The sequence below is a fragment of the Brachyspira hampsonii genome, assembly GCF_001746205.1.
GTDB classification, from domain to species: domain Bacteria; phylum Spirochaetota; class Brachyspiria; order Brachyspirales; family Brachyspiraceae; genus Brachyspira; species Brachyspira hampsonii_B.
Genome location: NZ_MDCO01000009.1, coordinates 1 through 57,671, shown reverse-complemented (window position 1 = coordinate 57,671; position 57,671 = coordinate 1). Strand labels below are relative to the sequence as shown.

The window sequence follows — 57,671 nt, the reverse complement described above, 5'->3', positions numbered from 1 at the left end:
TGAATGAATTAATTGCAGATAATCAACAACTATTAATTTTAAATCTATTTCCTTACCTGTTGTTTTACTCATCTCAGCAAATTTATACTTCATTTGCCTAGCCTTTCCTCTTATCTCCATAATAGTTAATTGGCTTGAATCATCTATTAATAAATTAGCTTGCGATAAACTGTTAAATGTTTGTCCGAGTTTAGTCCATTCCTGTTTTTCCAAATCTCCGGATCTTATTCTTGATAAACTTATTCTAGCCTTACTTGCTATTAATCTCTCTACAAGCTGCATTCTGCTCATTTCAAGAGAAAAAAAACCAATACCAAAATTTGAAGTTTCAATATTTGTAATTACATGTTCTATTATATTTAAAGCAAAACTTGTTTTACCCACAGAAGGTCTTGCAGCTAATATTATCAAATCTGAAGGCTGAAAACCATGTGTAACCTTATCAAGCGATATAAAACCTGAAGGTACTCCGGTAACACTTCCTTTATGTTTTTTTCTGCTTTCTATAGAAGTTAGAGCTTCATAAAGTAAATCCCTTATATGAATGAAATCATTATCTAATCTTCTTTGAGTAACTTCAAATATTTTTTTCTCAGCAAAATCTGCTATCTCTTTAGTTTCTGCATCTTTTGCTTCATAAGCTGATTTTTGTATATCCTGAGAAACAGTTATCAGATCCCTTAATAATGATTTTTCCGCTATGATTTCAGCATAATATTTAGCATTTTGATGAAAAGGAGTTCCATCTATAATACGAATTAAATATGCCTCATCATTTTGAATAATTTTTTCAAATAATCCATTTTCTTTAAGATATCTCAAAGTAGTTTCTGCATTAATGGCTATTCCTCTATTATGCATTTCTAAAATGCTTTCATAGAGCATACGATTTCTTTCACTGTAAAAATCGGTAGATTTTATTTTGGATATAGCAACAGATACAGCCTGAGAATTTTGAAGCATTGCACCCAATAGAGACTCTTCAGCCTCTATTGAGCAGGGTGTATTATTCATTAGATATTATGCCTATTAATTGGATATTGCTTATTTTATTAAGCTTTTTCAACTGAAACCTCATTTTCTTCTTTAGATTCTTCTGCAACAGTGTTTTCATCTAAATTAATAACTTTGATCTTGATATTAGCATTAACGCTATGATACAATTTGATTTCAACATCAAATTCACCTAATTCTTTTATATGTTTTTCCATATGAACATCGCGTTTATTTATATCAATTTCTTTTTCTTTCAAAGCATCAACTATAGTCTGCTGACTAACTGAACCATATAATTTACCATTTTCAGCAACTTTCATAGGTATAACAACTGTAATATCTACGATTTTACCTTTTAAAATTTCTGCTTCCATTTTTCTTTTAGCTCTTTTCTTTTCTAAACTTTTCTGCATTTGAGCTAAAGTTTTTAGATTAGCAGCATTTTTTATAACTGCTATATTTCTTGGAATAAGGTAATTTCTTGCATAGCCATCTTTCACTTTACATATATCACCTTCATAACCCAATGATATAAAATCTCTTTTTAAGATTACTTCCATTTGCCTTCTCCTTGATTTACTCTATTAAATAATATAATAAATTTCACTTTATAATTTACATATTATAGCATATTTTACATATAATAGCAAGTTTAAAAACCATATATAAAAACAAATACCATTATATAGTATATTGACAAACCATAAAAAAATGTTATAATAATTAGAGTATTCTAACAAAAGGAGTTAAAAATGAAATATTCTATTGTTTATACAAGTAAAAGCGGAAATACTGAAAAATTAGCTTTAGCTATAAAAGAAGCATCTAATGGAGAATGCCTTCAATGCGTAAAACCTGATGCTGCAGACCAGAATAAAATTAATGATTCTGATGTAGTATTCGTTGGTGCAGGAAGTTATAAAGGTACTTGTGATGAAGCTGCTGGAAAGTTTATGCAGACATTAAAAAATAAAAAAGTATTTTTATTTATGACTGTAGGTTACGGAAATAATCAGGAATATTATGATAAAATGCTTAATCCAGCAAAAAATTTCTTAGATTCTTCTAATACCTTAGTAGGTACTTATGCTTGTCAGGGTCAATGGATAGACGGTCAAAAGAAGAACTTAGAAAACATGCTTGAAAAAGCTGCAACTGATGATGAGAAAAAAGTTGTTCAATCTAAATTAGCTAATTATGATAATGCTATGGGACACCCTAATGCTGATGATATAAACAAATTAAAAGAAGCCGTTAAAACTGTAAAATAATACAAACAAAATTATATAAAAAAGCTCTCGATAAAATTTATTATTGAGAGCTTTTTTATATTATTAAATCATATTCTATTTAAATCTACCGGCAATTCCAAAACTCTAACAGCATTTTCTAAAGCTTTTCTCATAATATCTTCGCTTTTATCTCCGCTTACCTCAGATAATACCTCCACTGTATATGGTATAAATGAAGGCTCATTTGCCCTACCCCTCACTTTTTGAGGAGTTAAATAAGGAGCATCAGTTTCTATTGTAAACATATCTTTAGGCACATATTTAAAAGCATCTCTTATAAAATCATTCTTCATATATGTAGATGACCCTGAAAAAGATAATACATATCCCAAATCTAAAGCATTTTTTGCATCTTCTACATTTCCGCTGAAACAATGAAATATTCCTCTTTTAGGTAAATCTGCATCTCTAAGAATTTTGAAAGTATCTCTAAAAGCATTTCTGCTATGTATTAATATAGGCAAATCAACATTTCTTGCTGCTTGACATAAAGCTCTAAAAAATTCTTTCTGTTCATTTTTATTATCTTCATTATGATAATAATCAAGTCCTATTTCTCCTACAGCATATATTGATTTATTTTTTTTCTCCAATGATTTTTTATTCAAATTTTTTATTTTTAATTCAAATGCCGCTAATGTATCTTCATCATTCTCATTTGCATAATCAGGATAATATCCCATACTGAAAAATACCCCCTCAGCATCAGATAATATAAACATACGCTCGTCTATATCATCAGGGTGAACCCCTATGTCTACAAAATAAAATATACCCGCCTTATTAGCTCTATCTAAAACCTCTTCTAACTCTTTACTCTTTTTAGATATATAAGTAAGATGGCAATGACTGTCTATCATTATGTTAACTCCAATTTAATATATTTTTTATTATTCTTCTAAATTATCTCCGGAAAGTATATGGAAATGAACATGAAATACTGTCTGACCTGCTCCGGCACCGCAATTATTCATTATTCTAAAAGATTCCAAACCTTGTTCTTTCGCAACATCTTTTATTGTTTCAAGAACTTTATTCATTATAAATTCATCTGTTTCCAAGATGTTTTTAACATGAGGCTTTGGAACTACAAGTAAATGAACATTTGCCTTAGGATTCAAATCTTTAAATACAACACAATATTCATTTTCTTTTATGAATTGTGAAGGAATTTCTCCTTTTATTATTTTGCAAAATATACAATCTTTATCAAAATATTTATCTTCGCTGTAATTATTCATACAAATTCTCCTAATAATTAAAACCTATTATAATATAATAAATCAAAATGAAAAATTAATCTATATATAATAAAAAAATAAATCATATTATTAGTAATAATTATTAATAAGCATTGAAATTAATTTATATAATATATATAATCATTCTATAAAAATAAAAACAAAGGCATAAAAATGATAGAAAATTATTCACCTGTATCATTGGCATTATTCGGAGGCGGTATAACTTTTGCATTTACAGCATTGGGTTCAGCACTTGTATTTTTCTTTATGACAGAAATAAAACCAAAACTATTAGCATCTATGTATGGATTTGCTGCTGGAGTTATGACAGCCGCTAGTTTCTGGTCATTGCTTGCACCTTCAATAGAATTATCAGAGAATACTAATTTACCTAATTGGTTAATACCAACAGCAGGATTTTTATTAGGTGGATTTTTTATATGGATATTAGATAAAGTAATGCCTCATATGCATATAGTAAATGGCAATGAAGCAACAGAAGGAACTAAAGTACAATTATCAAAAAGCATATTATTATTTTTAGCTATAACTTTGCACAATATACCTGAAGGTTTGGCTGTAGGCGTAACATTCGGAGCTTTTTCTGTGGGAGATAGCGGAGTAACATTTAATGCTGCATTAGCTTTAGCATTTGGTATAGGTTTACAGAATTTCCCTGAAGGTGCTGCAGTTTCTCTTCCGCTTAAAACAACAGGTGTACCTAAATTAAAATCTTTTTTACTTGGGGCAATATCCGGAATAGTAGAGCCTATTGCGGCAGTTATAGGTGCATTAGCAGTTACAAAACTTACAATTATACTTCCAATAGCTTTAGCTTTTTCTGCCGGTGCTATGATGTATGTTGTTATAGAAGAACTTGTACCTGAAGCTGTTGCTGAAGAACATAATCATTTCGGAGTATTTGGGTTTATATTCGGATTTGCTATAATGATGGTTCTTGATGTAGCTTTAGGATGATAAATTTGATATTGCAAAGTTAGTAAAAAAATATAATATATATTGTATTAATTTGTAGTTAAGGATAATCAATGCAGTATATATTATATATTATACTTTCTATAATAATATTATTATTATTAATACTAATAATAATTTCTAATCATTTTGTAAATAAACTTCTAATAAAAACAAATAAAAAACTATTTGAAAGAAAAGAAAGCAGTAAAGAAGAAAGCGAAGAAAAAAAACGAATAAAAGAAGAAAGAAGAATATGGTTTGAAAGCTCTCAAAAAGATGTATACACTGTATCTGATGATAATTTAAAATTGCATGCTCATTTTATAAATAATAATAGTAATGTATATGTTATAATAGTTCACCCTTATGAAGGGAGAGGATCTTATATGAAATATTTTATAGAAAAATTTTATAATATGGGATTTAATATTCTTGCAATAGATTTAAGAACTCATGGAGAAAGCGAAGGGAAAATATATTCTCTTGGATATTTAGAGAGATTAGATGTATTAGCTTGGATAAAATATATAAATGATAATTATAATAATGCTCAAATAATTCTTTGCGGAATTTCTATGGGAGCAAATTCTGTTATGATGTGCTGTAATGAAGATGGAGCACATAATGTAAAAGCAATAATAGAAGATGCAGGATTTACAAATGCTTATGAGCAATTAAAAAGAAGACTAGATATGGCTTATAAATTTTCTTTTCTTCCAATAGTAGAAGCAACATCATTAATGGCAAAAATAAGATTAGGTTTCTCATTTAAAGATATTGATATAAAAAAAAGAGTGGCAGTATCAAAAATACCAATTCTTTTTATACATGGCGATAAAGATGAGCTTGTAGATTATAACATGGTTAATAAACTTTATGATGCTTGTTCATCTCAAAAAGAAAAACTCATTATAAAAGACGGAAATCATATATCTGCTGTTTTCAGTAATGAAGATTTATATTGGAATACAATAAAAAATTTCATTAATAAATATATTAGTTAAATAAAAAAAGCAGGATAATAAATACCCTGCTTAAAAACCATTGAGAATATATTAATTGTCTACAAAATAGAAACTGAATTGTCCGCCGACATCAAAAGCACCATAATCATTTTTATTAAATCTTGAATCATTAACTCTTCCAGGTCCGAAATCATATCCTGCATAAAGTCCTATTCCTAAAGCTGTTTCATCACTAAAGAAAAATAAATAATCTAATGTCAATTTAAGATAAGGGATTACAGACATTTGATATTTATTTTTAATATCATTTAAAGTATAATAACTATTAGAAGTTTCAAATTGATTATATGTTGTATTATAATTTTTTGTAGATTCTCCTCCGGCTAACGGAATTTTAACTCCAGCACCTATTCCTATAAAAAAGTTATATATATTAAACTTAGGAAGTATTCCTATATTAAGTGTATCAAAATAATAAGTTGTTTTAACATTCTGATACTGAGTTCCTGCTGCTTTGCTTTCATTAAAAGCAAAAACATCTCTATGATAAGCTAAGTCTAATGCTATAGAAAATCCCATATAATTATCAAAACCATTATATATACCCGGAGTTATTCCTATACCCCATTCAAAAGCAGCATCGGGAGTCAATTTACCATCACTGCTATTAACTCCTAATTTATGCTCCTGATAACTTTGTGATATGGATGCACCTAATGGTATGTATAATCCTATACCAGCATGAAAATCTGCAAAAACAGTGCTGAATTGCATTATAAAAATACTAATAATTATAATAAGTATCTTTTTCATAAAAAACCCCTCTATTAATTATTTATAATTATATTATAACATATTGTAAACACAATGTCAAGAAAGAGTAAATATTTTTTACTAAAAAAGATAAATTTTATAAATAAAGTAAAATTTATTTATCAACATAATCTCTAGGTATACCCGGAAGTATATAATCAAATAAAGCATAATTAGCCATATATAAAGTATCTCTGTCATTTTGATTTATAGTATCAACAGGAACTCTATATGTCTTTATATATCTGTATGAATCAATTATACCTTTGTCGAAATTATTATATAAATACTTCATAACAGTATAATAATCACCTGAAGAATTAGTAGTATATGTAAATAAAAGTTTTGTATCATTTCTAGATCTTAAATACATATTTATATCATTATTTCTAGCTGGGGATAAGAATATATCAGTATCATCATAAGGCTTATTTCTGTTTGTATCTATTCCTATGTAATGCATTAAAGGTATTTTTCCTTTAGCATCATTAAATGATTGTACCGCTAAACTTTCTAATGAAGTATAAAAGTTTGTTTCAGTATTAAGTTTGATAGAAGGCTTACCAACATCTACAATAGATAAAGGAGAATATTGGAACTCTCTTATTTTTATAACATCATTATTCTGGAATGCTTCCAAATATGCAAAAGGAACAGTAAATAAACTGCCGGCAGAACCCGTTATATATATTTTTTTCACCCTTTCAGCATCTTTAATTATATCAGATGAAAGCATAGCTCTTTGAATAGATCTTAATGAATTTCTTCTTTCTCTTGGTTTGGATACATTTGTAAAGCTATTTAAATATGTATTAAGTTTATCTCTATCTATTAAAACAGATTTTTTTACCTCACTGTCTCCAACAACATAACTATAAGCTGCATATTTATTATCCTCATAAGCATAGAATATAAACATAGTATTAGTATTTTCATTTGAGAATATTTCATAAGCATCTTTTATATTATTATCAAAATTACTTTCAGGAACTCTTATTTTATTTAATAATCCGTATATATAAGCAGAATTAGTTTTATATAATGAATAGAATCTGTCTGCAAATTCTGATACTGTATCAGTTTCAAATATATATTGATTTCCATAAATATAATTCATAGTAGTAAATATATCATTTTCATTAGTTGCATCAGCATTCATTATAGTATTTGCAACGGTCAATACTTCATTTGTATTTTGCATTCTATTTAGAAAGTTAGTTACTGTATCAATAGGAGTCTTAGCGTATATTAAATCATAAAGAACGGCAACTTCTAAAATTTTATCTTTATTATCTCCATCAACTCTATTTGCAATATAATTCAAATATTTTACAGATTGTTCAGGATCATTTTTAGCCTTCAAAAATCTTGATAATGTTCTAGGAGTAAAATATTCATCTATTAAATCATAATTATTATTAGTGTATAAATAAACAAAATGCAATGCTCTATTAGCTCCTTTAACAGCACCATCTTCTCCCATTCTTCTATAAATAGGAAGCATTGCTTTTATAAATCTGTAAGCATTAGAATCGCTTATATTCGTATATGAACTTGCAAAGAATTTATATCCTTCTTCAGAGAATAAATAAGCCGTATTAGTATCCATAACTTTATATCTGTCTTCAACAATTCTAGCATAATTAAACATCTTTTCATTATCACTCTGAGAATAAGCAATAACATTTGACATCATACTAATACTTGGAGAAGCACTTGAAGAATAAGAATTATAAAGTCTTGTCTTAAATTCATAAGCAGCATTTGACAATGAAGATACACTGTAATCAGGCTTTCCGTATACAGTAAACATATTATTGTCATAGCCTTTCATACTAACTTCCAAAGAATTAGATGATAATTTTCTGAAATAATTAGTATAAAACATTATTCTGGAATCTCTTCCATTTTTTCCTACTACTAAAGCTATATTATTTATATCTCTTAGAACCCTTCTATTGTTTGTAAAAGTTTCTTCATCAGAATAAACTATATATAGATTCTTTTTCATTATGTTGGATATATCAGAAGTACTAGCCCCTGTTATATCTGTAACTAATGGAACATAAGAATTAGTTGCTATATCTTTTAACTCCATAAATCTGAAATTGCCTCTTCTTCTCCTATTTGTAGAAACTGAAGAATTTGAAGATATATTATTTGAATATGTATTATTAGTTTCTTCAGAATTATAAGAAACATTCATATATAAGTTATTAGTATTATTTAATTTGCTGTCATTTTGCAAATTATTATAACTATAAACATTATTAGCAGCATTAGTATTGCTTGCCATAGTCATACTGCTGTTTATTTCTTTCTCAGCATTTCTAGTAGTTCTAAAGAATGCTATTAATTTACTATCTATATAAGCAGTTTTAGCAGGAAGCATATATTCTGTTGAATCATATAATTCTCTTACAAAAATATTTTTATTGCTTATAACAATAGGTCTGAATCCTATATGCGTAACATAGTTTTTAGTTTTAGGCATATCATTGGTCTGCATATAGAATGCAGTTCTTCCATTTTCCCTAACAAATCTATATCCCAAATAAGTATCCCAAATAAGAGTCTCATCTTTACGCATAGATTTATCAATATCTTCAGGCTTAACATCGCATATTACTATAGGCTCTATAGGAGTATTAGAAAATTTTTCTATTGCTTCTTTTTCATATCCTGAAATTTCTTTAAGCATTTCAGCTTCCATCTTACTATCATAAGGAGTATCTACAGAATTTAAATACATTTGATATGAATACAAAGTCTTTTCATAAAGTTTATAATATTCTCTTAGATAATAATTATTCTCACCCAAAGTATAAAGTCTTTTATCTAAGAATTTTCTTCTCATATCAATAGCATCAAACATAGCAAGTATATTGATACTAGCATCAGGATAACTGTCTTTTAAAAACTCTATAACTTTATATTTGGCTTGTCTTAATATAAAATTATTATCTTCTACAAATGTTATCATAAACACACTTTCTCTTAATCTCTTTAATATTCTAAATACATACTGCACAGGATAATCCAAACTATCAGGATATCTGTTTCTGTATTTAGAACTGAAATCAATCAAAGTAGTAAGTATTGCTATTTCTTCAACAGCAAATGCAGAAGTCTGAGCCTTTGAGAATGCAGACATATATTCTCTTGCTGCTTCTTCTATATAACCTGCTAATTCATAAGCCTTAGCTAAATTATATCTTATAATAATTTCAGTTTTTAAATCCACCGGAAAATTAGAGTTAGATGATAAAATATATTTATATCTATCTATAGCATCTTTAAGCATAGATAATCTTTGTACATTTACATCATGGTTTCTCATATCTGTAGGATCATCTGATTGTTTTTTTCTATAATTAACACTATTGTCCGCTGTAAGTTTAAATGCCATTATATAATTGAAAGCCGCTATATGAGAATACAATAATAATCTGTCTTTTGTACTAACAACATTATTTGTAGATAATATCTGAAGTGTTTTAGTGGTATTAAATAACTCTATAAAAAACTCTCTTTTAATAGAAGTTAAATCATTTTCTGATAAATATCTTAAATATAAAGATGATAAACTCAAATAGTTTTTAGCATCATTTTCAGCATTTTCATATTTAAGACTAGGATTATCAGCCAAAGTTTTTTCATCTAAAGTTTTCTGATATTCTTCTATAGATGTTTTAAAAGACATTATAGAATTGGATTGATCTCCCTGTCTGTAATAAAGATACCCTTCATTATTGTAATATGTAGCAAGCATCAAAGGCTGAATAGATTTTTTAGGTTTATCCTGAATAATATAATTGCGGTATGAAGATAAAGCCTCTCTAGCCTCAGAATATCTTCCCATCTTCTCATATAATTCCTGATATATAGAATAAAGCATTTGCTGTTTATCTACATTCAAAGGCTCTCCCGGTATATATCCTCCAAATGAAGCAAGTCCCAAATTTACAACATTAATATTAGCACCATATAAAGTTATACTAACATAATTAGGAGTATAAACAGATGAATCCAAACTATCTATTTTAGCTTTTACACTATCGCAATATAGTAAGGCATTATTATAATCTTCTAATTTTAAATAGCATGCCGCAAGTAAAAGCTGATTAAGTTCATTTTTATTAACATCATCTTTTGTAAGTTCATCTCTTTCTAATAATGACTCTATAGCCTTATTATAATCCTCTTGTTCTATAGCAGCAACTGAAGTATATCCTACTATTTTATATACACTTTCTTTATCACCTAATTTTTCAAATAAAGCACGAGCCTTATCATATTCTCTGTAAGCTCCTTTTACATCATTATTCATCCATAAAGAATAACCATAAAAGAAATGATACCAAGCCTTACTCTTATCAGTTCCTATTTGATTGAGTAAACTTTCTGCTTCTTTATATTCATTAACTGCATCAGAATACCTTCCATTTATCAAATAAGAATTAGCAAGCATTATAGATATGGCACTAGGTTTAGTTCTTACTTTACTTTTAGCCATTATTAATGAATCTATAATTTCAGAATCCAAATTCTGAGTCTGGAATGCAAGCATATTATAACCCATATATGTACCATTAGTAACTGTATTATCTTTATAAGCTGGTACTAACTCTATTACGCTTTTATATATTTTTTCATCTTGAAGCACCTGCATTCTTAAAGCCTGAGCGAATGTGAGCATCTCAGATTTTTTTACATAATAATTTTCTTCATCAGGATATAAGAATATTGCAAAATTAATATATGACACAGCCTTTTCAATTATGGTATCAAAAGCCATATTCAAATACAAATAAAATCCGTCTTCTCTTTTTTTCTCGCTTACAACATAGCGCTCAGGACTATACTGTTTGGATACAGCCATACCATAATATCTATTAGCCAAATAGTAATAAGCATTTGCAAGCTCAGCATGTGCCTCATGAGAAGAATATCTAGTTGATAAAATATTTCTCTCTCTCTCAAGTATAGTTTCTTCGAGTGATTCTATCGTACTGTAGGCTCTAAGTCCGCTCTCTATGACCCTTGAAGAAGCCGAGTTATCATTAGGATTATATTTTAAAGTCTCATTATAATTTTCATAAGCAGCAGCATACTTACCTTCATTATATGCTTTATCTGCTAAAGATTTGTAATAATCAGCTAATGTAGTTTTACAATACTGAGCCTCATAAGTGGAATCAAAATTCTTTCCTCCTGAATTTAATGCTTCTTTAAACAAAGCATAAGATTCATCATCTTTCTGAGCCATAAGAACCTTAGCATTTGCATAATATCCCAATGCAAGCATTATATCATTTTTAGACTCAATATAAGGCTTAAACAAATTAGTAGCATCATCATAATTTCTTGAAACTATAAGTCCGTCTAAATATATGAGCCTTGTGGCAACAGCTAAAGGAGCATAAGGATGAGCATTTTCTATTATAACATTATAAGAAATCTTTGAATCTCTTATGAAATCTTTAGCAATCTCTAATCTGTCTGAAAATAATAAATCTTTTCTTTTATAAGGAATATTATAAATATCTTCATCTTCTGGGTATTGATATCCGTTATCTTCAACTGAATGAGCATATAATTTAGCTGCAAGCAAATATAAATCTTTATCAATATTCAAATTAAGAATTTCACTAAGAATTGTAAATGTATTTTCATTATTTTTATCAGTTTTATATTTTTCATTGGCTGATATATAGCCTGACCAAGCTACTAAATTTGTTATTTCCAAATCGGTATTAGTAATAAAATATTCATTTGTATAAGATTCTATATCAAACCAATTATTATTAGTATCAAAACTCTCATCTATCTTCGATGTTAAAAATCCGGGAAATGTATCTGAATATTCAGAGGTTAATACCTTTTTGGTATTATTATATTCTTTAGTATTATTATTAGTGTATGATGATATCATTATATTAAAATATGCTTTAGCAACATTATTCTTATCTTCAGAAAAAGGAAAATATTCTGCAAATCTTTCTACAGCATCAACTTTCCTATTGTATGGAAGTTCAACAAAACTATTATACATAGCATCAGAATTATCATCTTTTATAAAATACTCTTTTGTAGACCCCATTGTTACTATACTAGTACCATCTTCACTAACAACATAGGCTCCAACCAAAGCAGAAGGATAGGCTACATTAAAAGTAGTTAATTGTGTATCTTCTGATAAAACATAATATTGATGTGTTGTCAAGGAATAAGACATCAAGCGTCTTTTATCATAATAGGTTAAATTTCCATCTCTGTCAGAATCTTTTTCTATTTCAAAAAATATAATAGTATCATCATTATAAAATGTAGGATTAAATTTAAATGTCTCTGTATCGGTAAGTATAGTTAAATTAGTCTGATTATTAGTATTGGGAATTAAATCTAATATAGCTAATTGGGAATATCTATCTCCGGCTTTAGAAGTTATAAAAGCTATTTTTGTATCATCAAAAGAAAATACAGGAGAACTAGCTTCAATATCAGATAATTTTTTCACATCTTTACCATTAGGCTTTACAGTAAAGAGTTTTTTTACTCCTCCGTCCCTATCTGAAATAAATGCTATGGAATTACCTTTATGAGAAATCACAGGATCAGTATCATAACCTTTATAATCTGTAAGTCTTATGATACTCTGCTCCAAATTTTCTAAATTATTTTTAGAAACTCTTATTCCAAAATTATAAAGTTTATATAAATATATATCACCGAAAGCATCATCTCTAGTTGAAGAGAATACTATATATCTTGATTTATCATCAGCGGAAACAGATGTATCTATTCCGGGGCTTCTAGTTAATCTATAAGTTTCAAGAGTATATGAATTTACAGCGAAAATATCAGTATTTCCGGCATTTTCTCTTGAATAATAAATCCAAGTACCTTCTTTATCAATTACAGCATCTAATGCCGGATTTACCTCTCCAGATGTTAAAGAATATCTTTTATATTCTTTTAAAAAAGGTCTGCTGTCAAATGCCGAATCAGTATTTTTCTGACTCGATGCACAAGCAAGTAAAATAAAAGAAAATAGAACTAATATTTTAAATTTCACATAACATTTTAATCTCATACTCTGCCAATATAATAATTTATTATAAAACTAATAACATATTAAATTATTATACAAAAAAAACAAATAAAATCAATATAAAATATTAAAATGAAGCTACTGCATCATCTACATTTTCATATACTTCAAATAGATCCTCTAACTCTACTGTTTTTAATATTTTTTTGATTATATCTGGAACACAAGCTAATACCAATCTTCCATTTTTATCTTTAATTTTTCTCATTATAGAAATAAATACTCTTATTCCGCTTGAGCTTAAATATTCAATTCCTGATAGTTCTAATATCAAATTAATAGAACCTGACTCTACTAATTGCTCCAACTCAGCTTCAATAGATACAGATAAATTAACATCTAATTTACCAACTAAACTTACAACTTTAACTTTTCCTTTATCTTCTATATTTAAACTCATATAATTCTCCTTGAATAATAATTGATTTTACAAGTATAACAAATAAAAAAAAATATTCAATATACTTACATATATAACAAGGTATTGATAGAATTGTAATATATATTTAAAAAAAATTGATTCTTTATGATAAAATTCCTATCATAGCTTTTTTTTCCCAATTTATATCCGATGATTGAGGACAAGGAAAAGTATTCCATTTAACATTTTTTTTGGCAACCCAATTTTCTTTATCTTCAAAAACTCCATTAGATTTCATCCATTTATTGAGTTTGGTATAATAAGATGATTTATAGGCATAAGTATAATATAATTTATTATTTTCAACTATATATCCTTCCATAAAGGTTACCTTTATGGAAGGATATCCAGAAAAAACAAGCATAAATTTATTTAAATAATCTGTATTGCTGTAAACTGCCATATTTTCATGTTTTGCATGAATAAAATTTAGTATCTTCTTTTTATTTATAGTGAGTACACCGTCTTCGTTAAAACTGTAATATCTATCTGCTTCCTTTACTACTCTTTTTTTTACTAACTTAATCCATGCATTATCATAAGAAATAACGGCTTTATTATTAATAAAAAATAAAACAGTCAATACCAATAATATAACTAATATAATATAAATATATGACATTATATTTTTTTAATATAACTCTCCTGCATACTCTCCGTCAGCCCAGTTAACATCTTCCGGCTGAGGTACAGGATAAGAACTCCAATCTGCATCAGTATTTGCTACCCATCTCTCATTTGTAAAAGTAGAGTTGGCTTTTTTCCAAGAATCTAATTTACCTTGATAGCTTTTTATATATTTTGAATATCTCATTATTTTTCCGCCTTCTATGGAATAGCCTTCAACCAAATTAAGACCTAGAGCTGGGGCATTATCATAAAACATAGATATAGGCACCTGATGGGTATAATAAGCATGCTGATCTGATCTTGCCCCCATAAATTTATAAATTTTTACAAGAAAAAGAGGCGATCTTCCTGAAACTAATTCTAAATCTCCGCCCGGTCTTCCTTCATATAAAGCACCTTTCATATCTATAGTTTTTCTAAAAATAAAACTAGCCCAATTTTTAGAATAATCGCTTTCTTTTGTTATGTTTTGTGCATTTAAAAAATTAAATGAAAAAACAAATAAAGATACAAACAAAATTATTTTCTTCATATTTTTTCTCCTACTATATAAATCAAATAAAAAATACAAATGTAAAAAATGTTTTTCATATATTATCGGAAATATGTAATTAAGAATAAAAAAAATTGGCTATAAAAATAATTTTATTCAGAAAAAACTCTTTGCATAATAATATCGGATATATAAGAAGCCAATTCTTCTACAGATATAAAACAATCATTAAGTATCCAATCTGTAAGAACTGATATGAATGCGCCAGAATAAAAACTAACCATAACCCTTATAACATTCTCTTTATTAGGGCGAATAGTCTTAAAATCTTTTATGCCTTCTATTACATAAGAAGCTAAATATTCTCTTAAAATGTTTGCAACACTTCCATCTTTATTATTCTGAAATATTATTTTCAAATATTTCCTATTTAAATAAAAATACTGAAGTATTTTTTCCATTATATCTACATGAGAATCTTTTAATTTATTTTCTATCTTATATCTTTTCAAATCTTCTAAAAATTTTGCCTCATATTCATCTAATTTAGATTTTAATAACTCATATTTATCATTATAATAAGTATAAAAAGTGCTTCTATGCATATTAGCTTTAGCACAAATATCAATTACTCTTATATCCTCAAAAGGTTTTTCTTCCAATAAAATACCAAGAGAATCTTCAAGCAATTTCTTTGTTTTTTTTACTCTGGCATTATTTTTATTTGAACTGCTTTTCATATAAAATGTCCTAGATTTTGGTAAATTAAAAAATATTAATAGACCTTCGTATATTATATTATAATATAATAAAATGTAAACTATTTATATTTATAATTACAAATATTTTAATAAAAAATGTAAATTAATTTTATAATAAACAACAATATGATATTTATGTCTATAAAAATAGTCTTATTTAAGACTAAATCTAAAATATATTTATCATTAATATTATTTATTTAGTAATTTTTTCTATAAAAGTATAAATTCATAATAAAATTTTATATACTATAGAGTATAATATATAACAGGAATCATATGATAATGAAAAATCTAATATACTTTTTTGCTAATAACAGAATGCTTGTAAATATCATAATATTCATCTCTATTATGATAGGTCTATATTCATACTATAACATATATAAAGAATCCTTCCCATCAACTGATTTAGAATTAATGATTTTGCAAGTAGTATACCCCGGTGCCTCTCCTTTAGATGTAGAACAAAATGCTGTCATACAAATAGAGGATCAATTAAGAACTATATCCGGAATAGATGAGTATACTTCAATAATAACTGAAAATGCAGCTATTATATTCGTGCAGTTAGATATGGAAATAGATACAAGCAAAGCTAAAGATGATATATTCAGAAAAATGCAAAGTGTTCCAGATATGGCAGAAGAAGTTGAAACTATAGAAATAACTGATATAAATCCAAAACTTACATCTATTTACAAAATAGGAGTGCATTTTAAAAAAGGATTTGAAGGAGATGAAAAAGTTTTATACGATTTCAGTAAGGAATTAGAAAGACAATTAAAATATGTTGACGGGGTTGCTGATATAACAGTTCAGGGAAGAACGGATCCTGAAGTAAAGATACTTGCTGATCCTAAAAAACTGCAGGAATATTACATTTCTCTTACAGATATAGTAAACTCGCTTTCTGCAAGAAATATAAGGGCTACAAGCGGAGATTTAAAAAAGCCTATTTATATGGATTTAGAAGAAAATGAGGAAGAAAAAACAATAGTAACAATGGGACAATTTGAAAATCCTTCAGAGGCTACTAATGTTGTGGTAAGATCTACTTTTAATGGTCAGAGAGTAAGGATACAGGATTTAGCAAAGGTAAACAGCGGTTTTGTAGAAAAATCTATATATGTAAGAATAAACAGCGTAGAAGGATATTCATTAAGCATACAAAAAAAAGAGAATGCTGACATAGTAAAAACTACAGAAAACATTAATAATTTTCTAAAAAATAATCAGCATTTAATACCTGAAAATGTAGAAGTTACAACTATGGGTGAAACTTCAAGAATGGTATTAGCTCTTACAAATGTAGCAACTAGCAATTTAATATTCGGTTTCATTATAATATTAATAGTTCTTTTAATATTCTTAGATTTCAAAAGTGCATTATTTACAAGCATAGGAATGATAGTCGTAATATTTATCACTTTCTCATACATACATTTTTCTGATTTAACATTCAATATTATATCACTAGCAGGAATAATTACTGTTATAGGAATGGTTGTTGATAATAGTATAGTGGTATGCGAAAACATATACGATTTTCAAAAGGCTGGGAAGACAGGACTAGAAGGAACAGTTGAAGCGGTAAAAGATGTAGTAAGCCCTATAATGGTTGCCACTATGACTACTGTTGTAGCTTTTATGCCTATGCTTCTTACTAAAGATGTTGTAGGCAAACTCATAGCACCTTTTCCTAAAGTTGTTATGGTGGCATTAATTGCTAGTTTATTTCAGGCTATATTTTTGCTTCCTAATAATCTGCAAGATAAAACTAAAAAAAACTTTAAACTCTTCAAAAAAATAAAAAATCCTCTGGATTTTGATAAAGAAAAATTATTCAATGCTATGAAAAACCCTTTTAATAAAGCATTAAAAATTTTATTAAAATTCAGATACTTGGTAGTTTTATTTTTTATAGTTCTTTTAATATTTTCATTCTTTTTAGCTAAAGATAGTTTGCAGAAATTTATACTTATATATGATACAAGCTCTGACAGCATAATGATAAATATTGACTCAGGAATAGGAAACTCTATAAAGAACACTATTAAGTATGTTGAGCAAATAGAAAATGTCATATATAAGTCTGTTGATGCTGAAAACTTAATAGCAGTTAATAGCATTGTTGGAAAACAAGTTAATCAAAATATAGTTGATATTTCAGAAGAATCGGCAAATCTGGCAGGCATTACAGTTTATCTTATACCATCTACAGAAAGAAAAAAAACGGCTTATGATATAATGGACGATATAAATAGAGAATTAGAAAAAACAAGTTTAAGAGAAGAATTAGATGCTTTGATGGTATCAGTTAAACTTCCAATGGATCCGGGAAAAGCAGTAGATATAAAAATAGTTGGAAATGATTTAAATCAGACTAGAAAAGTAAGAGATGAGGTAAAAGCATATTTGCTTAGTCTTAATGGAGTCATAAACTATTACGATGATGATAAATCTGGAAAAAATGAATTAAGAGTATTATTTGATTATGATGAGATAGCACAATTAGGAATGAATGTCGCTAATGTGGCAAATGAACTTAGAACTGCATACAGCGGTGCAGTTGCAACTTCAATACAGGAACTTGATTATAAATTAGACTTCAGAGTTCAGCTTGACAGAGATTATATATATGATACGAATGTACTTAATAATCTTGTAATACCAAACACTTATAACAGACTTCTATATTTAAAAAATGTTGCAAGTATAACTGAAACAAACGGAGTATCTTCTATTAGGCATTATAACGGACAAAGATGCATTACTATCAATGCAGATCTAGTTCAGGGACAAAACACATCTATACAAGTAATGTTTGCAATACAGAATAAATTTAAAGATATAAGTCAAAGATATCCCGGTGTTATAATAGGTTTCGGAGGAGAGGCAGATCAGACGGTAGGAGCTTTAGACGGACTTGCAGTTACATTATTTATAGCAATAGTTTTAATATACTTAATATTATTACTTCAATTCAAAAAATTTGCTCAGCCTCTTATGATAATGTTTTTAATACCATTTACATTAACAGGAGTATTCATAGCATTTTATCTTCATGGCATGCCTATGTCATTTATAGGTTTTATAGGTATTGTAGGGTTATGCGGTGTACTTGTTAATGACGGCATCATAATGATAGACTTGATAAACAAAATAATAGAATCTAGAAAAACTGATGCAGAAGCATTAAGCAATCCAAAAAAATTCGCATTCGACTCAATAGTAGAAGGAGCTACTCAAAGACTTCTTCCTATATTTTTAACCACAGTAACTACAGTTGGAGGATTAATGCCAACAGTTTACGGCATAGGAGGAGATGCTGATTTGATAGTACCTATAGTTATGAGTTTAGCTTATGGGCTTATATTCTCAACATTAATAACATTGATATTTTTACCTTGCGTGTTTATGATAGCTGTAGATTTGAAGCTTATAAAATTAAAATAATTTTTTTAGTAACTTTAGTATTAAATATGTTTTATATAAAGTTTTTTAACTGCATGTATGTATATAATATCTTCAGTTTTAAATCAATTATATTGAAACTTTATCCATTTGCCGCTTAAATATCTTAATGTAAATATTGTAGCCTTTACTATCCAATCAAAGAACATTGCTATCCAAGTACCAACCATGCCCATTTTAAAATATAATGCAAATACATAAGCCAACACTATTCGGCATAACACCATCGAAACAGAAGCCACTATCATAGGAAACTTAGCATCTCCTGAAGCTCTAAATACCACAGGCAAAGAGTATCCTAATGGCCATATAATCATCATAATAGCATGATACCATGATAATTTATAAGTATATCCTGAAGCCTCAGCAGATAAATGATACATATTAAGTATTATAGGCAAAATTGAAAGCATAACAGCACTAGTTATAGTTTGAGATACATAAATAATGGCTATTATTTTTTTAGTATAATATTTAGTTTGATTATAATCGCCGGCACCTACACATTGGGATATAACAGTTGTGAGTCCCAATCCTATAGCCATACCCGGAAGAACCTCTAAACTAGCTATAAGCGTAGAAACAGAATTTGCAGCTATTGATGCTGTACCAAATGTAGATATTAAACTAAGTATCAATAATCTTCCCAAATAAAACATTCCGTTTTCTATACCATAAGGTATTCCTACAGATAATATCCTTTTTATAGTTTGAATATCCATTTTATACATGATCTTATTTTTTATATATATAAGATTATTTTTATTTAATCCCAAAATTATAATTATTAATGCTGAACCTATTCTGCTAATCAATGTAGATATTGCAGCTCCTGCTATACCCATTTTAAATACATAAATTAAAACAGCATTTCCTATAACATTTAATATATTCATAGATATCATAATTTTCATTGATATTTTTGAATTTCCTATAGTTCTAAACATAGAAGCTCCGCCATTATAAATAGCCAAAAATGGTATTGAAGCTGCAACTATCAGCATATAAATATTTGCCTCATTTCTAACTTCATTTGTAATACTTCCGAACAATGCTCCAAATAAAGAATCTTTAAACAAATATATGATTAATGTTAAAGCTATAGAAAATAATAATAAAAACCTTATAAGCTGATTAATAGAATCATCTGCTTTTTCTATATTTTTGGCACCTATATATTGCCCGCTGGCAACAGCACCTCCCGAAGCAATAGCAGCAAATATGCTTATAAGAAATGCTATTACAAAATCAACCAAAAATACAGCAGATACAGCAGATTCCCCTACACTAGCAACCATCAAAGAATCTATAAGCCCAACTAGATATTCTAAAAATACCTCTATAATAAGAGGAACAAATAATTTTATAAGATATTTATTAGAAAACATATTATTAGTTTTCATATTACTATTAAAATCAGAATAAATTATTTCGCTCATTTTACAGTCCTCAAAAAATTTATTTAATTATTTTTCTAATTAGATAATAAAACATTTAATTCTATCTCGTATGCTTCCTGCATAATTTTTTATCTTTAATTTCTACTTTATTCCAAACAATCTAAAATACTCTAAAAACATCATTTTAATTTATAAATATTTAGTATTAAAAATTAACAGCATAATGCATTAGAATTTCCTAATTTTCTTGGAGCAGCTAATATTATTAATACTCTTTTACTCATTTTTTATAACACCTCATTTCTTTCATTAATTTTGCAAGATTATAGCATTAGAGTACACTCCAATGTCAAATGATTTTTGATAGTTTTTTATAAAAAAGTTAATTTAAAATATATTATGATAAAATAATTAATTATAATAATCATACATTAAAATGATAGTTAACATAATATTAAAATCAGAATGCAATTTGTAAGTAAATAAAAAATATATATAAATGATAAATATCTTTTAAAACTAAAGTAATTAAATATTATTAAACTTAGGCTTGGCATATAAAAAATTAAATAATACAATAACTAATTTTGTAATCTAATTTTCTTAAAGTAAGTATTATTAACATCGTAACTTATTTTTTAATTCTTCTAAAAAGATCTTTGAGGCTTTTGAAAATACTTGATTTTTCTTCCATATTATACTTGATTCTACATACAATTTTGGCTTAAGAGGTATAAAGCATAAATCACTTTCACTTATAGTATTTATAAGCTTATCCATAGTAATAGCATATCCTATACCCTCTTCAACCATAATAGCAGCATTATAAATAAGGTTATAAGTTAAAACTATATTTAATTTATCAATATCTTCACCAATCCACTCATAAAATTTATTACTTTTTGACTTATTCCTAAAAAATCTTTTAGGGCATATTATTGGAATATTTAATAAATCCTCTTTAGTTATAAACTTCTTTTTTGAGAGATGCGAATCTTTTTTCATTAATAAACCGTATGATTCTTTATGAGGTATTTTTATATAATCGTATTTAGTTTCATCAAAACTTCCTATCAATAACCCAAAATCAGCAAGTCCTCTGTCTAATTTTTCTGTAATATCAGAATATATTCCGCTATGAATATGATATATTATGTTTGGATACAATTCTCTTATATCTTTTATTATATTAGCTATGATATGCATATAATAGGTTTCTCCGCTTCCTATATAAATGTCTCCTGCTATTATATCTTCAGAAGACTTAAACTCCATTTTAGTTTTTTCCATTAAATCAATTATTTCTTCAGCCCTCTTCTTTAAAAGTATTCCGTCAGATGTAAGTTTTATACTGTAATTGCTTCTTATAAAAAGTTTTTTTCCTATTTCTTTTTCTAAATTATTTATTTGTCTTGATAGATTTGGCTGAGTAAGATTGAGATAATTAGCAGCTTTTGTAATGCTTCCCTCTCTGGCCGAAGTTAAAAAATATTTTAAAGATTTTATATCCATAAATAAATATTCCAATTATAATTTTTGCTTATCATATCATAAATAACAATATTTAGTAATACTTTTTTATTATAACTAATTATAAGATATAAGTATTTGATATATTAGTATTGATGCATTAAAATAGCCTCATAATTAATAATAAGGAGTACATCATGACTATATCAGAAGTAAGCCAATTAACAGGACTCACAAAAGACACTTTAAGATACTATGAGAAAATAGGAGTAATACCGGAAATAGGAAGAAGCAAAAGCGGAATTAGAAACTATAATGAATATAATTTGAAATGTATAGAGTTTTCAAAATCAATGCGTGATTTAGGCATATCAATAGACTCCATTATAAAATATATTAAACTTTGCCAAAAAGGTACAAATACAATAAATGAAAGAAAATCAATACTAATTAATGAAAGAAATTTAATGCAAAGACATTTTAATGATTTAAAAATAAAATTAGATAAACTAAATAAAAAACTAGAAGAAAAAGATTTTTTTAATTAAAGAAAAAATATTAAATCATAAAAAATTTAATTTATGATAATTCTATATTGACATTGGAGTTCACTCAAATGCTATAATCAGAAAATATTATTTACAAAAAGGAGAGAAAATGAAAAAATATTTACTAATTAGTTTTACTTTATCAATAATATTTACTACTGTATCATGTAATGCAGGAAGTAAAGAGGCTTCAAACATTTATGAATATGCAAAATCACCAGAAGGAACAGTATTGATAAAAAACGGCGAAGGGCAAAAATCTAAAGGTTCAGCAGACTATTTTACAGGCGATGTTGAAGTTGAAAGTATAACAGCACCTAATGAAACATCTAAATTCTCAGTAGCCTATGTTACATTTCAAGCTGGTGCAAGAAGTGCATGGCATACTCACCCAGCTGGACAGCATTTAATAGTTGTTGAAGGTGTCGGACTTACTCAGGAAGAAGGAAAACCTATTCAGGAGTTTAGAGCTGGAGATATTTTATACTGCCCTTCAAATGTTAAACATTGGCATGGAGCTTCTCCAAATTCACCAATGAAACATGTTGCTATAACAGGTGATTCAAACGGAAACAATGTTACTTGGATGGAACATGTTACTGATGAAGAATATTACAGCTATACTAATCAATAATACATTAATAAAAATATTTTTATAATAGAGATTTATTTATGACAAAAACTATTACTTTTATATTACTTATATTGAGTATACTTACAATGAATGCTTTTACACAAAATACAAAAGTAAAACTAACATTTAATGATAATGAAATTTATGCTTTAATAACAAATTCAAATGCCGGAAATGATTTTTTATCGCTTCTGCCTATGAATTTGAAAATTGAAGATTTTAATGGTACAGAGAAAATATCATATCTGAGTAAAAAACTAAATACTCAAAATGAACCAGACGGCATAACTCCAAAAGCAGGAGATATAACTTATTATGCTCCTTGGGGTAATTTGGCTATATTTTATAAAAATTTCAGATATTCAAATAATTTAATTTATTTGGGAAGATTTGAAAATATTTCTGATATATCAAAACTTTCAAATATGAAAGGAGATTTTGAAATTCGTATAGAGAAAGCAAATTAAAAATTATAAGTTTATTAGAATTAAATAAAAAATTATAATTTTTATATTGACATTGGAGTAAACTCTAATGCTAAAATAAAAAAATAATTTACATATAGTAAAAATGGAGAGATTATGAATAATATAAAATTAAATAATGGTGTTGAAATGCCTATTCTTGGATTCGGAGTATACAAAATAGATAATTACGAAGAATGCAAAAAAGCATGTCTTTACGCTATTGAAGCTGGATACAGACACATAGATACAGCATCTATATATATGAATGAAAAAGCAGTAGGAGATGCTATAAAAGAAAGCGGTATAAATAGAAAAGAGATGTTTATAACCACAAAATTATGGATACAGGATGCAGATTATGATAAGGCAAAAAAAGCATTTCAAATATCTATGGAAAAATTAGGATTGGATTATTTAGATTTATATTTACTCCATATGCCTTTTGGTAATTATTATTCCGCTTGGAAAGCAATGGAAGAATTATATGAAGCAGGACATATAAAAGCCATAGGAGTTTGCAACTTCTATAAAGAGAGATTAATTGATTTTGTATATAATCATAAAATAATGCCAGCTATTAATCAAATAGAAACACATCCATTCTTCCAAAGATGGGAAGATCAAGAATTAATGAAAGAGTATAATATCACATTAGAATCTTGGGCACCTTTAGCAGAAGGCAGTAATAATATTTTCAATAATGAAATATTAAAAAGCATAGGAAAAAAATATAATAAAACTGCAGCTCAAGTTATTTTAAGATGGCTAACTCAAAGAAATATACCTATTATACCAAAAAGTGTTAATAAAGATAGAATAATAGAAAACTCTAAAATATTTGATTTTATATTAGATGATAATGATATGAATCTTATAAAAACTTTAGACAATAATAAAAATATAATATTTCTTAATGAAGATGAAAAGTTTATAAAACAATTATTAAATATGAAATATTAATATAAAGGAGATTATTAAATGAAAAAAATGTTAAAATTAAGTTTATCAATATTCTTATTAATGACAATATTATCTTGTCAGGCAAATAACAATAATACAAACAATAATGGAGGAAATCTAAATATGACAGAAAAAGCAAACACCAAATATAATGAATTATTTAAAAGAGATGCCGCTTCTACAAAACCCAATGATGAAGAATTAGAAAGTATATTCAATAACTTTTTATACGGCGAAGTTTATAATCATGGCTCATTAGATGCAAAATTAAGAGAGCTTGTAACATTAGTTTCTCTAACAGCTTCTCAAGGCACTGACTTTATAAAAGATCATGTAGAAATAGCTTTGAATGTAGGAGTTACACCTATAGAGATAAAAGAGGCACTATATCAATGTTCTCCTTATGTAGGTTTTCCAAGAGTATTTGCGGCATTAGAAAAAGCAAATGAAATTTTTAAAGCAAAAAATATATCACTTCCTATAGAATCTCAATCAACTGTTACAGAGGAAACAAGATTTGATAAAGGATTAGAAACTCAGGTAAGCATATTTGGAAATGCAATACTTACTGCTCATTCAAATGCCGCCCCAAATCAAAAACATATTCAGAACTATTTATCAGCTAACTGTTTCGGAGATTTCTATACAAGAACAGGTTTGTATTTAAAAACAAGAGAGCTTTTAACATTCATAATGATAATATCTTTAGGAGGAGCTGAACCTCAGGCTATAGCACATGCAAATGCTAATATAGCAATGGGTAATACTAAAGATATGATGATAGAAGCTGTAACTCAATGCCTTCCTTATATAGGATACCCAAGAACATTGAACGCTATAACTGTAATTAATAATATACAATAATAATAAACAAGAATAATACTTATTATATCCATTTATAATAACATCAATAAAAAATGCAAAATAACTATACATTTTTTATAAAAGTTAATAAAAAAATTTTATAAAAGGAGAGTTTGAATATGAGAAAAATTATCAAAACAATATTATTATCATTATTTCTTTCAAGCACATTATTAATAGGAGGTTTATACGCTCAAAGCTCAAAAACTTTAATAGTATATTTCTCTTGGGGAGGAAACACCAGAACAGCTGCCAATATGATAAAGAACATGACTCATGCTGATATATTTGAAGTAAAAACTGCAGAAAGCTACCCTACTGATTATAATGATACTATAAATCAGGCAAGAGATGAATTAAATAATAATGTTTTACCTAGATTAAGTGCTAATATAAATAATTTGGCAGATTATGATACTATAATATTATGTTACCCTAATTGGTGGGGTACTATTCCTCAGGCAGTAAAACAATTATTACAAACTCATAATTTCAGCGGTAAAAAAATAGCTCCTTTATGCACGCATGGCGGAGGCGGTATGGGAAGAAGTTTAAATGATATAAAAACTTTATGCCCTAACTCTGATATATTAAACCATCTAAGTATATCTGGAAGAAGTGTTAATGGCTCAGAAAATAATATAAGAACATGGCTTCAAAATATAAACATACTATAAAAATTATAAACTTGCTTTCAGTTTATAAATTAGTAAATATTTTCTAATTGAAAGCAAGTAAAAAGTAAATAATAATAAAATTAATTACGGAGTTTATATATTATGAAAAAAATTAGTATAATTATCTTTTTTATATTTTTTAGTTTATGTAATGCTCAAGAGAATACAAAAATAAAAATTACTGTAAACAATCAAGTATTGGAAGGAGTTATTTATGATACAGAACTATCAAAAGAGATAATGAATATATTTCCAATTACTGTTTCTATGGCAGGTTATGGTAATAGAGAATATTACGGCTCAATAGACTACAGACCAAAAAATATAACAAAAGGAAAATTAAATTTCCAAAACGGTGATATAACATACTGTGCCAGAAATAATTCGCTTGCAATATTCTACTCACAGTCATCTAATCCCAATCTTACTATGGAAGTTATACCAATTGGAAAAGTTACATCAGATTTAAGTATTTTTCATGATTTATATAACAGAGGAGAAAGAAGAGCAGATATAACTTTTAGTATATACTGACAATTTTTAAGTTTGTCAAAAATGTATTTTATATTTGTTTTTACTAGTCATGCTGCTATGCCTTCAATTGTCGCAAATTTGACGAAGTTGAATCAAAAAAGCTAACAATACATTTATAAAATATAGAAATCAATTTTATTATAAAAAGGAGTGTACATGAAAAAATACATGATTATAATGCTTTATCTAGTGTTTACATACATAGGATATGCACAGAATTCAAAAATTCTGATTGTTTATTTTTCAAGAGTAGGAAACACTTTATTTAAAGATAATATAGACGCCTCAACTTCAGCAAGCATTATAGCAAATAATAACAGAGTAGGTACTACAGAATATGCTGCTAATATAATAAAAAATGAATTAAATGCTGATATTAGATTAATAGAAACAGTTGATAAATACACTGATAATTTCGACAATTTAGTTGATAAAAATCATGAAGAGATGCGTAACAATTATTTTCCGAAAATAAAGCCGTTAAATATTGATATAAATAAATATGATACCGTTTTTATAGGATATCCTGTATGGGCTAATGATGTACCAATGGCAGTGCGTTCATTCATTAGAGATTATAATTTGTCATCAAAAACTATAATACCATTTTGTACTCATGACGGATACGGTGCTGGAAGATCATATAATACTATTAGAAACATGATAAAAAATGCCAATATATTAAATGGCTTGGCATTAGACTCTTCTAATATACAATCAGAGGACGAGAGAATAAAATCTTGGATAAGAGAATTAAATTTAAAAAAATAGACAGTAGATACCATTTTGTTAATAAAACTTTTTTCTAATCTGCCTGTTACAATAAAAAATAAATAATAGGCGGATTATTAAAAAAATATGAAAGGAGATTATATGAAAAATTTAATATTAATTTATTTACTTTTATCAATAATTATATCATGCAAAAATAACAATACTTCTAATATAGAAAGTACAAATGATAATAATTATAATACTCAAAATAATTATGTTAACATCAATTATACTCAAAGCGATTCAAAAATATTAATAGCATATTTTACTTGGGCAGACAATACTGTAGTAGAAAACCCTTCATCTATAGACCCAGATGCTGAAACTTCTGCAAGCGTGCTTCCTATTGGAAATGCTGCATTAATTGCTGGCTGGATACAAGAAGAAACAGGAGGAGATTTATTTAGTATAAAAACAGAAAATAAATATTCAAGCGATTATGATGAATGTCTTAATCAAGCTAGAAAAGAAAGGGATAATAATGAAAGACCAAGACTTACTCAAAGAGTTAATAATATAGATGATTATGATGTTATATTTTTAGGTTTTCCTAATTGGTGGTATACTTGCCCTATGGCTATTTTCACATTCGTTGAAAGCTATGATCTATCTGGAAAAACTATAATACCATTTTGTACTCATGGAACAGGAGGACTTTCAAGAACTATAAGAGATTTGAGGAACTTACTTCCAGATGACTGCAAAGTATTGGAGCCTATAGGAATATACAGACCAGAGGTAAAAACATCAAAAAATAAGGTTTTAGATTGGCTTAGAAAGTTGGATTATTAAAAAATTGTGATGAATATAATTATAATATAATAAGGAGTAAAAATACATAATGAGTAAAAAAATAATAAAAATAATCGTAGACATAATAATGACTTTACTATTTTTTATTTTGATGGCATATCATTTCACTGGAGATGCCGTACATGAATATTTGGGTTTTCTTCTTTTTATATTTTTTATACTTCATCATATACTTAATTTTAATTGGTATAAAAACCTGCCTAAAGGAAAATATAATTTTAATAGGGTTTTAAATACATTCATTAATACTATGCTTTTTTTATGTATGATAGGATTAATGATAAGCGGAATACTATTTTCTCAAAGGGTGCTTGGATTTTTGAATATTCATAACAGCGGAATGTTTACAAGACGCCTTCATATGATTTCAAACTCTTGGGGATTTATATTTATGTCAGCACATCTTGGAATGCATTGGGGTATGTTTATCAATATGAGTAAGAAGTTTATCAATATAAAAAAACAAATAGCATTAATAATAGCTTCATTAATTGCTGTATATGGTATTATTTCATTTATAAAAAGAGAATTATATAATAAAATGTTTTTGCTTGTAGAGTTTGCTTTTTTTAATTATGAAGAGCCTGTAATACTTTTCTTTATGGATTATTTATCTATAATGGGTTTATTCATATTTATAAGCTACTATCTGCCAAAAATTATAAAAAATAATAATAAATAATATAATAAAAATTAATATATCAAAAAGGAGAAAAGTAAAATGAAAACACTTATAATTTTTTCGCATACATATTGGAATGATTCAAAGGTTAATCGTAAATTATTAGAATCGATAAAAGATTTTAAAGATATCACAATTCATAATTTAAATGAAATATATAAAGATAATAAAATAAGTAAGGAAAATGTGAAATCAGAAATATCTTTATTAAAAGAACATGATAAAATAATATTTCAGTTTCCATTATTTTGGTTTAGTACTCCAAGCCTATTAAAAGAATGGGAGGATACTGTTTTAACTGATATACTTTATGGAAGTGAAAGCAAATGTTTAGAAGGAAAAACTTTTCAAATAATTACTACTGCAGGCGGAGAAAAATCTTTTTATGATTCTTTGGAGTTTGGTATTAATACTATACTTTCCCCTATAACAACAAGTTTTAAATATTTAGGTTTAAAAGCAGAAAATCCATACTGCATATATCATGCTAATTCTGATAATTTAGACCTAAACGAATATCATAAGTATTTAAGATAATTGTTTAATATAAAATAAATGAACTTATTTCATAATTAACCTTATTTATAGTTGTCATACGAAGCACACAAAGTTCTGCTCTATGGCAGCTACTATTTTATACTGTAAGTCTCCTACATAATGAATACCGTTAGTTATCAAATGCTAATTAAAAATCATGTACAGTTATAATATACAAAAGTCTATATTTTATACCAAATATAAAACATGATTGTTGCGATTTTATAATAATTTTACACCTCAGTCTTCGCCATAGATGTACTTAGGTATTATTATTTTAAATAAGCCTGCAGATTCCAATACGCTAAAAAGAACAAAAAACTGATAAAATTAAAATATATATAATAAACTTACTTGCTAATTAAAATATATTGTTTAAAATATCACTTACTATATACTTAATTTTTTATTTTAATTTGTCAGTTATCCGCCATTTTTAGTAATAATATTATTATATATTATCCATATTGAAATTAAGCCAATATCCTAATTCTTTGAATGATGCTTTTTCATTATCATTAAATTGTATATCCGTATTTTTATACTTTAAGATTATCTTATAAAATATATTTTCAAATGTATTTCTATCTATAGGCATATCATTATTTGATAAGAACTTAACATCTTTAAGTACATCATATATTGTTTCAGGATTTCCGGTTTCATATAATGTATTCAAAGCATTTTTTATATTATCTCCGATTAAGCTGGATATTCCGCTGTTTGATATAAATATTCCTGCACTTCTTGCATCTTTTAAATTTTCTGATACCTCATCATAAGCATCTCTTCCTCTATCTATGATTTTTTCTCTAAGTATAGGCGATGCCATAGCTCCCATTATTCTTCTATAATCATAATCAGGAGTAATACTATTCAAATTGAAGTATGTAAAAAGTTTTCTATATTCAGGATATATTTCATGCATCAAATGATCTAATTTTTTAATATCACTTTCAAATAAACTGTCAGCTAATTTATCTCTTATATCTGAATTTAAATCTTTTAAATACATCGTATAAACAGAAGAGTTATCTAACTTATCATAATATTCTGATATTTGTATTTGATTTTTAAATTCATGATTTTCACTTGATGTATTAACTCTAAAATATATATCTGCCGCTATATTATCTATTAATATACCTTCTATAATATTATTTTCTATCTTAGTTGTTTTTATTTCATGCTTAAAGATATTTATATTTATATCTCTATATTCGCTTGCTATAAGATTAAAGATAAAATAATTAATAACATAAAGTTTTGTGAACACATCAGCTTTTGCTTCTTTTTCATAGAAATATCTGGCACTATGATGTTCTGGTTTATTGCTTATAGACTTCTCTAGTGTTTTTAGGAACTCTTCATGAGCTTCATTAACAAAGTCAAGATTTTTATCTTTTACTAACAATCTGGCATAATGGAAAGACTGTTCAGCATACTGCATATTTTTTATAGGTTCTAGTCTTGATACATCTTCAAAGAACCAGCCGCAAGATGTATATGAGAATAATGAATATTTATAAGATTCCATTAAAAATACGAATTCTTTAAATGATATATATTTGCTGCATATCTCATATAAGTCCCTAGCATCTAAATCATTATATATCGCTCGTACATATTCTTCTCTCAAAGAGTTTCTAGTTTCATCAGTAAAGTTTAAAAAAGTTTTGAATAATTTATCCTGCATTTTTCTAAGTATATCAAATGCATCTCTTAAAGGACCTCTCCAAGATAAGTCAAGTCCTTCCCAACCGCCGCAACCGCAATTACTTCTCCACCTTTCTACACCATGTGAACAGCTCCAAGAAGTACCTCTTGCACCTGTGCCTTCATGAAGTATAACCTCTTCTGTAGGAGGATACATATTTAAATAATGTTCATAATTAGTAGGCGTAATATTATCATAATGAACATTCTCTTTGAAATACCTTGCCAAACACATATCCGCAAAAGGTTCATGATGACCATAGCTTTCTCCGTCAGTTGCTATATTTACAAGTCTCCTTTCGCCATAAGCATTTCTTATTCTTTCAGCAAGTTTATCAGATGAAGTAAGCAAATGTTCAAAAGCTATAGCCTGAGATATATAAGGATCATAAAAGAATACGATAATTCTTTTACCATTATGTCCGTATAGCCAATATGGCTTAGAAGTATCTATTTTTCCTCCGGATACATCTAATGTTGTTATGTTTTTTACATAGTGAGCCTGATATGGTGAAAGTATTGTAAATTTTACTCCGCAGTCATATAAAGCATCAACTACATCTAAATTTATAGCGGTTTCAGAAAGCCACATACCGCTTGATTTTCTTCCGAAATATTTTTCAAAGTTATATAACCCCCATTTTATCTGCACTCTCATATCTTCTTTTTTGGCAAGCGGCAGTATTATATGATTATATACTTGGGCAATTGCATTTCCGTATCCAATTCTTTCTATACTTTTTTTATCAGCTTCTATTATTCTTGCTAATAAATCTTTTCTCGTTTTTGCTATATAATCTATAAGCGTAGGTCCGAAATTAAAACTTATATATTCATAGTTATTAGACATATCCATAATTCTTCCATATCCGTCTAATATTCTTGAATATGCATTAGGACTATAACATTCATTTGTTATTCTTTCATTCCAATCATGTGCGGGTGCTGCACTTGCCTCTTTTTGTATTTCACCTAAAAATGGATTTTCTCTTGGCGGCTGATAGAAATGACCGTGCAATATCAAGTATCTCATATTATGTCCTAATATCATGGAATAAAATATTTTATGATTATAAATATTTTATATTTAATTGCAAGATTTTTTTTACATGAAATTATAGTATTTTTTTTATATAAAATATTGTATGTAAATAAATACTTGACTTTTAATTATAGTCTCATATAATATAAAATATATTCTTTTTTGTAACTCACTTTCAAGGAGATAGTTAATGTACAGAGTAGCATCCTTTATCTTTTTATTTTTATTGACATTAAGCACTTTTACTTATGCTGTAGATAAAAAATATATACCAAATAATGTTGATAGTGTATTTTCTATTAATTCCGGAACTATGGCAGAAAAAGGCGAAATTAATTTACAGGATATTTTCAATAAATTTTTTATGCAGAAATACGCCGACAGATATTTAGAATACAGAGATGATGCATTTGTTGCCGAGGTTATGACTAATAGATTAAATGATTATATAGATTTCTCTAAGACTTCAAGAATTGTTTTTTTTAATGGATATCAGCAAATGACATTACTTTTTGATGTTAAAGATATTACTGAGTTAGATAAACTTATGATAAAAATGGCTAGTCAGGAAGATAAATTAGTTTCAGTTGCTGAAAATGCTGCTTACAGATATTTAGCATTAGATGAATATAACTTAATTTCATGGAATAAAGAAATATTTTCTGTTACATTAAAACTTAAAGATAATTATTGGTACAATGAAGAATTAAATAAAGAAGATATTACTAATATAGCTAATTATGTATTTATTAATAATACTCCTTTAGAAGATGAAAAATTCTTAGCTTTAGAAAATGAAACTAATGATTCTTATATTTGGGCTAATTTATCAATATTAGCTGATGAAAACTCTGATTTTGCTAAGTTTTTATTCGGAAGAAGCTATGACGGAATACCTAAAGATGCTTACAAAGGGGCTATCATTACTACAAAAATAAATTTCAATAATGGCGATGCTCAGATTCTTCTTGACAGCTATACTCCTAATTATCCTTATGATAGCTCATTACTTAAAAAAGAATTAGCTGATAATATATATTCATTTGTTAATGGTGAAAATAATTACGGATTCTTATCATTAGCATTTAATAGTAAAGAATTAGCTAGCTATCTTAAAAATATCATGGGAGATTTAAAAAATCTTCCTCTTAGTGAAGAATTAAAAACACTAGAAGATAATGGAATAGATGCCTATAAACTTATAGAACTTTTAGGAGGAGATATATTTGTATCTGTTTGGGACGACCCTAATGCAAATGATGATGAATCCCCTGCTTTATTGATTTCTGCTTCTATAACTGATACTGATACAGTTAAGATAATATTACAGGCATTTTCTGAAGATGTTGTTGATGATATTTATACAATTGGCGGTTATTCATGCTATATAAAAGATTCTATATTATATATTTCTGATAATTCTAATGCTATAGATTCGATAATTAATGATGAGAAACCAGCCTCAGCATTGTCTGCCGATAAAATTGACATAGCTAAAAATAATACTATGGCTTTATATTTGGAGTTCAATTCTAATTTATCATTATATGGCATAGGAGATGAATATACTGAAACTTTTGAATCAGTTTATTTGACTTCAAATATATTAGAAAGCAATCATACTCAGATGCTTTTAAAAGTTAATACTAGAGATAAAGAAAAAAATTCTCTTTATATAATAAGATCTTTTCTTGGATTATAATATTTATATAAATGAGATTAGATGAATATGTGCATAGTAAAGGCTATACAGAAAGCAGATCTAAAGCACAGGATATAATACTTGCAGGCTGTGTATTTGTTAATGGTGTAAAGGTAACTTCCAAGGCTCATAAAATAAAAGATACTGATAATATAGAAGTTATACAGAATATAAAATATGTATCAAGAGCCGGAAAAAAGTTAGAAAAAGCCTTTACAGAATTCGGTATATCTGTAGAAAATAAAATATGTCTAGATATTGGTGCCTCTACAGGAGGTTTTACAGATTGTCTGCTTAAGTATGGTGCTAAAAAAGTTTATGCTCTTGATGTGGGACATAATCAGCTGGTTTATAAACTTCGTAATGATAATAGAGTAATATCCATAGAAGATTTTAACGCTAAAGATATAAAAAGAGAAATGTTTTATGATGAAATTCCATCTATAGTGGTGAGTGATGTTTCTTTTATATCAATATCAAAAATAGCTCCTATTATATTTAAAGAATTAAATAATTTAGAATTCTGGGTAACTTTAATAAAACCGCAATTTGAAGCTGAAAAAGGAGAAGTTTCTAAAGGCGGTATAATAAGAGATGATGTGCTTAGAGAAAAAATATTAAACAATGCCATTTCAAAAATCACCGAAATAGGATTTAGGGAAGTCAATAGGACAGTTTCGCCCATAAAAGGGGCTAAAGGTAATATAGAATACTTAGCTCATTTTATTATTTAATCATTTTCTATTCTATGTGTGTTTCTCTGTTTATATATTTCATATTCTTTATAGAAACTTTCTATATCATTCACCATTAAATATCCTTCATCTGATATATCTAATGATTTTATTTTTAATATTTCATCTTCTATATTCTTTTTATATTCAATTCCTATCATAGAACAAATATCATTTATATTGTATTGGAATTTTATTTTATTTATATTTTTGAATAGAAGTTCTGTTTTTATCAATGCTTCTATTATTATTACAAATTTACTTACCACCTTATTGGCATTAAAAGATCTTATTCTAGAAATTGTACCGTATATTCTCATACTCATCATCTTTACAAAGTATAATCTAAGATTTCTATCAGACTGCACCAAATTCATAGCATCTTCTTTTTTTACTAACTGAATAATAGAGTCTTCTAAAACTATAGCTGTAGTTGAAAGATATTTCTTATTTTTGGAAATAGGTGCGTATCCGTTTAGCACATCATCAGTAGATAATACTCTTCTAGTTACCTGTTTAGAATCAAATATATTATATACTCCAATTTTTCCATACTTTATTATATAAAGATAATCTTTGCTTTGAAGCTCTGTATATAAACAATATCCTTTTTTATATTTATATATGTTAGCCTCTATGTTTTCAGGCTCTTCTATTGGTTTTAGATTTTTATATAAATTATTAAGCTCTTCTTTTCTTTCTTCATCATTAGGGTGAAGTTCAATATATTTTTTGTACAATTTATATGAAGCATCAAAAAATCCATTATTAATATATATTTTACACATTTCTATAATATTAAGCTTTGAAGATTTACTATGGCTGTTGTAATACGGATTATTTTCTTTATGCAAAAAGTAATAATATCTGTTAAGCCATCTTTCTATATTAATAATAAGATAATCATATATTTTATTTATGAGACTTATATTATTTATTTTTTCTATTTCATTAATATTCATCTCTATTACTTCGGTATCTTCCAATGCTTTCACTGTAGAGAAATAAGGTTCATTTAAAACTGCATTGAATAATCCTATAATTTCACCTTCTTTATATTCCACAGTATAATTATCAGCGAAATAACTATATACTACTACTTTTCCTTTTTTTATTATATAAAAAGTATATTTAGGTTCCTGACCTTCTATAAATACTGTAGCAGATTTATTAAAATTTATACTTTTGTACTTTAACATAAATAATCCCTATTATTGTTTGTAAATATTTTAATACATTTATAGTGTATGTCAATAATTATTTTTTTGATATTCATAGTATTCTTGAAAAAAATCATTAATATTGGCAATTTTTATATATTTATCATTTACTATCTCTAAAGATTTTATCTCTTTTACATTATTAATAATGTCATCTATTTCTAAATTTAGAGAATTTTGTATATCATAGATAGTATAGCTTAATATAATTGTGTTTATATCATCGAATAAAGTTTCTATTTTAAGCAAAGCTGATATAAATATGAATAATTTTAAAATTTTATTTTTTTCTTCTATTGCTTTTATCCTAGATAAAATATTTATTACTTTCATTGACATCATTTTTACATGGCAGCTTCTAAAATGCTTATCTTTTATCAGCATTTCTATATATTCTTCTTTAGTTACTATTTTTATATAAGAAGTTTCCAAAGCAATAGCTGAGGTTAATAAAGGCTTATACTCTAATTTGGGTTCATATCCATCAAGAACATAATTTTTTTTGTAAATGTCTTTAAGTAAAAGTTTTCCGTTTATAATATTATATATTCCTATTCTCCCAGATAATATTATATATAAATTATTACTTGCTTTAAATTCTGTAAATAAAGAGCTTCCTTTTTTATATAAAAATATATTTGAAGTAAACATACTTGGATTATTAGGCTTGGGAAGTTTTGATAATTCTTTTTTTGTATATTCTATATCATCTTTATCTTCTAATGTATCTATATAGCTTTCATATAATCTATAGGCAGTATCAGGAAATTCATTTTTTATATATATTTCTGCCATAATAAATATATTTTCTTTATAATATAAATCTACTTTGTTTTTTACTAAATTTATATAATAACGGGAAAGCCAAGTTTCTAATGTAGTATTAAAATAATAATATATTGTTTTTATTAAATCATTATTTGTGATATTGTTTATATCCGATAATGATAACTCTAAAACTTCAACATCCTCTTCAGCTTTTATATTTACATTATAAGGCTCTCCTGAAGCTAAATTTACTAATCCTATGATATGTCCAACTTTATATTCTTTATTATAATTATCAGAATTTATTGCGTAGGATATTGCTTTACCTTTTGTTATTATATAAAAATAATCTTTTGGAAAATTTCCTTCCTCGTATATAAAAGAAGACTTTGAGAATTTTATAGTTCTGTAATTATTCATGTTTTATTATGTATATTTAATATTTGTAGCACTATTAATGGCAGAATTATACTATATGATATAATTATGTCAACAAAAAAATAATTGTAATATTCTTTGAAAAAATTATATAATTTGAATATTATATTTGATATAAAAATTAATTTGTATAACTTTCATATTCTTTAAAATACTTATCTGTATCTGTAATTATGATATAATTAAAACCATCAATTTCCAAATGATCTATATTTTTTAATGCATTTGTTATTTCATTTATATCTGCATTATCGTGCATCATATTTTTTATATCTTCTATCTTATAGTATAGTCTTATATATGTTTTTTCATAAAATAAAGTCTCTATTTTTAGAATAGCGTATATTATCAATATTAATCTATCTTTTAATTGTGTTTTCTTTATAGATTTAATTTTTAATATTGTGCTTATAACTTTCATAGAAATCATTTTTATAATTTGGAATTTTAATTCGGAATTATCATGAAGCATTGTTATTAATTCTTCTTTAGTCATAATATCTATAATAGAATCTTCTAAAACTACAGCAGTTGTAAATAGAGTTTTATACTCAAGTGCAGGTGAATAGTCATCAATAATAAATTGTGTCGGATATAGTATTCTAGTAATATAATTAGAATCTGCTATATTATATATTCCAATTCTTCCTGATCTTATATAATAAACATGATTTGTAGTCTCAAGCTCATTGTATATACAATATCCTTTATACATCTTATAAGAATTACCGCCTATATTTTCAGGTTCTTTTGATATAATTAGAGTTTTCATAAATTCTTTGACATTATTAATATCATTAATATTATCACTATTGCTGAACAGCTTAATATACGATGAGCATAATCTATAACTAGCATCTGTAAACCCATTATTTTTATAAATAGATGCCATAGTTAATATTTCTTCTTTATTGTATAGGTCTATCTTATTTTTTACTATTAAACTATAATATTTACTAAGCCAAACTTCCAATACAAATGATAAATAATTTAATATTTTATTTATTAAATGTTTATTATTAATTCTATTTATATCTTCTACTTTTATTTCAAATAGTTCAGTATCTTCTATTGCCTCTACCGTAGAATAGTAAGGCTCTTTTGTTATAGATGCTATTAAACCTATAATATTTCCCATTTTATATGTATATGAATTGTCGTAAAAACTATTATAAGAGATAACGCTTCCTTTCAAAATTATATAGAAACAATCTTTAGCCATTTGAGAATTTTTTAATATAATATCACCTTTTTTATATTTAACTAACTTGTATTTTTCCATAAATATATTCTCTCAAATATTATTTATTTTTATTAAAAAATTATAATACTTAGAAAAATTATGTCAACAATAAAAGATTATATTATATAACTTTTGTATTATTTAATGACAATTTCATATAATTATGTTTACTAAAAAAACAATATAATAATACAAGCAAAATATTCAATCATAACTATTGAGATATATTTGGAGTAGAATTTCTCTTTCTATACATATCATACTCTTTAAAGAAATTTTTTATATTTGGTATTATTATTCTTTCATCACTAGAAAATAATATTACTTTATTTTTATTCATTTCTGATTTTATATAATTAGTATTTTCTATACCAACCATAGAACATATATCCTTAATAGTATATGACAGTTCTAAAAAATCAATATTTTTATCAAACAGCAATTCAGTTTTTACAAATGAATATACCATACTATAAAATTTTCCGAGAGGACTTTTTATTGTTATACTATAGCTTTTTATTATGGTATTGTATGTTCTCCTTGCCATTATATTTACAAGATGATACTGAAGTTTAGTATTATTAGAAGCTAACTTGAGAAAATCTTCTTTATTTATAGTTTGGAGTATCGTATCTTCTAATACTATGCATGTTGTAAGAAGAAGTTTATTTCCAAATATGGGCTTATAACCTATAATATTTCCGCTTTTAAATATTATTCTAGTAATAATTTTTCCATTAAATACACTGTAAACCCCAACTTTTCCATCTCTTATTACATATAGATTTGTCTTGCTCTCTAATTCAGAAAATATACAAGTACCGGATTTATATTCCTGCAGATTATAACCTATTTCTAAAGGCGGCTTTATGTTATAATTATTTTCTATTTCATTTATTTTATTGTTTATTTCATTATGGTCTTCATTAGGGAACATTTCTATAATTTTTTTATACATATAAAGAGCTGCTGATTTATATCCATTATTATTATAAATATTTGCAATTTCAAAAGCATCATCTTCTTTATAGCTTTCTATATTTAAAGATTCTGATAATTTATAAAAATATTTGCCTAACCATATTTCCATAAATTTTATTAAATGTTTATATATTTTTTCTATTATTTTTGTATCTTCTATATTGTATATATCGCTAGCATATATTTCTACTAACTGTACATCTGTTGCGGCTATCGCAGTTGAATAATAAGGCTCTGAAAGTATAGCAGGAACAATACCTATTATATCTCCAGAAGTAAATTCGAAATTAGTATTTTCTATAACATAATTTTTATCTACTACTATACCCTCTTTAATTATATAAAATACCTCTCTGGCATTTTCTCCAGCAACAAATATTGCCGAATCTTTTTTAAATTCAACTATATTAAAATTAATCATAATTAATACCCATAAATTTTATATATAAATATTATACTTTATAATTGGTATATAACAATATATATTAATTATTTTTTATTAGGATAAGTTATCCTCTTATAAAGCATAAAAATATAATTAATTTTAAATTTTAAAAATAACATCTTAAACTTTATTTTAATTTGTAAGTTGTAAACTAGTTTATTTAATCATTAGTATTCACTTCATTACTGCTTATTTCATTAGTGTTTCTCATTATTAAACTGCCGTTGAGCAAACTTAGTATAACAGTAAATGAATTATTAGTATTGCACTCCACATTTATTCTTATAACTCTGCCCTCTTCAGACGAGTTTTTTGCAAGCTCTATTTTTCCATCAGGCTTTTTACCAAAATAATAATTTGTTGTAATATAATATCCTTCATTCTTCCATAGATAATTGGCATACTTAACACTATAACTTATCACATCATCAACATTATAAAAATTTAATATCTTTATATCCCCTTCTTCTATATTATCTATTTTAGGACGAACTTTAAGACCTGTAACTTTATTTAAAGATGATACAGCATCATTTCCTATTATATATGATTGTTCATAAGGTCTATCTTTAGAAATCAACAGATATGTTATGATTGATACTGCAATAATAGTTATTATAGTTGGTATTATTCTTCTCATATAAAGCCTATTTATCAAAATTTTCTATAACTTTATTTTTACAAATTATATTTGCTATTATTTTATTATCCTTTTTTAATTTTCGTAATCCTAAAATAACATAAACAAAAAATACAATAAAAGAAAATATGGGACCTAAATTATGCTCTATATTTGATAATTTAGATATATATTCTCCTAGAAAATAGCCTGCTATAAGACAAATCAAAGGTATTATATAAACAAAAAAATTAATTCCCTTTTTTAATTCTTCAACTTCTATAACAACACTATCTCCTTTATCAGCATTAATTTTATTAAATGCTCTAAGTACAACAGGTTTTCCTGAATTACATATAGTACATCCATCACAGCTTGCACTTCTCTGCAATTCAACTTTAGCTATATTATTTTCATAAGTTTCTAATACCAAAGCAAATTCTCTTTTCATTATTACTCCTTTTTTATATTATCGTAACTTTTTAAAATTTTTGCAAAATAAAAATATTTCTCTGCTTTCATCTCTTGAACTTTTAGGTTTAAATACATTTACAGAATCAAAATATTCAGATAATTCTTTCTTGAATATCTGCAAATCTTTACCATCAAAAACCTTTATAAAAAAATGTCCATTCTCCTTTAATACATCTTTAGCCAAATTAAATATAGACCTGCATAAAGAAATGGAACGGAAATGATTAGTTTCCCTATCCGATGTAGTATTAGGCATAGCATCGCTTACTACAACATCAAATAAAGTATTATTGAATGATGTAATATCCATCTCTTTTATATCTCCCAATATAAATGTAAATCTTTGATGAGCAAATGAATTAGGAAGTATATCAACACCTACAACACAGCCGCTTTTCAATATTTTATTGAGCATATACTGACTGAAAGATCCGGGAGAACATCCAACATCAAGAACTGTATCTGATGCCTTTATAAATTTAAATTTATTTTGAGCTTCTTCTAATTTAAATACACTTCTAGCTTTATAATTTTCTTCTTTTGCCTTTTTAAAATAAAAATCCTGTACTTTTTTCATTTAGCTTAAACTATCCCATAAACAATTTTATACTATTTTGAATTACTTTTAAATAAAAATCAACTGCTATAAAATAAAAACAGCAATAGAATGAATATTAATCTATTGCTGTTCACATCTATAACCAACTTAAAATATTATATCATAATATCCAATTAAGTTTTTCTTCTGTTCTAGTTACACCTACAGGTAAATTAGTAAGATTAGATTTGTCAAGCAGATTCTCAAGCCTCTTTATACCCACAATATCAATTCTTGACATAGCAGCATATCTTATAGCATCAGGACTTACCATAGCACAAGTTATCAGTATGCTGTTAGCAATATTTGCATTAACCGCATAATCATATAAATTCACAAGCTCATCATTAAATATAGGACTATAAGAAGTTCTGAAATAAACTATCTTTTTAGGAGAATGAGGACTATTACTCTCTTTAGCAAAAACTATAATATATTTTTTATCAGTTACCTTAGAAGAATATGGTATGAGTCCTATGCTTGCTACAACTTTTAAAGCAGCATCAATAAATTCATCTCCCTCCAATTTAAAGAATTTTTTAATATTTTCGCTGTATCTTGAATCTTTATAATTGTTGAGTTTCTCATTAGCATCTTTATAATTAGGATCTATTACAATTATACTTTCTAATATCTCCATAGATTTATTTATATTTCCCACTATATCATAACATTCAGAAAGAGTATAAAGTATAGCCAAATTTAATTCTTTATCATAACTATCATAACTTATAGCTTTTTCCAAAGTGTTTATAGCAGCCTCAATATTTTCTAATTTAATATAACAAAGACCCATTTCATATAATGATTTAACAGCATACTCTTTGTCTTTATAAGAATTGGAATAGTACCTTATAGCAGATTTATAATCTTCTCTTCCTCTATAAGCTCTTCCTAAATTATAATTCAACAAAGGATCATCTTGAAATTTCTTGTATATATTATTCATAGCAGATATAGCATCATTGAAATTGCCCATATTAACAAAACAAAAAGCTCTATATTTTAAGGCTTCTGAATTATTAGGCTGTATATCTAATGCTTCATCAAAATACTTTATTGCTGTTTCATACTGTCTATTTTCATAATAGATTACACCTATTTCTAGTGCAACCACAAGTTTATAATCTTCTATATTAAAAAGTGTAAGATATTGAGCTAATGCTTCTTCCTTTTTACCAATTTTATTTAAAGCTCTGGATAATGATAAAATAGTTTCAGGATTATTATACCCTTCATCTATAGCATGTCTGTATTCTACTATTGCAAAAGAATATTCTTCCATCTTGGCATAGCAGTCACCCATCATAGAATGTATCTCAGCTCTTTTTATGCCTGACTTATCTTTAGCTAAAATTTCTTTAAGTTTTAATAAGGCAATATCATTTCTTCCTTCACTAAGAAATTTATTTACCTTATCAATATCAGAAGTTTTATCTGATAATTTCTTAAATAAAAACTTTCTAACTATAAGCAAAAGTGTAATGAATACACATATAAATACTATAATAGCAATATTATTCATATCTCATATCTACTCTATACTATATATAAATTCGGAATTATTATACATTATTTTAAAAAATAATTCCAATTTTTAATATAAAAAATTTATCTCTTTATCATTCTAGCAAATATTTTAAAAATTTCTGCAACTAAAATAACAATAACTGAAATTCCTACCGTTTTTAACCAAGTATCTACGCTTAAAGGTACAGTATTAAAAAATCCGCCAGCATACTGAGTTGCTAATATCTGTAATACAAAAGTAATACCCATACTTAAAAGCATTAATTTATTATTCAAAAAGTATTTAAATACGCTGTCAAATCCTAATTCTCTGCTATTAAAAGAATTAAATATCTGGAACATTACAAACATGGCAAATAATACTGTGGGCTGTTCTGCCTCTGTAACATTAAGTATATTTAATTTGCTTTGAAGCATAAATAATACTATCATAATGGTAGCTGAAAATACTATTTTAAATATCATCTTTTTAGTTACGATACTTGCATTTCTTTTTGTAGGCATCCTTTTCATCAAGTTGTCTCTTATAGGTTCTAGTCCCAAAGCTATAGCTGGAGGTCCGTCCATAATAATGTTTATCCATAATAACTGTATGGCAGAAAAAGGCGATTTCAAACCTGTCAATGTAGAAATGAGAACAACCACTACAGAAGCTAAATTAACTGTAAGCTGAAACTGTATAAATCTCTGGAAATTATCATAGATTCCTCGTCCCCATTGAACAGCTTTAACAATAGTAGCAAATGAATCATCAAGAAGAACTATATCGCTAGCCTCTTTTGATACTTCTGTACCTGTTATACCCATAGCAACGCCAACATCGGCATTTTTAATCGCAGGAGCATCATTAATACCATCTCCTGTAACAGCAACTACATTCCCCATCTCTTTTATGGCATTAACTACACGCATTTTTACTGTAGGAGTGCTTCTTGCTATAACTGATATCTTACTTAAATTTTGTTTTAATGTGCTGTCGTCCATAGCATCAATATCTTTTGCCTCAAGAACTATGCTGTTTTCATTAAGTATTTTTAATTCTCTAGCTATAGCAGTTGCTGTAACTATATTATCACCTGTAAGCATTTTTATGTTTATTCCAGCACTTCTGCATTGTTCAACAGCATCATAAACCTCTTTTCTTACAGGGTCTGATATTGCTACAAATCCGTCATATATCATATTACTTTCAAGTTTTTCTCTATTATTTTCAACATTATCATCTACTATCTTGTGAGCAAATGCTATTACCCTTTTCGCTTCATTTTGGAATTTTTCTATTGCCTCTTCAATACCTTTTTTCTCAGCATCACCTATACTGCACATAGCCATTATTTTTTCAGGGCTTCCTTTTGTAAATACAATAGTTTCATTATCTATCTTGGCAACTGTTGTCATGTTTTTTGTATCTGATGAGAAAGGATATTCATATATTATTTTTGATTTCTCTCTTATCTCTTTATAATTAAATCCAGACTTGCTTGCTGCTACAAGTAATGCACATTCTGTAGGGTTTCCCAAAAACTTAGCCTGATTATCTTTATAATCAACATCTGCTGTAGAGTTGATAGCAAAGTTTTTTATAATCTTTTCATTTTTAATATTTTCAGGCTCTATATATTCACCATTAGCAAATAATTTATTTAATGTCATTTTATTTTCTGTAAGAGTACCAGTCTTATCAGAACAAATAACATTTACACTTCCTATAGTCTCACATGCCACCATCTTTTTTACTAAAGCATTTTGTCTAGCCATTTTTATAATGTTTATAGAAAGAGAAACTGCAACTATTGTAGGAAGTCCCTCTGGTACAGATGCTACAATCAAAACTATACTTGTAATAAACGCTTCAGAAATAGTATCAAAACTAGCATTACCTGTTCTTATAAAATTAACTACTTGAATAATAAATACTATTACAGCAGCAGTTATACCAAATGCCGCTATTCTTTTTCCTAAAAGAGCGAGTTTTTCCTGTAAAGGAGTAGAAGTTTTCTTTGTTTTTGAAAGCTCTCTAGCTATTTTACCAAACTCTGTGGCATCTCCTACAGAGGTAACTACCATTTTACCATTACCTGTAGTAACAAATGAACCCGAATAAGCCATATTTATTCTCTCAGCTACAGGAGTTTTTTCATCTGTGAGTATAGCTTCAGCATCTTTTTCTACAGGCTCACTTTCTCCTGTTAAAGCTGATTCATCAATATTAAGAGATACGCTTTCTAATAATCTGCCGTCAGCCGGAAGTTTATTTCCTGTTTCTATAAAAGCAATATCTCCTACAAGCAAATCTTTCTGATTGATTATTTCTATATTTCCGTCTCTTATAACTTTTACTCTAATATCCTCATTAATACTATTCAATGCTTCAAATGCTTTGGCACTTTTACCTTCCATAACTATAGTAATAGTAATAGATAAACTTATAGCCAAAAATATACCCAAACATTCTAAAAAGTCAGCATGTCCTCCATTAAAATATGCTAAAGTATTTACACCTATTGCTATAATGCCTGCAAATATAAGCATTAATATCATAGGTTCTTTCAATGCTTCTAATATTTTTTGAATTAAAGTAGCCCCTTTTTCTTTTGTAAAACTATTGGCACCATATTTTTCTAAACTAGTTTTTCTGCCGTCTTCAGTTAACCCAATTTTAGAATCAACTTTGAGTTCTTTAAGAATATCTTCTTTACTTCCTAAAAAACCATTCATAAATTACCTCCTATTTAATTATTAAAAATAAAATGCATAAAAAAAGACTCATGCATAAATAAATCATCAAAGAATAGAAGATTACACTAATCTTTAAAGATTTATTTATACTTGAGTCTCATTAATTAAGGCTAACCAAACTCTACCAATTAAGAGCTGCGATGTTGGCTTTGCCACGTGAAATACGCCAATTACTCCCTCATGAGTATTTAATTATGTATATTACTATTATAGCAAATAAAAAAATAATGTCAATATATTTTACTATTTTTTAATTTATAATTCAAACACAAAAATGGATAAATTAACAAATATACCAATTATAGTTTATAAAAAATGAATATTCATTATTGACTTTTAATAAACCTATTATATCATTATAATATAGATTATAGTAAGGTAAATTTTATTTATGATAATATTGCTATATATCAATAATATTTATTTTCTTAACATATTCGTAAAAATAATATTTAAATACTATATAAACTTATTTTATATTTTCAATAATTTTTGTTAGGAGAAAATTATGATTAAAAAAATTTTATTAACAATATTTATATCTCTATTAATGTTAAATTGTTCAGCAACAATAACAGACCCAAATCCAGAAAAGGAAATTAATATTGGAGATGGAAGTTTTATAGATCCTACAGAAAATCAAAGTACTCAGCCAGAAGAAATTATAATAACAGATCAAGCACAAATATCTGAATTTATAAAAAATCATAACGGAACTTATTATTCAAGATACGAGGATAATAGTCTTGGGCTTAGATATATAATAGACGGCGATTTAATATATAATGGATATGGTACCAAAGTTGAAGCAACAATGAAAACTTTAGTAGGAAATAAACTTCAAATATATATAGAAGGTAAGCCTGAAAGTCCCGGTATTAATTTAGGGTATGATATGAATGATGAAATGTATACTTTTAATTTCGGAAGCGATGGAAATATTTATCTCTTTGCAAATGCAATATTCCACAAAGAAAATTATCAAAAACCAACCATAGGCTATGAGACAAAAATCGGAGACCCTATATCAGAATTAATAACTTATTCAGGAAACTACTACTATTATGACTATGATGATACTAAAAAATATTATATACTTATAGATACAGCCGGACAAGTGTATATGGATGATAATTTTAAAATCAATTATTCAAAAGCAGAATTAAGTAATAATGTATTAATAATAACATATAAACAAACCGGAGGAACTTCAAGTAAACAAGAACTTCATTTTTATAATAAAGATGAAAATCAAGATTATAAATTAATATTTGGCAATACTTGGATTAATAATCAATTACAGTATGAAACTTTAACAAAATACAATCTATTTAGCCCATATAGCGGTACATATAAATCAACAGATAGCAGCACAACTTTAACAATAACAACTACTGATGCTCAATTAAATACTGTGCCATATAGCTATACACCTGTTATCATTGGAAATACTTTAACTATATATCAGTATTCTTCGAGAGAAGGTACAAAAGAGCATAAATTTGTATTTAATGATGATAAAAGCAAAGCAGTATATACAAAACCAGATGGTACAGCTATTGAATTAAATAGATACTAAAAATTATTTCATAAAAATAAATAATTAAATTATTATAACAAATAATGATATTGATTTTTTTACAATATTAACATATTATTTAAAAAATAATATTTTAATTTACAAAGGAGTAAAAATGATTAAAAAATTTTTATTAATTATGTCATTAGTAATGATTATATTTATTACTGGATGTTCAGGTAATAATACCAAAGAAATAAAAACAGATGCTGTAGAAATATCAAACTTTCTAAAAGGATATGACGGCCGATACTATCATGAACATGAATTTACAAATGGAAGCTACACTCATGTCGTATTTAGAATAGAAAATGGAAATATATACATAGGAGAAGATAAAAATCCAATAACTAATTTATCTTTATCAAAAAATTCATTGTTAATGGATATTAATGGAAACTCTCAGTTAAGTAACACATATAATCAAATATATTCAATACTTGAAGTTAATCTTTTTGATGATCATATAAAATTCAGCGGAAAAAATATCTTTGATAAAGAAGATTTTAATATTCCTGATGAAGACTATGTAGTAATAAATAAAATTAAAGGATTGGAAGCATATACTGGTAATTACTATATACCAACTTTCGATACTAATGGTCAAATCAAAACTAAAAATTATACTATTTTAATAGACAAAGAAGGTAATATATACGGATATAAAGGAATGACAAATGTGGGAATGACTTTCACATTACAAGATAATGTTTTAAAATCAGAACATTATGACAATAATAATGAAAAGGTTATAATGTCGTATGAATTAGAAAAAGATAGAATAATATATAAAATAGATTTTATATATGGAAAAGAATATTCTTATGAATTAATGAAATCAGATCTATTTACTCCTTATTTAGGAACATATTCATCAGGAGATATAGTTTTGAAAGTAGAAGAAAATATTGCTACAATCAGCACCATGAAAGAAGGAAACTATCATTCTGAAATAATAAATAATGACAATTTAACAATATCAGAGATTTTATTTTCAAATGATGCTGCAATAGAAAAAATAGATCATAAAATAACATTCAGCAACGATAAAACAACAGCTACATATACTAAACCAGATGGAAGCACTGTAGAATTGACTAAGCAGTAAAACAATTCTTCAATATAAAAATTAAAGTCCTATTCATATTATTTATGGATAGGATTTTTTACAATAAAAGATTACAGTATTACATATTTATAAAGAAACCTATACCAAACAAAATAGTTCATAAAATATAATTTAATTAAATAATATACTTTAATATAACAAATAAATTAAAAAAAATAATTCATAGTTATTTTAGGAATGAGTTTTTTAGTAAAATTTATTTGAAAAAAAAACTATTATATGATAATATATCAAAATATATCATTTGGAGCAATAAATGAGAAGAGGTAAAAAAAATCCATTTCAAAAAGAAGTTGAAAGAAAATTTGGAACTAGCGGATTTGAACTTAATTCTTTTTTATCCGGCGGTAAAAAAATGAAAGTTACTAAAGAAGAAATAGAAGACAGATATGATATAACTCTTGAACAATTTGCATATTTTGCACAAATATCCGGATATAAAGTTCTTGCAGATAGCAAAGCTCTCATTATATTTAAATAAATTTATGAATAATAACTTTAATGTACTGATTCTAAATGATTTATGCTCCTATGGTAAGGCATCTTTAACAGTCAATATACCCATATTATCTCATTTTGGTATCAAAGTTTCACCTCTTGTCAGTGTTATACTTTCAAATCATACCGCTTTTGAGTCTTTCTGTGCTTTTGATTTAACTGAACAATTAGAAAAAATTGTAGAAGAGTTAAAATTAAGAAAACCTAATTTTGATGCTTTTTATGTAGGATGGGTAGCTTCTGGTAAACAGCCTGATATTGTTGTAGATATAATAAAGAGTTTTAATATTGGAACTATTCTTATAGATCCGATACTTGGTGATAATGGTAAGCTATACCCTTCAATGTCTAATGATCATGTAGATGCTATGAAAGAATTAATAAAATATGCTGATATAGCAACACCCAATATTACAGAATTGGCTATATTATTAGGAAAAGATCCTTCTATAAAATATAATGAAGAAGAAGTTAAAGACATGGCAATAGAACTCTCTAAAATTGGTCCGAAAACAGTAATCGTTACAAGTGTTTCAAAAGATGATAATATAGGAAGTCTATGCTATAAAAATAATAATATAATAACTAGCTATTATCCTAAAATAGATATAATGATACCGGGTACAGGAGATGCTTTCGGAGCTTCATTATTAGCATATATATTAAAAGGTGATACTATAGAAAATGCTTTGAAAAAGTCAACAAAGTTTATATATAATTGTGTTGAAGCTTCCATAAAAGATAATGATGAACGAGTTTATGGAATAGCAATAGAAAAAAGACTTAATTTACTTTAATCATAAAAAATATGCTCACTCGTATCCCCACCCTATAGACTTTCTATTATTTTATGTCATTTCTTCTTTATATTATTTTTTAACTTTAACTGTTATTTTAGCTGCCCGCCCAATTTTTTTAAAAATTTATTGCGGCAATTACCGCACGATAAACAAAATTATAAATATAATATAATGAATAATTATAATTTAAATTATTAATAAAGAACTGTTTAACGTGCGGTGTAAAAAATAAAAATATAATAAAAATTTGGGTGGGAATGCTTTAACAAATTAAGTAAAAAAATTAATAAACACTTTTATATTAGTAAAGCATAGAAAAGCATAAAAGGCGGGATTTCAATATGCACTTTATGCTTTATTATTTTACTCTATTATTTTATTTTGAACATAATCAATTTCTTTTAATATTATATTTCTATTTTCTAAGTCTCTTCCCCATACAGCTTTACTTAAAGCAGTTTGATAGTTATTCAAAGCCTCTTTAAGTAAATTTGTTGTATTTCCATCTATATATTTTTCTGCCCTAAATTTATAAATATCCGCTAAAAGTTTATATCCGCTGTAATCATCAGGGAGTAAAGCTAAATAATTTAAAGCATAAGTTTCAGCATCCATATCATTTTTTAAATTGTTAAGATAAATCAAAGCAGCTCTGTAATTAGCAGCAGCATAATTCTTTTTCATTTTCATTATATCTTCATAATCTGATAATGCTGATTTAGTATTACCCATAAGTTCATTTATATATGCTCTTTGATAAATATAATCAATATTCTTGCTATCAAATGATAAAGCATTATTAATTATATTTAAAGCTTCACTATAATTACCAATTTTGGTATAAATCTTTGAAGCAGCATAAAGTTTATCAGGATTATTAACATTTGCACTTATTAACTTTTGAAGCTCCTCAGAAGAAGGATTATAATTATCTATATTAACAGCACTTTCGGCTGCATATAGAGGATTAATATCAATATATTTAGCTGCCCTATCATAACATAGAATGGAATATTCATATAAATAAGCTCTATTATATACACTGCCCAACAATAAATCTTTTCCGCCATTAACATTAATATATTCAGTAATTCTATTAACGATGTTAAATCCTTCTATATTATATTCATATATATATGCCTCGGCAAGTCTTATTCTATTTTCTATATAAGCAGGAGAAATTCTCAAAACCTCTTTCATAATAGAAGATAAACTGACATAAGCACTTATATTATTATAATATCCAATAGAACTTAAATAAGAATCTATATACATTTCATTTTGAACAGCAATAGCATCATAATTGCTTCTATTTCTTCTTACAGCCAAAGCAGCAGTTTCAGATGCTTCTTCATATCTCTTATTATCATATAAATATGCAGCATAAAGCCCATAAGTTAATGACTCAATATGTTTTATATAAGCAACATCATAATTTTTATTTCTCAAATCAGATATATAAGCTAAAGCCTCATTAAATTGATTAAATCTAATAAATTCAAATATTCTATCTGTAACCAAATTCAAATGTAATTTTAATTCCTCTTCCCAATATTCAGTAGCTTTTATATCTATAGCATCTCTCTCCTTTTGATAAACAGATGTATCATTATTTGAAGCTCTAATACCTAACATCTTTCTAAGTAGAAGAACATTATTAACACTTATTGTATTTGAATTAAAATTTTCTTTTAATATATTGATAGCTTCATCTATAGAACCTAAATTATTATAAGCATCAGCAATATAACCTATTCTAATCTGTTCTTCATTTCCTACAAATTTATATTTGGAAAGCAGCTGCATTATATCAACATAATACTTTTTCTGCTTTAGCAACTCTGCCTTATCTAATATTTTATTATATTCTATATTATTTAACAAACCGTCTACTATATCTTTATAAGATGATACGGATTTTAATAATTTGTAAGCCTCATCATATTTTTTTTGTCTTATCAAACTTCTACTATAATCAATCTTATTTTCATCAGAAATATTATATAAATTAAGAATCTGAGATATTATTCTATCCGGATAATAACTATAGCCTAAATCATATAACATAGATGCAAATGTCTCATATAATCTAGGTTTATTATATGTATATTCTAAACCTGTTTCTAATATTTTTATAGCCCCAGCTTCATTTTGTTCATATAAATATATTTGAGCTAATATAGCATAAGCTTCATCAAAATCCCTTACAGATGAAATAAGTTTTAATAATATACTTTTTGCATTATTATAATCTTCCAAAGCAAAATATGTTTTAGCCAAAGCAACTGTTATTTCCGGATAATCAGAAGAATATGAAGATATATTATTTAATATATTTATTGCATTTGTATAATTTCGAGATGAAAAACTTTTATCCCAGGAATATAGTTCTCTTTTCACAGCAGCATTACTTATTTTTGTCTGAATTCTAATCTTTTCTTCATTATTAGAATATCTCACCTTTCTATAATTATTTATTGCACTGTCATACTGTTTATTCAAATAATTTATATCTCCAAATCCTTCATTTGCATACGAATTATTTTGCTTTACACAAGCATTGAAATAATAATCAGCACTCTTAACATCTCCATTTTTTAAAGCAGAATTACCAGCTAAAAAAAGCCAATGAGGATTATTAGTTGCTTTATATGCAGTAATACATAATCTTAAAGTTTCCTCATATTCATTAATAGTATCAAAAAAATCAAATATCATACCATAAACTATATTATGATCTTTTTCTTCTATGTATAGAGATAAAAGTTTTTTAAAATCTAAAGAAGCATAATAAAGATCAGCCCTTCTATAATATGAAAGCCCTCTAAGATAATATATTTCATAATAATCTCTATAATTATTTTCTAAAGAATTACACAAATTAATTGCATCAAAAAAATTACCGTCTTGCATAAATTTTCTAACTTTATCTAATTCTTTATTTAAATCATATTGAGCATTTGTTGCTAAATTATTTTTATTTGTATTTACAGTTATACTTTCCAAAGTTATATTTGCATTTCTATCACTCATTACAGTATGATATTGTAAAATATCTCTAGAATATGCCGAAATATATATAGTAAAAATTATAAATAAAATTTTATTTATTTTCATAACAAGTCCTTATTTATCATTTCAAATATCGGAATGGAATTTGGTATATTTTAATTATGACGGATAAAAAATGAAAGAAATTATTGTGTTAATATCTAATGCTAGTAATATAAAAGATAAATCTAATCAATTTATGCTTAATATGATAGAACATTTTTACAAATCATCTATAAAAATAACAGTATTTTCAAAATCATTTCCAAAGAATTTTCCTGCTTATATTACAAGAAAACATTTATCTTTATTATTTTTAAAAAAGTCGGCAAATAATATAGCAAATATTGCTGAAAATTCTGATGCAATTATAGCTGTAGATTTTCCCATGAATATAGCAGCATCTATGGCTAAAAATATTCTAATAAAAAAAAGAATAAACAAATTACCTGTAATAATATGGTATGCTTTAAATTTCCAAAATCATTTATATTTTCATGAGAAAAAAGACAGTAAAACAACATTAATAGATAAAAGACTTATGAAATTGGATTATGAACATACTGATAATATTGATATAATAATATGCGGAAGTAAAAAAACAAAGGAAAGATTATTATATTTACATAAAGATATAAAAAATATAGAAATCATACAGCCTTATTTCTCTCCTTATATATTTATTAATAATGATAAAAAATCTAAAAAAGACAAATCAATAATAATATTTTATAATAAAGAGGATAGTATTTTCAAATGTACAGCAGCTTATGCCCAATACCTGAAAGAAAGTGATGATATATATAAATTAAAAATAATAGGATATGATAAAGAATTAAAAGAAAATATTCATAAATTATCTATAGAACAATATGTTGAATTTATAGATGAAGATGATAATAGACAAATAGGAAAAGAAATAGAAACTTCAAACTGCATGATAATACATAATATAAAAGATTCTTTCTATACTCAGTTAATAGCAGCTTGGCATTATAAAACATTGCCTATAATAGATGCTAAAAGCTCATCTGCTGAAATAGCATCTGATGAGAAAAATGCATTAATATACAATTCAAAAAATCCAATATCAATAATATCAAAAATAAAAAAAATGACTGAAAATAACAAATCTTATGAATTATTTATGTCATCAATAGATGAAATTCAAAATACAGATAAAATATTAAAATTAATCTATAACTTCAATCATAATTAAAAAAGGAGGATAATTCCCCCTTTTATAATTATTAATTTACTATCACCAATTAGTTTTATTAGGTTTTCTTAAAGCAGGCTCATCATTAGGAGGCATAACCTTTTTAAGTTCATTAAATAATCTTTTCTCCTCAGCAGACAATTTAGATGAAACATCTATATTCACTACAACAAATAAATCTCCCCTACCGGATCTGTTTATATGAGTAGCACCGCTTCCTTTTAATTTAAATATTTGTCCGCTATTAGTTCCAGCTGGAATTTTTATTTTCACTTTCTTTTTATCCAAAGTTTGTATATAAATATCAGCACCTAATGCCGCCTGTGCAATATTGATTCCTACTTCTGTTATTAAATCTATACCATCTCTTACAAAATAAGGATGCGGACTTACATGAATATATAGATATAAATCACCTGCTATTCCGCCTCCTACAGCCTCGCCTTCTCCGCTTACCCTAAGCTGAGTATTATCATCAATACCTTTAGGAATATTAACAGAAATAGTTTTATTTTTCTTAACAGTTCCAGTTCCTCGGCATTTCTTACAAGGAGTTGTTACTATAGAACCGCTTCCATTACATTTACTGCATGTTCTCCTTACACTGAAAAAGCCTTGAGCCATTCTAACCTCGCCGCTTCCTCCGCAAGTAGGACAAGTCTGTGTTTTTGTACCGGGTTCAGCTCCTGTACCATGACAAACATCGCAGGTATCATTTTTATCTAATTTAATTTCCATTTTCTTTCCGAAAACAGCATCTTCCAAAGATAAAGTAACATCATGTCTTATATCATTACCTCTTCTTTGAGATCTTGAACTTCTTCCGGAAAATCCGCCTCCGAAAAAGGAACTAAATATATCATCTAAATCCCCGAATCCGCCTGAACCTCCAAACATTGATGAGAAATCAAAACCGCCTCTGCCATAAGCATCAGCAAAATCACTATGAACACCCTGAAAACCAAATTGATCATATTGAGCCCGCTTTTTCTCATCAGATAAAATCTCATAAGCCTCTGTAGCCTCTTTAAATTTATCTTCAGCTTCTTTATTTCCAGGATTCCTATCTGGGTGATACTGCATAGCTAATTTTCTATATGCTTTTTTTATTTCATCGTTAGTAGCTGTTTTTGCTACGCCCAATACTTCGTAATAGTCTCTTTTATCTGCCATTTATCATATCCTCTGTATAAAATTTATCATTAAATATTAAAAATCATTTTTTTCTTCTGCCTAATATTAAACCTAATCCAATGCCTGCCGCAGCCAATCCTCCAATAATATACTTATTGGAAGATAAATATTTAATATTATACTGCATGCGGCTGTCTTTATTAGATAAAATCTCATAAGCTTCATTTATATCCACAAATCTTTGATTAGCTTCTTCATCACCAGGATTTCTATCCGGATGATATTTCATAGCCAATTCCCTATAAGATCTTTTTATTTTTTCATTGCTTGAAAATATATTAACATCAAGTATTTTATAATAATCTTTATCCATAATAAATATCCTTTAATTATATAAAAAAATTATAAACACATTTATTTTTCAAAAAACATCAAACTTTCAACTACCAATAATAAAGCAGAAGAAATCCATATAGCTCTGATTCCAAATATATTAGTAAATAAAGTTCCTAAAAAAGCTCCTAAAGCAAAAGAACATAATATTGTAATATACATCAAACCTTTTTTTAATCCTGTTTTATCTTTATTAAATAAAAATTTAAATATATTCTCTGAAGCAGACCTTAAATTACCTGTACACATATTTGTAACATAAGAAAGTCCTTCCACCTTATTAAATGTTATCATAAATATTGCCGACATAAATGATATACTTCCTACAATCACCGTATCTGAAAATGTTTGAGGCAGTAATCCTACTATAAATAGTACAATAGAGTGTATTAATATAATAACATATTCAAATTCAATAATCTTCCTTTTATTCAAAATTTGCTTTATATATAAAGCAAAAAAAATACCAATAACAAAAATTATAATAGACATAAAATAATGCAGAGTATCGTTAAATTGTTTTTTAACCAAACCCATAGCAAAAAATATTATATTACCTGTCTGAGCATAAGCAAAAACGCCTCCCCTAGTAATATAAGTATAAGCATCTACAAATCCGCCAACCATAGTAAGTATAGAAGCTACATATATAGTTTCGGTTGTATGAATGGACTCATTTTTTCTTTTAATAAAAGCTATGATATTATTTTTCACTTATCTGCCCTATTTTTATTGCCAAATATTATAACACAAAAAAATATTTTTAGAAACATTTTAATAAATGCATAATTATTAAAACATATTTAATTATAAAATCACAATTTTAAAATTTCTTCAGTACTTAAACCAGTTATTTTGCTTATTAACTTTATATCAAGATTTTCATTCTTCATAGTTTTAGCTAACACATATTTTTCTTTCTCTATACCTTTCTCTATACCTTTTTCTATACCTTTTTCTATACCTTTCTCTATACCTTTTTCTATACCCTTTGATATACCTTTTCTCTCGGCTTCTGCTAATTCATAATCAAGCATTCTTTTATTAAAATATTCATCAGCCTCTTTTCTTCTATAGCTATCTATTAAAGGATTAGTATGTACAAATGATTCGGATTTTGATTTTACCTCTTCAAATATAGTATCCTCTTTCAATAAATTTTCCATTTTATCCCCCTTAAAAAATTTTAACCAAGATAAAAATTTTTTCTCCGCTTCATCATAACTTGAATTAAAATTAAATTTAGGAAGTTCTATATAATGAAGCTGACAATGATTAGTAAGTATTCTGTTATGTTTAATCTCTTTTAAAACATAACATGTATGAATATCATTTATATCATACATCAAATTAAAATTCAAAATATTAATACTTATTACAGGACATAAATTATTATAATTATCGCCCTTATTTAACATCACAGCATAACCATTAGCCCAATAAAATAAACTTCTGTAAATAAACTCAATATTGCCCTGAGACTGTATCTCTATAATAACAACTTCTCCGCTGTCGGTAGTGCATCTTATATCCATCACAGACTCTTTAGATTCTAAATATTTGCTCAAGTTAAAAGAATTAAGAATCTCAGCTTTTATAAAAGTTTTGAAATTCATATTTTTCATAACAGAATTTATAAAACTAAGTATTATTCTCTCATTACCTTTTTCTGAAAATAAATACCTTATATAGCAGTCATTTATTCTGTTCATATTATCAACAGTGATAATTTCTTTTTTAAGTTTTTCAAGATACTCTGAATATTCCATACCAGCCTTAAAAAATAGTTGTATGCTTATTATACTAGTATTATAGTAAATTGTCAAAGAACAAAAATTTTAAATATATTTTATTATTTAGCCCATTTTGATTTTAAAAATTCTGCTACTTCCCAATGCCCATTATTTGAAGCCAACATCAAAGCTGTAACATAATTATCATCTTTAGCATTTACATCGGCTCCTTTATCTAGCAAATATTTTACTACTTCTAAATACCCTTTTTCTGAAGCCAATATCAAAGTTGTAACATAATTATCATCTTTAGCATTTACATCGGCTCCTTTATCTAGCAAA

At 26.5% G+C, this 57,671-nt stretch carries 50 protein-coding genes (1 of these 50 running past the window's edge); 22 read left to right on the top strand and 28 right to left on the bottom strand.

Features of this window, described 5'->3' with window-relative positions; all coding sequences use genetic code 11:
- Both dnaB and rplI read right to left on the bottom strand, forming a co-directional pair.
- On the bottom strand, positions 1-1,014 hold the 5' portion of the coding sequence (dnaB, locus tag BFL38_RS05480) for a replicative DNA helicase (protein WP_069726114.1). The gene continues 387 nt to the left of window position 1, outside the view; the window shows 1,014 of its 1,401 coding nt (coding positions 1-1,014); its start codon is at positions 1,012-1,014; its stop codon lies beyond the left edge, outside the window.
- A gap of 38 nt (positions 1,015-1,052) precedes the next feature.
- Positions 1,053-1,556 (bottom strand): 50S ribosomal protein L9, encoded by a 504-nt coding sequence (rplI, locus tag BFL38_RS05475; RefSeq protein ID WP_069726113.1) that lies wholly within the window; start codon positions 1,554-1,556, stop codon positions 1,053-1,055.
- A gap of 192 nt (positions 1,557-1,748) precedes the next feature.
- Between rplI and BFL38_RS05470 the strand changes: the two genes are divergently transcribed.
- Complete coding sequence (locus BFL38_RS05470; protein ID WP_069726112.1) at positions 1,749-2,267, top strand: flavodoxin family protein; 519 nt, start codon at positions 1,749-1,751, stop codon at positions 2,265-2,267.
- 68 nt (positions 2,268-2,335) lie between these two features.
- Here the strand turns inward: BFL38_RS05470 and BFL38_RS05465 are convergent, their stop codons facing one another.
- A complete protein-coding gene (locus BFL38_RS05465) occupies positions 2,336-3,148 on the bottom strand; it encodes a TatD family hydrolase (protein WP_069726111.1) in 813 nt (270 codons plus the stop codon).
- A 30-nt stretch (positions 3,149-3,178) separates the two neighbouring features.
- Positions 3,179-3,529, bottom strand: coding sequence for a histidine triad nucleotide-binding protein (locus BFL38_RS05460; RefSeq protein WP_069726110.1), 351 nt, complete (start codon positions 3,527-3,529; stop codon positions 3,179-3,181).
- Positions 3,530-3,703: 174 nt separating this feature from the next.
- Between BFL38_RS05460 and BFL38_RS05455 the strand changes: the two genes are divergently transcribed.
- Together BFL38_RS05455 and BFL38_RS05450 are read left to right on the top strand one after the other, a co-directional pair.
- Positions 3,704-4,510, top strand: a complete 807-nt coding sequence (locus BFL38_RS05455; RefSeq protein ID WP_069726109.1) for a ZIP family metal transporter — start codon at positions 3,704-3,706, stop codon at positions 4,508-4,510.
- 71 nt (positions 4,511-4,581) lie between these two features.
- Positions 4,582-5,514, top strand: a complete 933-nt coding sequence (locus tag BFL38_RS05450) for an alpha/beta hydrolase (RefSeq protein WP_069726108.1) — start codon at positions 4,582-4,584, stop codon at positions 5,512-5,514.
- A gap of 51 nt (positions 5,515-5,565) precedes the next feature.
- On the opposite strand, the gene BFL38_RS05445 is transcribed toward BFL38_RS05450, so the two are convergent.
- The 6 genes from BFL38_RS05445 to BFL38_RS05420 form a co-directional block, all read right to left on the bottom strand.
- Positions 5,566-6,288 (bottom strand): hypothetical protein, encoded by a 723-nt coding sequence (locus BFL38_RS05445; RefSeq protein ID WP_069726107.1) that lies wholly within the window; start codon positions 6,286-6,288, stop codon positions 5,566-5,568.
- 115 nt (positions 6,289-6,403) lie between these two features.
- Complete coding sequence (locus BFL38_RS05440) at positions 6,404-13,384, bottom strand: TolB-like translocation protein (RefSeq protein WP_176720551.1); 6,981 nt, start codon at positions 13,382-13,384, stop codon at positions 6,404-6,406.
- 85 nt (positions 13,385-13,469) lie between these two features.
- Complete coding sequence (locus tag BFL38_RS05435) at positions 13,470-13,802, bottom strand: STAS domain-containing protein (protein WP_069726106.1); 333 nt, start codon at positions 13,800-13,802, stop codon at positions 13,470-13,472.
- A gap of 124 nt (positions 13,803-13,926) precedes the next feature.
- Positions 13,927-14,445: a hypothetical protein gene (locus BFL38_RS05430; protein WP_069726105.1), complete on the bottom strand. Its 519-nt coding sequence runs from the start codon at positions 14,443-14,445 to the stop codon at positions 13,927-13,929.
- Between the two features lie 9 nt (positions 14,446-14,454).
- Positions 14,455-14,985, bottom strand: coding sequence for a hypothetical protein (locus tag BFL38_RS05425; RefSeq protein ID WP_069726104.1), 531 nt, complete (start codon positions 14,983-14,985; stop codon positions 14,455-14,457).
- A gap of 113 nt (positions 14,986-15,098) precedes the next feature.
- Positions 15,099-15,686 (bottom strand): TetR/AcrR family transcriptional regulator C-terminal domain-containing protein, encoded by a 588-nt coding sequence (locus BFL38_RS05420; protein WP_008725798.1) that lies wholly within the window; start codon positions 15,684-15,686, stop codon positions 15,099-15,101.
- 306 nt (positions 15,687-15,992) lie between these two features.
- Here BFL38_RS05420 and BFL38_RS05415 point away from each other — a divergent pair, with 306 nt between their 5' ends.
- Entirely contained in the window at positions 15,993-19,166 is a 3,174-nt protein-coding gene (locus BFL38_RS05415; RefSeq protein ID WP_069726103.1) for an efflux RND transporter permease subunit, read from the top strand.
- Positions 19,167-19,249: 83 nt separating this feature from the next.
- Here BFL38_RS05415 and BFL38_RS05410 read toward each other — a convergent pair whose 3' ends face one another.
- Both BFL38_RS05410 and BFL38_RS05405 read right to left on the bottom strand, forming a co-directional pair.
- Positions 19,250-20,623 (bottom strand): MATE family efflux transporter, encoded by a 1,374-nt coding sequence (locus BFL38_RS05410; protein WP_069726102.1) that lies wholly within the window; start codon positions 20,621-20,623, stop codon positions 19,250-19,252.
- A gap of 579 nt (positions 20,624-21,202) precedes the next feature.
- A complete protein-coding gene (locus BFL38_RS05405; protein WP_069726101.1) occupies positions 21,203-22,096 on the bottom strand; it encodes a LysR family transcriptional regulator in 894 nt (297 codons plus the stop codon).
- Positions 22,097-22,251: 155 nt separating this feature from the next.
- Between BFL38_RS05405 and BFL38_RS05400 the strand changes: the two genes are divergently transcribed.
- From BFL38_RS05400 to BFL38_RS05350, 11 genes are all read left to right on the top strand, one after another.
- Entirely contained in the window at positions 22,252-22,602 is a 351-nt protein-coding gene (locus BFL38_RS05400) for a MerR family transcriptional regulator (protein WP_069726100.1), read from the top strand.
- Positions 22,603-22,711: 109 nt separating this feature from the next.
- Positions 22,712-23,236 carry a (R)-mandelonitrile lyase gene (locus BFL38_RS05395; protein WP_083249389.1) on the top strand — a complete coding sequence of 175 codons (525 nt, stop codon included), beginning with the start codon at positions 22,712-22,714 and terminating at the stop codon, positions 23,234-23,236.
- Between the two features lie 38 nt (positions 23,237-23,274).
- Positions 23,275-23,703 (top strand): cyclophilin-like fold protein, encoded by a 429-nt coding sequence (locus tag BFL38_RS05390; protein ID WP_069726099.1) that lies wholly within the window; start codon positions 23,275-23,277, stop codon positions 23,701-23,703.
- Between the two features lie 114 nt (positions 23,704-23,817).
- Entirely contained in the window at positions 23,818-24,663 is an 846-nt protein-coding gene (locus BFL38_RS05385; RefSeq protein ID WP_069726098.1) for an aldo/keto reductase, read from the top strand.
- A gap of 18 nt (positions 24,664-24,681) precedes the next feature.
- Complete coding sequence (locus tag BFL38_RS05380; RefSeq protein WP_083249388.1) at positions 24,682-25,527, top strand: carboxymuconolactone decarboxylase family protein; 846 nt, start codon at positions 24,682-24,684, stop codon at positions 25,525-25,527.
- A 119-nt stretch (positions 25,528-25,646) separates the two neighbouring features.
- Entirely contained in the window at positions 25,647-26,204 is a 558-nt protein-coding gene (locus BFL38_RS05375) for a flavodoxin (protein ID WP_069726097.1), read from the top strand.
- Between the two features lie 102 nt (positions 26,205-26,306).
- The gene (locus BFL38_RS05370; protein ID WP_069726096.1) at positions 26,307-26,738 is read left to right on the top strand and encodes a cyclophilin-like fold protein; all 432 of its coding nucleotides are present in this window, start codon (positions 26,307-26,309) and stop codon (positions 26,736-26,738) included.
- 156 nt (positions 26,739-26,894) lie between these two features.
- On the top strand, positions 26,895-27,509 hold the full coding sequence (locus tag BFL38_RS05365; RefSeq protein WP_069726095.1) for a flavodoxin: 615 nt from the start codon (positions 26,895-26,897) through the stop codon (positions 27,507-27,509).
- A 102-nt stretch (positions 27,510-27,611) separates the two neighbouring features.
- A complete protein-coding gene (locus BFL38_RS05360) occupies positions 27,612-28,304 on the top strand; it encodes a flavodoxin (protein WP_069726094.1) in 693 nt (230 codons plus the stop codon).
- Positions 28,305-28,353: 49 nt separating this feature from the next.
- Positions 28,354-29,007, top strand: coding sequence for a DUF4405 domain-containing protein (locus tag BFL38_RS05355; protein ID WP_069726093.1), 654 nt, complete (start codon positions 28,354-28,356; stop codon positions 29,005-29,007).
- Positions 29,008-29,046: 39 nt separating this feature from the next.
- Positions 29,047-29,544: an NAD(P)H-dependent oxidoreductase gene (locus BFL38_RS05350; protein WP_069726092.1), complete on the top strand. Its 498-nt coding sequence runs from the start codon at positions 29,047-29,049 to the stop codon at positions 29,542-29,544.
- 451 nt (positions 29,545-29,995) lie between these two features.
- Here the strand turns inward: BFL38_RS05350 and BFL38_RS05345 are convergent, their stop codons facing one another.
- Positions 29,996-32,293, bottom strand: coding sequence for a DUF3536 domain-containing protein (locus BFL38_RS05345; protein WP_069726091.1), 2,298 nt, complete (start codon positions 32,291-32,293; stop codon positions 29,996-29,998).
- Positions 32,294-32,492: 199 nt separating this feature from the next.
- Here BFL38_RS05345 and BFL38_RS05340 point away from each other — a divergent pair, with 199 nt between their 5' ends.
- Both BFL38_RS05340 and BFL38_RS05335 read left to right on the top strand, forming a co-directional pair.
- Positions 32,493-34,004 (top strand): DUF4836 domain-containing protein, encoded by a 1,512-nt coding sequence (locus tag BFL38_RS05340; RefSeq protein WP_069726090.1) that lies wholly within the window; start codon positions 32,493-32,495, stop codon positions 34,002-34,004.
- Positions 34,005-34,015: 11 nt separating this feature from the next.
- Positions 34,016-34,738 carry a TlyA family RNA methyltransferase gene (locus BFL38_RS05335; RefSeq protein ID WP_069726089.1) on the top strand — a complete coding sequence of 241 codons (723 nt, stop codon included), beginning with the start codon at positions 34,016-34,018 and terminating at the stop codon, positions 34,736-34,738.
- Here the strand turns inward: BFL38_RS05335 and BFL38_RS05330 are convergent.
- From BFL38_RS05330 to BFL38_RS05290, 9 genes are all read right to left on the bottom strand, one after another.
- The gene (locus BFL38_RS05330; RefSeq protein ID WP_069726088.1) at positions 34,735-35,937 is read right to left on the bottom strand and encodes a cyclic nucleotide-binding domain-containing protein; all 1,203 of its coding nucleotides are present in this window, start codon (positions 35,935-35,937) and stop codon (positions 34,735-34,737) included. The genes BFL38_RS05335 and BFL38_RS05330 overlap by 4 nt on opposite strands.
- A 51-nt stretch (positions 35,938-35,988) precedes the next feature.
- On the bottom strand, positions 35,989-37,146 hold the full coding sequence (locus BFL38_RS05325; RefSeq protein WP_069726087.1) for a cyclic nucleotide-binding domain-containing protein: 1,158 nt from the start codon (positions 37,144-37,146) through the stop codon (positions 35,989-35,991).
- Between the two features lie 139 nt (positions 37,147-37,285).
- On the bottom strand, positions 37,286-38,446 hold the full coding sequence (locus BFL38_RS05320) for a cyclic nucleotide-binding domain-containing protein (RefSeq protein WP_069726086.1): 1,161 nt from the start codon (positions 38,444-38,446) through the stop codon (positions 37,286-37,288).
- A gap of 175 nt (positions 38,447-38,621) precedes the next feature.
- Positions 38,622-39,809, bottom strand: a complete 1,188-nt coding sequence (locus BFL38_RS05315; RefSeq protein ID WP_069726085.1) for a cyclic nucleotide-binding domain-containing protein — start codon at positions 39,807-39,809, stop codon at positions 38,622-38,624.
- Positions 39,810-39,993: 184 nt separating this feature from the next.
- Positions 39,994-40,473, bottom strand: a complete 480-nt coding sequence (locus tag BFL38_RS05310) for a hypothetical protein (protein WP_069726084.1) — start codon at positions 40,471-40,473, stop codon at positions 39,994-39,996.
- 7 nt (positions 40,474-40,480) lie between these two features.
- The gene (locus BFL38_RS05305) at positions 40,481-40,903 is read right to left on the bottom strand and encodes a SoxR reducing system RseC family protein (RefSeq protein ID WP_069726083.1); all 423 of its coding nucleotides are present in this window, start codon (positions 40,901-40,903) and stop codon (positions 40,481-40,483) included.
- An 18-nt stretch (positions 40,904-40,921) separates the two neighbouring features.
- Entirely contained in the window at positions 40,922-41,503 is a 582-nt protein-coding gene (locus BFL38_RS05300) for an SAM-dependent methyltransferase (protein ID WP_069726082.1), read from the bottom strand.
- 142 nt (positions 41,504-41,645) lie between these two features.
- Positions 41,646-43,049, bottom strand: coding sequence for a tetratricopeptide repeat protein (locus tag BFL38_RS05295; protein ID WP_069726081.1), 1,404 nt, complete (start codon positions 43,047-43,049; stop codon positions 41,646-41,648).
- Between the two features lie 86 nt (positions 43,050-43,135).
- Positions 43,136-45,772 carry a calcium-translocating P-type ATPase, PMCA-type gene (locus BFL38_RS05290; RefSeq protein WP_069726080.1) on the bottom strand — a complete coding sequence of 879 codons (2,637 nt, stop codon included), beginning with the start codon at positions 45,770-45,772 and terminating at the stop codon, positions 43,136-43,138.
- A gap of 529 nt (positions 45,773-46,301) precedes the next feature.
- On the opposite strand from BFL38_RS05290, the gene BFL38_RS05285 reads away from it, so the two are divergent.
- From BFL38_RS05285 to BFL38_RS05270, 4 genes are all read left to right on the top strand, one after another.
- Complete coding sequence (locus BFL38_RS05285) at positions 46,302-47,372, top strand: hypothetical protein (protein WP_069726079.1); 1,071 nt, start codon at positions 46,302-46,304, stop codon at positions 47,370-47,372.
- Between the two features lie 115 nt (positions 47,373-47,487).
- Positions 47,488-48,480: a hypothetical protein gene (locus BFL38_RS05280; protein ID WP_069726078.1), complete on the top strand. Its 993-nt coding sequence runs from the start codon at positions 47,488-47,490 to the stop codon at positions 48,478-48,480.
- Positions 48,481-48,757: 277 nt separating this feature from the next.
- Positions 48,758-48,982, top strand: coding sequence for a hypothetical protein (locus BFL38_RS05275; protein WP_014487650.1), 225 nt, complete (start codon positions 48,758-48,760; stop codon positions 48,980-48,982).
- A gap of 4 nt (positions 48,983-48,986) precedes the next feature.
- Positions 48,987-49,796 carry a pyridoxamine kinase gene (locus tag BFL38_RS05270; protein WP_069726490.1) on the top strand — a complete coding sequence of 270 codons (810 nt, stop codon included), beginning with the start codon at positions 48,987-48,989 and terminating at the stop codon, positions 49,794-49,796.
- 366 nt (positions 49,797-50,162) lie between these two features.
- Here the strand turns inward: BFL38_RS05270 and BFL38_RS05265 are convergent, their stop codons facing one another.
- Complete coding sequence (locus tag BFL38_RS05265) at positions 50,163-52,916, bottom strand: tetratricopeptide repeat protein (RefSeq protein ID WP_069726077.1); 2,754 nt, start codon at positions 52,914-52,916, stop codon at positions 50,163-50,165.
- Positions 52,917-52,986: 70 nt separating this feature from the next.
- Here BFL38_RS05265 and BFL38_RS05260 point away from each other — a divergent pair, with 70 nt between their 5' ends.
- Complete coding sequence (locus tag BFL38_RS05260; RefSeq protein ID WP_069726076.1) at positions 52,987-54,069, top strand: glycosyltransferase; 1,083 nt, start codon at positions 52,987-52,989, stop codon at positions 54,067-54,069.
- A gap of 42 nt (positions 54,070-54,111) precedes the next feature.
- On the opposite strand, the gene dnaJ is transcribed toward BFL38_RS05260, so the two are convergent.
- The 5 genes from dnaJ to BFL38_RS05235 form a co-directional block, all read right to left on the bottom strand.
- A complete protein-coding gene (gene dnaJ, locus BFL38_RS05255) occupies positions 54,112-55,242 on the bottom strand; it encodes a molecular chaperone DnaJ (protein WP_069726075.1) in 1,131 nt (376 codons plus the stop codon).
- Positions 55,243-55,285: 43 nt separating this feature from the next.
- A complete protein-coding gene (locus BFL38_RS05250) occupies positions 55,286-55,576 on the bottom strand; it encodes a DnaJ domain-containing protein (RefSeq protein ID WP_069726074.1) in 291 nt (96 codons plus the stop codon).
- A gap of 41 nt (positions 55,577-55,617) precedes the next feature.
- Positions 55,618-56,310: a YoaK family protein gene (locus BFL38_RS05245; RefSeq protein WP_069726073.1), complete on the bottom strand. Its 693-nt coding sequence runs from the start codon at positions 56,308-56,310 to the stop codon at positions 55,618-55,620.
- Between the two features lie 101 nt (positions 56,311-56,411).
- Positions 56,412-57,365: an Rpn family recombination-promoting nuclease/putative transposase gene (locus BFL38_RS05240; RefSeq protein WP_069726072.1), complete on the bottom strand. Its 954-nt coding sequence runs from the start codon at positions 57,363-57,365 to the stop codon at positions 56,412-56,414.
- Positions 57,366-57,448: 83 nt separating this feature from the next.
- Positions 57,449-57,671: ankyrin repeat domain-containing protein (locus tag BFL38_RS05235; RefSeq protein ID WP_142950328.1), on the bottom strand; the 223-nt coding region annotated here is incomplete at its 5' end.

Bases quoted from the DNA above. Each gene is read 5' to 3' on its own strand.
- rplI (WP_069726113.1), bottom strand. From the start codon at position 1,556: ATGGAAGTAATCTTAAAAAGAGATTTTATATCATTGGGTTATGAAGGT.
- BFL38_RS05470 (WP_069726112.1), top strand. From the start codon at position 1,749: ATGAAATATTCTATTGTTTATACAAGTAAAAGCGGAAATACTGAAAAA.
- BFL38_RS05465 (WP_069726111.1), bottom strand. From the start codon at position 3,148: ATGATAGACAGTCATTGCCATCTTACTTATATATCTAAAAAGAGTAAA.
- BFL38_RS05460 (WP_069726110.1), bottom strand. From the start codon at position 3,529: ATGAATAATTACAGCGAAGATAAATATTTTGATAAAGATTGTATATTT.
- BFL38_RS05455 (WP_069726109.1), top strand. From the start codon at position 3,704: ATGATAGAAAATTATTCACCTGTATCATTGGCATTATTCGGAGGCGGT.
- BFL38_RS05450 (WP_069726108.1), top strand. From the start codon at position 4,582: ATGCAGTATATATTATATATTATACTTTCTATAATAATATTATTATTA.
- BFL38_RS05445 (WP_069726107.1), bottom strand. From the start codon at position 6,288: ATGAAAAAGATACTTATTATAATTATTAGTATTTTTATAATGCAATTC.
- BFL38_RS05440 (WP_176720551.1), bottom strand. From the start codon at position 13,384: ATGAGATTAAAATGTTATGTGAAATTTAAAATATTAGTTCTATTTTCT.
- BFL38_RS05435 (WP_069726106.1), bottom strand. From the start codon at position 13,802: ATGAGTTTAAATATAGAAGATAAAGGAAAAGTTAAAGTTGTAAGTTTA.
- BFL38_RS05430 (WP_069726105.1), bottom strand. From the start codon at position 14,445: ATGTCATATATTTATATTATATTAGTTATATTATTGGTATTGACTGTT.
- BFL38_RS05425 (WP_069726104.1), bottom strand. From the start codon at position 14,985: ATGAAGAAAATAATTTTGTTTGTATCTTTATTTGTTTTTTCATTTAAT.
- BFL38_RS05420 (WP_008725798.1), bottom strand. From the start codon at position 15,686: ATGAAAAGCAGTTCAAATAAAAATAATGCCAGAGTAAAAAAAACAAAG.
- BFL38_RS05415 (WP_069726103.1), top strand. From the start codon at position 15,993: ATGAAAAATCTAATATACTTTTTTGCTAATAACAGAATGCTTGTAAAT.
- BFL38_RS05410 (WP_069726102.1), bottom strand. From the start codon at position 20,623: ATGAGCGAAATAATTTATTCTGATTTTAATAGTAATATGAAAACTAAT.
- BFL38_RS05405 (WP_069726101.1), bottom strand. From the start codon at position 22,096: ATGGATATAAAATCTTTAAAATATTTTTTAACTTCGGCCAGAGAGGGA.
- BFL38_RS05400 (WP_069726100.1), top strand. From the start codon at position 22,252: ATGACTATATCAGAAGTAAGCCAATTAACAGGACTCACAAAAGACACT.
- BFL38_RS05395 (WP_083249389.1), top strand. From the start codon at position 22,712: ATGAAAAAATATTTACTAATTAGTTTTACTTTATCAATAATATTTACT.
- BFL38_RS05390 (WP_069726099.1), top strand. From the start codon at position 23,275: ATGACAAAAACTATTACTTTTATATTACTTATATTGAGTATACTTACA.
- BFL38_RS05385 (WP_069726098.1), top strand. From the start codon at position 23,818: ATGAATAATATAAAATTAAATAATGGTGTTGAAATGCCTATTCTTGGA.
- BFL38_RS05380 (WP_083249388.1), top strand. From the start codon at position 24,682: ATGAAAAAAATGTTAAAATTAAGTTTATCAATATTCTTATTAATGACA.
- BFL38_RS05375 (WP_069726097.1), top strand. From the start codon at position 25,647: ATGAGAAAAATTATCAAAACAATATTATTATCATTATTTCTTTCAAGC.
- BFL38_RS05370 (WP_069726096.1), top strand. From the start codon at position 26,307: ATGAAAAAAATTAGTATAATTATCTTTTTTATATTTTTTAGTTTATGT.
- BFL38_RS05365 (WP_069726095.1), top strand. From the start codon at position 26,895: ATGAAAAAATACATGATTATAATGCTTTATCTAGTGTTTACATACATA.
- BFL38_RS05360 (WP_069726094.1), top strand. From the start codon at position 27,612: ATGAAAAATTTAATATTAATTTATTTACTTTTATCAATAATTATATCA.
- BFL38_RS05355 (WP_069726093.1), top strand. From the start codon at position 28,354: ATGAGTAAAAAAATAATAAAAATAATCGTAGACATAATAATGACTTTA.
- BFL38_RS05350 (WP_069726092.1), top strand. From the start codon at position 29,047: ATGAAAACACTTATAATTTTTTCGCATACATATTGGAATGATTCAAAG.
- BFL38_RS05345 (WP_069726091.1), bottom strand. From the start codon at position 32,293: ATGAGATACTTGATATTGCACGGTCATTTCTATCAGCCGCCAAGAGAA.
- BFL38_RS05340 (WP_069726090.1), top strand. From the start codon at position 32,493: ATGTACAGAGTAGCATCCTTTATCTTTTTATTTTTATTGACATTAAGC.
- BFL38_RS05335 (WP_069726089.1), top strand. From the start codon at position 34,016: ATGAGATTAGATGAATATGTGCATAGTAAAGGCTATACAGAAAGCAGA.
- BFL38_RS05330 (WP_069726088.1), bottom strand. From the start codon at position 35,937: ATGTTAAAGTACAAAAGTATAAATTTTAATAAATCTGCTACAGTATTT.
- BFL38_RS05325 (WP_069726087.1), bottom strand. From the start codon at position 37,146: ATGAATAATTACAGAACTATAAAATTCTCAAAGTCTTCTTTTATATAC.
- BFL38_RS05320 (WP_069726086.1), bottom strand. From the start codon at position 38,446: ATGGAAAAATACAAGTTAGTTAAATATAAAAAAGGTGATATTATATTA.
- BFL38_RS05315 (WP_069726085.1), bottom strand. From the start codon at position 39,809: ATGATTAATTTTAATATAGTTGAATTTAAAAAAGATTCGGCAATATTT.
- BFL38_RS05310 (WP_069726084.1), bottom strand. From the start codon at position 40,473: ATGAGAAGAATAATACCAACTATAATAACTATTATTGCAGTATCAATC.
- BFL38_RS05305 (WP_069726083.1), bottom strand. From the start codon at position 40,903: ATGAAAAGAGAATTTGCTTTGGTATTAGAAACTTATGAAAATAATATA.
- BFL38_RS05300 (WP_069726082.1), bottom strand. From the start codon at position 41,503: ATGAAAAAAGTACAGGATTTTTATTTTAAAAAGGCAAAAGAAGAAAAT.
- BFL38_RS05295 (WP_069726081.1), bottom strand. From the start codon at position 43,049: ATGAATAATATTGCTATTATAGTATTTATATGTGTATTCATTACACTT.
- BFL38_RS05290 (WP_069726080.1), bottom strand. From the start codon at position 45,772: ATGAATGGTTTTTTAGGAAGTAAAGAAGATATTCTTAAAGAACTCAAA.
- BFL38_RS05285 (WP_069726079.1), top strand. From the start codon at position 46,302: ATGATTAAAAAAATTTTATTAACAATATTTATATCTCTATTAATGTTA.
- BFL38_RS05280 (WP_069726078.1), top strand. From the start codon at position 47,488: ATGATTAAAAAATTTTTATTAATTATGTCATTAGTAATGATTATATTT.
- BFL38_RS05275 (WP_014487650.1), top strand. From the start codon at position 48,758: ATGAGAAGAGGTAAAAAAAATCCATTTCAAAAAGAAGTTGAAAGAAAA.
- BFL38_RS05270 (WP_069726490.1), top strand. From the start codon at position 48,987: ATGAATAATAACTTTAATGTACTGATTCTAAATGATTTATGCTCCTAT.
- BFL38_RS05265 (WP_069726077.1), bottom strand. From the start codon at position 52,916: ATGAAAATAAATAAAATTTTATTTATAATTTTTACTATATATATTTCG.
- BFL38_RS05260 (WP_069726076.1), top strand. From the start codon at position 52,987: ATGAAAGAAATTATTGTGTTAATATCTAATGCTAGTAATATAAAAGAT.
- dnaJ (WP_069726075.1), bottom strand. From the start codon at position 55,242: ATGGCAGATAAAAGAGACTATTACGAAGTATTGGGCGTAGCAAAAACA.
- BFL38_RS05250 (WP_069726074.1), bottom strand. From the start codon at position 55,576: ATGGATAAAGATTATTATAAAATACTTGATGTTAATATATTTTCAAGC.
- BFL38_RS05240 (WP_069726072.1), bottom strand. From the start codon at position 57,365: ATGGAATATTCAGAGTATCTTGAAAAACTTAAAAAAGAAATTATCACT.